Raw genomic sequence first — 45,027 nt, forward strand, 5'->3', positions numbered from 1 at the left:
GCGTGGCGCATCACCTGCAGGCGCGCGGCGGGGCTGCTGGCCTGGCTGGCCGGCGGCGCGGCGCCGTTCGCCCGGCTGCCGCGGGACGGATGGTTGCTGGGGAGGATTCTTCTTGCTTGCTTCAGACATCGTTTTTTACATAGTTTGGGCGCGAAAACCGCGCAGCGCATTATAATGCGCGGATAATGGAAAACCCTATCCAATTCGTCTCCTGGCTGCGCTCCGTAGCGCCTTACGTCCACGCCTTCCGCGGCAAGACCTTCGTAGTCGCCTTCCCCGGTGAACTGGTTGCCTCCGGCGCCTTGTCGGTGCTGGCGCACGACCTGTCGCTGCTGCACGCGCTGGACATCAACGTCACCGTGGTCTACGGCTCGCGCCCGCAGGTCGCCGAGCAGCTCGCGCTGCGCAACGTGGAAGGCCGCTTCCACAACGGCGTGCGCATCACCGACACGGCCGCCATGGAATGCGCCAAGGAAGCCGCCGGCGAACTGCGCCTGGATATCGAGGCTGCCTTCAGCCAGGGCTTGCCGAATACGCCGATGTCGCATGCCGCGATCCGTATCATTTCCGGCAACTTCATCACCGCCCGTCCGCTGGGGGTGATCGACGGCGTGGACTTCGAGCTGACCGGCCTGACACGAAAGGTGGACGCCGAGACCATCCACTCGATCATGGGGTCGGACGGCGTGGTGCTGCTGTCGCCGCTGGGCTTCTCCCCGACCGGCGAGACTTTCAACCTGACGATGGAAGACGTGGCCTGCACCGCCGCCATCGCCCTGCACGCCGACAAGCTGGTCTTCATCACCGAAACCGAGATGATGACCGACGCCGGCGGCACCGAAATCCGCGAACTGTCCTCGCACCAGGCGGAAGCCGTGCTGCAAGCGGGCTTCCTGCCCGACGCCACCGCCTACTACCTGAAGCACTGCGTCAAGGCCTGCAACAACGGCGTCGAGCGTGCGCATATCGTACCGTTTGCGATGGACGGCTCGGCCCTGCTTGAGCTGTTCACCCACGACGGCGTGGGCACCATGATCTCGCACGAGAACCTGGAATCGCTGCGCCCTGCCACCATCGAAGACGTGGGCGGCATCATCAAGCTGATCGAACCGCTGGAAGCCGACGGCACCCTGGTCAAGCGCGGCCGCGAGCTGATCGAACGCGAAATCGAGATGTTCTCGGTCATCGAGCACGACGGCGTGATCTTCGGCTGCGCCGCGCTGTACGTCTTCCCGGAAGAAAAAATGGCCGAAATGGCATGCCTTACTGTCAACCCTGACGTGCAAGCCCAGGGCGACGGCGAGCGCATCCTCAAGCACATGGAAAACCGCGCCCGGGCGCAGGGCATCAGCAAGCTGTTCGTGCTGACGACCCGCACCGCGCACTGGTTCATCAAGCGCGGCTTTGCCCCTGCCACGGTGGACGCGCTGCCGAAGGACCGCCAGCGCCTCTACAACTGGCAGCGCAAGTCGCAAGTCTTGATCAAGACCTTATAATTGTATTTTTTGGTTTAGGAGTACCGAAGATGGCCCGTACCGTCCACTGCATCAAACTGAACAAGGAAGCCGAAGGCCTGGACTTCCCGCCATATCCGGGCGAGCTGGGCAAGCGTATTTACGAATCCGTGTCCAAGGAAGCCTGGGCTGCCTGGATCAAGCACCAGACCATGCTGGTGAACGAAAACCGCCTGAACCTGGCGGATGTGCGCGCGCGCAAGTATTTGGCGGCGCAGATGGAGAAGCATTTCTTTGGTGAGGGGGCGGACCAGGCGGCTGGTTACGTGCCGCCTAGCGCCTGAAACCCGGTAAACCTGGGGCAGACCCTCGGCCAGCGGTCGCCGCGTACCTGGGTCTGACCCTTGCCGGATGGCCGTCCCGTCTGACCCAGAATTGCCGGGTTTAGCGGCTCGCCATATCCTGCTTCATCGGCGCACACTGCCTGAATTCGCAGCGCGCCATAAACACCTTCCCATTGGCACAAGCCATCCGGTAAACCTCCACCGGCCCCGGCTCCGTCACCAGCCCCGCCCCCTGCCCGCCGGTGCATTGCTCAGCCCGCGCCAGCCGCTCCACCGTCGCGGAAGAAACGCCGGCACGGAAACCAACCGTTTGAACCGGCACGCCGTCAATCATCTGCCGCTTCACAGCAGCTTCCGCTTCCAGCACAGATTTACGCTTCACAGGCGCCTGGGCCACTTCCTTATTGTGGGAACAAGCGCTCAACACACCGGCAACAAGCAACAGCAGGGTCAGTCGTTTCATGGGCTCTTTCTAAGCGAGGAAATTAGTACTTCAGGGTACGTACGCCTTCTGCAGTACCCAGCAGGCACACATTGGCGCCGCGAGCGGCGAACAGGCCGACGGCAACCACGCCGACGATCTGGTTGATGGTGGTTTCCAGCGCTACCGGATCGGTAATCGACAGGCCGGACACGTCGATGATATTGCCGCCATTGTCGGTCACGAAAATCTCGTCGGAGCCGGCCTTGGTGCGCACTTTAGGCTGGCCGCCCAGGGCTGCCAGTTGGCGCATCACGGCATTGCGGGCCATCGGCAGCACCTCGACCGGCAGCGGGAACTTGCCCAGGGTCTCTACCAACTTGGAACCGTCTGCGATGCAGACAAACTGCTTCGACACCGAAGCCACGATCTTCTCGCGGGTCAGGGCCGCGCCGCCGCCCTTGATCATGTGGCCGGCAGCGTTGATCTCGTCGGCGCCGTCAATGTACACCGCGATTTCCGAAACCTCGTTAAGATCATAGACAGGAATGCCGTGGCCAGCCAGGCGCGCAGCGGTCGCTTCCGACGAAGCAACAGCACCCTTGATGCGGTGCTTGATCTTGCCCAGTTCATCGATGAAGAAATTCGCGGTGGAACCGGTGCCCACGCCAATGATTTCACCGTCGATCACATATTCAATCGCGGAAATAGCAACAGCATGTTTCAATTTGTCTTGCGTCATAGTTACAATGGATTAATAAAGCGGTTAGCAAAGTTGGCCTATTTTATCCGAACTGTCACACCTGCCCCGGGAAAACTGCCATGAAGCCTAGTACCGTACTGATTGTGGATGACAGCCGCGTTTCGCGCATGCTGACGCGCCAGCACATCCAGGTGCGCCATGCCGACTGGGTGGTGGAGGAAGCCGCCAACGGCGACGAGGCCATCGCCAAGGCCAAGGGCCTGCAGCCCGACCTGGTGCTGCTGGACGTGAATATGCCGGGCATGAACGGGGTCGACGCCGCCGCCGCATTGCGTGTCATGTTGCCCCATGCGCATATATCCCTGTTGACTGCCAATGTGCAAGCCGCAACCCGCCAGCGCGCCCAGGAAATCGGCGTCGGCTTCATGGAGAAACCGATTACCGCTGAACGCATCGCGCAGCTGATCGCGCCGCTGGAAGCCTGACCATGGTCCGGCTCACCGAACTGGAACACGACGCCCTCGTCGAGCTGTTCAATATCGGCGTGGGCCAGGCTGCCTCCGCCATGAGCGAGATCGTCAACGAAACCGTCACCATGTCGGTGCCGGCCATCAGCTTCCTGACCCGCGGCGCGGCGGCCAAGCTGCTGGCCAGCCGCAGCGGCGGCAATGGGCGCCTGTGCGGCATCAGCCAGCACTACAGCGGCGCCTTCGAGACCGAAGCGATCCTCATGTTCCCGGAAGAGAAAAGCCAGGAAATCGTGCGCCTGATGGTGGGCGAGGCCATGCCGCTGGCCGAACTGACCGCCATGGAACAGGAGGCGATGAGCGAGATCGGCAACATCCTGCTGAATAGCTGCGTGGGTTCGCTGGCCAACCTGCTGGGGCATGAATTGAATGGCTCCCTGCCCGACTACCACGTCGGCTACAGCGAAGAGATCCTGGCGCAAGCGGGCAGCGGCGACACCGCGGTACTGATGCTGCATATCGAATTCGTGATCGAGCGCCAGCAGATCGCCGGCGACGTGGCCTTCATCATGGACATGACTGCGCTGCACGACCTGAAAGCACATGTGGCCAGCTTCCTTGACCGTTCAGTCGGCGGAGAGCGCCCATGAAATGCTCGGTCGAGTCCCTGCCGCTGCTGCAGGGCGTCATCGATTGCATCGACGTCGGCACGCTGGTGCTTGATGCCGGCGAACGCGTGGTGCTGTGGAACCGCTGGATGGGCCAGCACTCTGGCGTGCTCGATGCCGAAACGGTGGAACGCAACTTCTTCGACCTGTTCCCGGAACAGCGCGGCAAACGGCTGGAAGCGGCCATCGGTCAGGCATTGCGCAGCAACCTGCCATCGCTGCTGTCGCAAACCCTGAACCGCTGGCCGTTGCCCCTATACAGCAGCAAGGCCGCCGCCGAAAAGGGCGAGCGCATGCAGCAGCAGATCACGGTCACGCCGCTCAACCTGGGCAACAACGAGCGCTATTGCCTGATCCAGGTCGCCGACGTATCAGCCGCCGTACAGCGCGAAAACCTGCTGCGCGAACAGGCCGTTGCACTGCGTTCGCAAACCCTGCTGGACGACCTGACTGGCGTCGCCAACCGCCGCCACTTCGACATGGCGATCGACCGCGAAACGCGGCGCGCGCGGCGCATGGGCACTCCGCTGTCGCTGATGATGCTCGACATCGACTTCTTCAAGGCCTACAACGACCATTACGGCCACCAGCAAGGCGACGCCTGCCTGGAGGCGGTGGCCTCTACGCTGTCCACCATGCAGCAGCGCCCTGCCGACCTGTTCGCGCGCTACGGCGGCGAAGAATTCGCGGTGATCCTGCCCGACACGCCGGGCGACGCGGCGGTCATGATGGCCAACGCCATGTGCCGCAAGGTGCGCGACTTGCGCATTCCGCACCAGGCGGCGCGCATGGACGAGCGTATCGTCACCATCAGCATCGGCGTGGCCAGCAGCGAGAGCGGCCAAGCCGGCGAAGTCTATGAACTGATCAACGCGGCCGACCGCGCCCTGTACCAGGCCAAGGCATGCGGCCGCAACCGAGTCCATTCGGTATGAAAACTTCGGTCTTTATCGCCAGCAGCCTGGATGGCTACATCGCCCGCGAGGATGGCAACCTCGATTGGCTGATGGCTGCCACGCCGGTCAACGACGAACATGGCTACGATGCCTTCATGACAGGAATCGATGCAATCGTCATGGGCCGCTACACCTTCGAAACCGTGCTGGGCTTTGATGAGTGGCCTTATGAGGGCAAGCGCGTGGTGGTGCTGAGCCGCATGCTGGACGACGTTCCGGCTTCGCTGCAAGGTAAAGTGGAGGTGCATCCAGGGCCGGTGCGACTGCTGTACGATGCGCTGGCGGCCAGGGGCTGCAAGGGCCTGTATGTCGACGGCGGCCAGACCGTGCAAAGCTTCCTGCGCGAGGCACTGGTGGATGAACTGACGATCACGACCATCCCCATCCTCCTGGGCCGCGGCATCCCGTTATTCGGCCACACCGGGCACGACATCCCATTGCGCCACCTCGGTACGCGCCGACTGCCGGGCGGCCTGGTGCAAGATGTCTACAGCACGCGCCTGATCGGCTCAGAGCAGGTCGATCCCGAAGCGCCGCACGCATAGCGCGAACAGCGCGAAACAGCCGATCGTCAGCAGCACGCTGACGCCCAGCGTCGGCCAGAAGCCCAGTCTTGGCAGCAGCCACGGGAAGACCAGGAACATCGGCAGCGTCGGCACCACATACCAGAAAGTGTACCAGGCGTGGTTCGCGATCTTTTCTTGCGGCTGATGTTCGACGTACAGCCAGATCAGCGCCAGCACAGTCACCATCGGCAGGGCGGCAAGCAGGGCGCCGAGACGGTCGCTGCGTTTCGCAAATTCCGACACCGCCACGACGACGCCCGCCGTTACCAGGTATTTGAAAATCAGCCAGGCCATCAGCCCTCTCCTACTGTGCAAAAACAAAACGGACCAGCGCCAGCGCCAGGGCGAACACATAGCCATAAGCGAAACGGTCGATGCGCAGCACCGGGTCGCCGCGCTTGGCGCGCCAGGTGCCCACGAGGACCATCATGCCGCCCGCCGCCAGCGGCGTCACCAGCAAATTCACCTTGCGCAGGATTTCGTTGTGGACCATGTGGTTCGGCAGCAGCCAGACGGTAACGCCGCCGGCAATCGCTCCTGACACGGCGTAGCCCACGCCTGCCACCCAGGGGTTGGGCCTGTATTCGCGCCGCTCGAACAGCGATTGCATGCCGGCTTCCGCCAGTACCTCCACGATGAACTGGATCAGGATTTCGCCAAAAAGCTCGAACAGGAATTCAATCATGGGCAGAACAGGGCGTGCTGGCTGGCGGTGTGGAAATCGCGCCAGACGCGGTTGATGTCAGAGTCTTCCTGTGCCGCACGAAGGCCGCAGTAAGGGTAGATATCTCCCACCGCCCGCCGCGCAGCGATGACCAGCGCCATCGATGCTTCGCGCAATTGGGTGTCCAGCGCGGAGCTGATGCCGCTCGCGCCTCCAGCCACGCTGGTAGCATCCTCCGCTTGCGCCCAGGCTTGATCGAGCAGCGCCAGCATGCGCTCCCGCGCCCCTTCCAGCGCCACCGCAGCTTGCGCCAGAACCTCGTGAGCGCTGGCAGGCGGCTGGCGGCGCGCCGCGACGACTTCCTGCGCCAGTTGCAGAAAATGTCGCGCCATGCCGGACAGGTTGGCCGACAGCGTCACCCACGCCAGCAGCATGAAGGGGAAGCGGTATAGCGTGCCAGGCGACGTCGCGCAGGCAGGATCGATGGTAAAACCATGACTGGCGGGCACCCATGCCCCGTCAATGCGATAGCTGTGCGAGGCCGTGCCGCGCATGCCGAAGCTGCGCCAGGTCGGCTCCACCACCACTTGCGCGGCCGGCACGACAAAGGCGCGGATGCGCTCCTCGCCCTCCCCGCGCACGACGGCATTGAGGGTGAAATGCGTCGCTATCGGCGCGCCGCTGGCAATGTCCCAACGGCCGGTGATGCGGTAGCCATCGCCCTCCTTGTCCGCGAAACCGGTCGGCGCACCGCTTCCAGCCAGGCAGACATTCGGGGTCTCGATCATTTCACGCGCAGTTTCTGGCGGCAGGAAGCCCGCGAACCACCCTGCACCCGCGCACAGCGTAACCACCCAGCCCATACTGCCATCCGCCTCCGCGATGGCTTCTTCCAGGCGCACTACCTGCGGCAGCGGCAACTCCGCGCCGCCTGCAGCGCGCGGCGCAAGCATCTTCAGCCAGCCTTGTTCATGGATCAGCGCCTGCTGGCCAGGCAGCAGGAAGCTTGCAGCTTCCGCGCCCGCCGCGCCTGCGCGGATTCGGTCGATATCAACTTTCATAGGCGGCATTTTACCCGGAGGTCCTCGCCTGCGCGGCGCCGCGCCAGGATTACGCGGCAGTCAGCGCCAGTACGACCAGCGCGTACATGGTCAGCACGATGAACGCTACGACCAGCATGACGCAGGTGCGCCAGAAGGCGCCGAAGCGCGAAATGCCGTAAGTGCCGCGCAGCTGCATGAACATGTGCACCGGGGGGACGAAGGCGAACAGGCTGGCCGCCCAGCCGCCGAAGTTGAAGTAGCCCAGAGTGGCGACGACCGTGAACAACAGCGACATGAACGACAGCGAATACAGCGAGAACACTGCGTGGTCGTACATCGTGATGCCGCGGCGCCAGAAGAACATCAGCCACAGGAAGGGCATCGAAATCGGCACCAGCATGAACGAATATTTATATGCCGCGTTTTTCAGCTTGTACTTGGCCAACTCAGGGTTGTCGACTGCGTGCTTGATGCCCTTATTGATCCACTTGATGTCGGAATATGTGTTTTCCTTCTCGCCCGGCTTGTCTGCTTTCGGCGTGATATCGATTTCTTTTGCGATTTCCTGCAGCACGCCAGGGCTCTTCACTGCCTTGTCCGCCCCTTCAGGCGCCGGTGCAGTCTCGGTGAATTTGCTGGTGCTGCTCATGGCGACCTTGCCGGCAGCCAAACCGGCATTCAGGCCATCGAGCTTTTTCTGCGCCGCTTCCAGATGGCGTTTGGCGGACTCCGCATCGGCGCTGCCAGGTTCCGCTTCTTTCAGCTCGCTCTCAGCCTCGGCGATCGCTTCCTTCTGGGCTTCGATCTTCTTCGTCATTTTCTGTTCGAAGCGGGCCTTGCCGTCCTTGCCTTCGGAGACGGTGGCAGGCTCTGAACTGGTGCCCATCGTCAGCGAGAAAATGAAGAACATGAAGAACATCATGAACAGGAACAGCGCCAGCGGCGATACGAAGCGGGTGCGCTGGCCGTCGATGTAGCGGCGCGTCAGCTGGCCTGGGCGCGCGACCAGCAGCGGCAAGGTGCGCCATCCTTTGGTGTCGAAGTGGAACAGGCCGTGGATCAACTCTTCGCCCAAGTGCAGCACCGATTTGTGCAAGTGGCCCTTCTGGCCGCATTGGCCGCAGTAATTGCCATGCACCGGAGTGCCGCAATTGGCGCAAGGCGCGCCGTGGGCATGTTCGCCGGTCTTGCCAGCGTCGCCCTCAACTTCCGACGCCACCAGGCTGGCCGTCAACAAATCGCCTGCTGCTTCAATCTCGAGTCCCATTGAACATCCCCCACTAACTTATTTGAATAGTAATTGCGAAACAGCGTCTTGCGACTTGATGACGGTGGCGTACTCGCCGTGCAAATTCGACAGTGCCATGGCGTGAACCTCTTGCGGGCTACGATGCACTCCGTCGAAATCGGTTTGTGCATAGGCATAACAGCCATCTTCCGCGACGAAGGTCTTGAAGCCCAGGTTACCGGCGGTGCGGGCAGTCGCCTCAACTGAATGATTGGTGCTGACGCCAACGATCAGTACTTCCGCGATCCCGCGCGTGTGCAGCCAGCGCTCCAGGCCCGTGCTGATGAAAGCATCGGGCACATTTTTCTCCACTACATGTTCACTGGCCAAAGGCGAAAGCGCCGGCTGGAATTCAGCGCCGGGCTGGCCCGGCCAGAATGGTGATCCCGGCGTGCGGGACATGTGCCGGACATGGATTACCGGCGCGCCCTGCGCGCGCCACTGCGCCAGCAGGCTGGCAATGGCATGCTCCGCCTGATGGTTGTTGCGCTTTGCGGCGCCGGACCATGTCATGCCCACCTGCATGTCGATGATGATCAGTGCAGTCTTCTGCATTGAAAATGATATGAAATCTTCGGGGCATTAAAGATATCACATCATTAGTAAATTAACAGCCCCCGGGCCGCTCAGGCGGCCGCGAGAAAAGCATGCGCGGCAGGTTGGACGGCGAGGACGGGTCGCGCAGGAAGTCGCACAGCATGTCGGCATAAACGCCGGGATCGCTCTCGCGCTGGTAGACGAGTGCAAAGTAATCGGCCAGGACTTCGGCCTGCGCTTCCATATTGAAGTCGCACAGGCGCAGCTGGGGCGACACTTCGTAGTCATAGCGCAAGCCAAGCCGGATGGCGCCGCGCCACATGACGGGGTAGCCAAGCTGGTACTGCCATACGTGCGCCATCTCGTGCATGAACCATTGCTGCTCGGGCGGCGTGGCGAGCGAGAAGTCCGGGCGGTAGCGGGAAATGTGGAAATACAGTTCGCCGTTGGGCGTGATGCAGACGTCTTTTCGCTGCAGGAAAGGGATGAAGCGGGTGTTGTGGATGCGCACCCGCCGGTAGTCGATCGCGCTGCCGAACACCAGCCGGGCCAGCGCGATCTCACCCGACGTCAAAGGTCGGGCGATGACTTCCATCAGTGGCGCAGGGCGCTGGCCGCCTTGGCGATGGCGGTGATGCGGTCCCAGTCGCCGGCTTGCATGGCGTCTTTCGGGGTCAGCCAGGAGCCGCCGACGCAGGCCACGTTCTTCCGGGACAGGAAGGCAGGCGCGGTGTCTTGCGAAATGCCGCCGGTCGGGCAGAACACGACGTCCGACAGTGGGCCGGCAATCGCGTTCAACATGCCGACGCCGCCGGCTGGAACGGCCGGGAACAGTTTCAATTGCTTGAAGCCTTGTTCACGCGCTTTCATCACCTCGGACGGAGTCATCACGCCCGGCAGCAGCGGCAAGCCACTGGACTTGGCGGCGCCGATCAGCGCATCGGTCAGGCCCGGCGAGACGCCGAACACGGCGCCAGCGTCGCGTGCGGCAGCGAATTCTTCAGGCTGGGTCAGCGTGCCGACGCCGACGATGGCGCCTTCCACCTGGCTCATGGCGCGGATCGCGCCCAGGCCGTGCTGGGTGCGCAGGGTCACTTCCAGCACGCGGATGCCGCCTGCCACCAGCGCTTTTGCCAGCGGCACGGCGTGGTCAGGGTCGTCAATCGCAATCACAGGGATCACGGCGGAAGTACGCATAATGTCGAGCAGGGTCATGTCAGGCTTTCTTTGCGAGGAAATCTTCATCGGAACCGGGCACGGTCATGCCCACGTCTTCTTTACCATGCAGCAGCACGGTGGTCGGGATCGGCGACGGCAGCGGGAAGGTGGTTGCGCCCTGCTCCGCTTCGCTCACGGTGCTGCGGAACATGGAGAACAGTTCGCGGCCCATGCCGATCTGGTTTGGCGACAGGTCCGCTTGCGCCATCGAGCGGCCATGCCACACTTCGGACGACACCAGTGCTTCCAGCGTGCCGGTCGAAGCACAGACGCGGATGATGTCGCCGTCGCGCACCAGGCCCAGTGGCCCGCCAGCCAGGATTTCCGGCGACACGTGAATCGCGGCCGGCACCTTGCCCGAAGCGCCCGACATGCGGCCGTCGGTCACCAGGGCGACCTTGCGGCCGGCGTCCTGCAGGTTGGCCAGTGCCGGGGTCAGGGAGTGCAGTTCAGGCATGCCGTTGGCGCGCGGGCCCTGGAAGCGGATCACGGCCACGAAGTCGCGATCCAGTTCGCCGGCCTTGTAAGCGTCCATGAAGGCTTCCTGCGAATCGAAGACCAGCGCAGGCGCTTCCACCGTACGGTGTTCTTCCTTCACTGCGGAGACTTTCATGATGGCGCGGCCCAGGTTGCCCTGCACCAGCACCATGCCGCCGTCTTTCGAGAACGGGTCGGCAGCGCCGCGCAGCACCTTCTCGTCGGCGCTCTTGAGCGGGGCATCCTTGAAAATGACGCCGGTCGCGTCGTCGTTCAGGAACGGCTCGGCGCAGTGCGCGCGCAGCCCCTTGCCCAGGATGGTATTGACGTCTTCGTGCAGCAGGCCGGCATCCAGCAATTCACGGATGACGAAGCCGGTACCGCCGGCGGCGTGGAAATGGTTCACGTCAGCGTCGCCGTTCGGGTAGATGCGGCACAACAGCGGCACGACGGAGGACAGTTCGTTGAAATCGTCCCAGTCGATCACGACGCCGGCCGCCTTGGCAATCGCCACCAGGTGCAGGGTGTGGTTGGTCGAACCGCCGGTAGCCAGCAGGCCCACCACGGCGTTGATGATGGCTTTTTCGTCGACGATATGACCGACCGGCATGTATTCATTGCCCATCTCGGTGATGCGGGCCGCGTGCTGGGCGGCGGCAGCGGTCAGCGCATCGCGCAGCGGGGTGTTCGGATTGATGAAAGCGGCGCCCGGCAGGTGCAGGCCCATGATTTCCATCAGCAGCTGGTTGGAGTTGGCGGTACCGTAGAAAGTGCAAGTGCCGGCGCCATGATAGGACTGGGCCTCCCCTTCCAGCAGTTCTTCGCGAGTGGCCTTGCCTTGCGCGTAGCGCTGGCGGATGGCGGCTTTCTCTTTGTTCGACAGGCCGGAAGTCATCGGGCCGGCCGGCACGAATACCGCAGGCAGGTGGCCGAAGTGCAGTGCGCCGATCAGCAGGCCGGGCACGATCTTGTCGCACACGCCCAGGTACAGCACGGAGTCGAACATATTGTGGGACAGGCCGATGGCAGTCGACATGGCGATCGCATCGCGCGAGAACAGCGACAACTCCATGCCCGGCTGGCCCTGGGTTACGCCATCGCACATGGCCGGCGTTGCGCCTGCGAACTGCGCTACCGCGCCAACCTTGCGCACCGCGTCCTTGATGATGGCCGGGAAGACTTCGAAGGGCTGGTGGGCCGACAGCATGTCGTTATAAGCCGAGATGATCGCCACGGAAGGCTTCTTCACTTCCTTCAGGATCAGTTTGTCGTTCGCCGGGAAAGCGGCAAAACCGTGCGCCAGGTTAGTGCAGGCCAGCGTGCCGCGCTGAGGGCGGCCTTTGACACGGGCCGCTTCGAGGTGCGCCAGGTAGGCGCCGCGGGAGACGCGGCTGCGCTGGATGACGCGCGCGGTGACTTTTTCCAGGACTGGATGCAACGGCATGATCGTTCCTTTTCAATGAATTTCCGGAAATTTTACTACAAAATTTCCAACCGCGAGCGTCTCAAATGCGTTAGAACACGCTTTCAAGTCCCGGAATCAACCAATATAGCGAAAGATTTGTAGTGAATTTACCGATTTTTCCTGTATAGTTAAGCACAATTCATAAAACCATACGCACCGGACATTATGCGCTTACCCGCCCTGACCTCCACCGCCGCCTACCAGGCCCTCGAAAACCACGCCCACGATGCCCGCGACTGGCATATGCGCCAGTTGTTCCAGAAGGACCCGGGCCGCTTTCCGCGCATGACGGTGGATGCCGCAGGCCTGTTCCTGGACTATTCCAAGAACCGCGCCAACGACGAAACCATGCAATTGCTGGTGCACCTGGCGCGCACACGTGGCGTAGCCGAGCAGCGCGATGCCATGTTCGCTGGCGAGAAAATCAATATTACCGAACGCCGCAGCGTGCTGCACACCGCCCTGCGTATGCCGCGCGGCAAGGCCCTGAAGGTCGATGGCCAGGACGTGAACGCCGACGTGCACGCAGTCCTGGACCGCATCAAGGTCTTCACCGACAAAGTGCGCAATGGCGGCTGGCTGGGTCATACCGGCAAACCGATCACGGACGTGGTCAATATCGGCATCGGCGGCTCCGACCTGGGGCCGAAGATGGCGGTTCTGGCCCTGCGTTCCTACTGCCACCCGCGCCTGAAGATGCACTTCGTCTCCAATGTGGACGGCCACGATATGGATGCCGTGCTGGCGCAAGTGAATCCCGAGACCACGCTGTTCATCGTCGCCTCCAAGACTTTCACCACGGCGGAAACCATGCTGAATGCGCAGACTGCGCGCAGCTGGTTCCTGGCCAAGGCCAAGGAAACCGACCTGCCGCGCCACTTTGTCGCGGTGTCCACCAACACCGACGCCGTGCGCACCTTCGGCATCGATCCCGAAAACATGTTCCCGTTCTGGGACTGGGTTGGCGGCCGCTATTCCGTGTGGTCGGCAATCGGCCTGTCGGTGGCGGTTGCGATCGGCTTCGGCTACTTCCAGGCCTTCCTGGAAGGCGCGCACGCCATGGATGAACATTTCCGCGAAGCGCCGCTGGAAGCGAATATGCCGGTGCTGCTGGCACTGATCGGCTTCTGGAACCGCCAGTTCCTGGGCGCCAGCTCGCTGTCGATCGCGCCCTACCACCAGGACCTGAACCGTTTCCCTGCCTACCTGCAGCAACTCGACATGGAGAGCAACGGCAAGCGCGTGACCAAGAACGGCCAGCCTGTCGATACGCCAACCTGCCCTGTGGTCTGGGGCGAGTGCGGGACCAACGCGCAGCATGCCTATTTCCAGCTGCTGCACCAGGGCAGCGACATCACGCCGATCGATTTCATCGCCGCCCTGCGCGCCACGCACGACCTGCCGGGCCACCACGACGCCCTGCTGGCAAACTGCTTCGCCCAGTCGGAAGCCTTCATGAAAGGCAAGACCGAAGATGAAGTGCGCGCCGAACTGAAAGGCGCCAATGTGCCGCCAGCCGAATTGGAAGAGCTGGTGCCGCACAAGACTTTCCCAGGCAACCGCCCTTCCAACACCATCCTGATGGACCAGCTGACGCCATCGGCACTGGGCGCCCTGATCGCCCTGTACGAACACAAGACTTTTGTGCAGGGGGTGATCTGGAACATCGCCAGTTTCGACCAGTGGGGAGTGGAACTGGGCAAGGTGCTGGCCAAGAAGATCCAGGCCGAATTGACCGGCAAGGCCGATCCGGAAGCCCATGACAGCTCGACCAACGGCCTGATCGTGATGGCCAAAGCGGCGCAAATCCAATGAGCCAATACAAGATCGACGTCGCCTGCAACGCCACCATGACGGTGGGCGAAAGCCCGCTGTGGGTGCCGGACGAGAAGGCCCTGTACTGGGTCGATATCGAAGGCTTCGCCATCCATCGGCTGCGCACCGCCAGCGGCGAACATACGCAATGGAAAGTCGACAGCGAATCTTCTTCGCTGGCACGCGCGGCAAGCGGCGGCCTGATGGTCGCCCAGCGCCGCGGTTTTTCGCACTTCAATCCCGAGACCGGCGAAATGGAGCTGGTGGCGGAAGCGCCTTACGACCAGTCCACCACCCGCTTCAACGACGGCAAGTGCGACGCGGCGGGCCGTTTCTGGTGCGGCACGATTTACGAGCCGCGCGACAAGCCGGCGGCCGAGATGTTCGTGCTGGAACGCGGCCAGGTGCGCAAGGTCTGGTCCGGCGGCATGGTGAATTCGAATGGCCTGGGCTTCAGCCCGGACGGCAAGACCATGTTCCATGCCGAGACGGCCAGCCACCGCGTGACCCGGTTCGCTTTCGACCTGCTGTCGGGCACCGTCAGCGATGAACGCGAGGTACGCCGCTTCAGCACCGACAAGTCGGCGGCCGATTACGGCGGCCGCCCGGACGGCGCCGCGGTGGACAGCGAAGGCAATTACTGGGTCGCGATGTTCGAGGGCGGCCGCATTCTCAAGCTGTCGCCGCAGGGCGACCAGCTGGACGAGATCCGCCTGCCGGTGCGCTGCCCGACCATGGTGGCTTTCGGCGGCGACGATCTGCAAACCCTGTACATCACCACCGCCGGCAAGCGTCCGGCGGAAGAGCTGGCGGCCTTCCCGCTCACCGGCAAGATTTTGTCGGTGCGCGTGCCGGTGGCCGGCCGCATTGAACCCGCTTACATAGACTGAAGTAAACCCTGTATTAACTTACCTGAAGACGATTATGGCTCTCTCTGATTTCGACCTGGTTCTGTTTGGCGGCAGCGGCGACCTCGCAATGCGCAAATTGCTGCCTGCTATGTTCAGCCGCGATGTTTGCGGCGACCTGCCCCCGACCGCGCGCATCGTTTGCGTCGGCCGCCAGGAAAGCACACAGGAAGAGTTCATCAATATGGTGACGACGACTTCGCGTCCCCATATCAAGTCAAGCAGCGCCACCGACGAAAACTGGAACCGCTTCATCGCGCGCATCGTCTACGTCGCGCTGGACGCCACCGACTCGAAGACCTACAAGGGCCTGGTGGAAGCACTGCGCAAGAATCCGGCGATCACCCGCGTCTACTACCTGGCCACCCCGCCTGCCCTGTTCTCGCGCATTTGCGACAACCTGAAGGATAACGGCCTGGCGACCCCGAATTCACGCGTGGTGCTGGAGAAGCCGCTCGGCCGCGACCTGGCTTCGGCCAAGCAGATCAACAAGGAAGTGGGCAAGGTCTTCGAAGAACAGCAGATCTACCGTATCGACCACTACCTCGGTAAAGAAACCGTGCAGAACCTGCTGGCCCTGCGCTTCGGTAACATCCTGTTCGAACCGCTGTGGCGCCGCGAGTGGATCTCCGACGTGCAGATCACCATCGCCGAGAAACTGGGCGTGGGCAACCGCATCGGCTACTACGACACGTCCGGCGCCCTGCGCGACATGCTGCAGAACCACCTGCTGCAGCTGCTTTGTATCGTTGCCATGGAGCCGCCAACCTCGATCGCACCGGACGCAGTGCGCGACTCCAAGCTGCAGGTGCTGCGTTCCCTGAAGCGCTTTACCCCGACTACGCTGGCGCAGAACATCGTGCGCGGCCAGTACCGGGCCGGCCACGTGGAAGGCCAAGCTGTGCCAAGCTACCGCGACGAGCCGGAAGCGCCGCAGAATTCGAAGACCGAAACCTTCGTCGCCATGAAAGTGGAAATCGACACCTGGCGCTGGGCCGGCGTGCCGTTCTACCTGCGCACCGGAAAACGCATGGCCGATTCGCTGGCCGAAATCGTGGTGCGCTTCAAGCAGATCCCGCACTCGATCTTCAACCAGCCGACTTCCAGCTTCCAGCCGAATTCGCTGGTGATCCGGCTGCAGCCGGACGAAGGCCTGCGCATGAACCTGATGGCCAAGACCCCGGGTGAAGGCATGCGCCTGAAGCCCGCGGAACTGGAACTGGACTTCCGCGAAACGTTCAAGATGCCGCGCATGGATGCCTACGAGCGCCTGCTGCTGGACGTGCTGCGCGGCCAACTGACCCTGTTCATGCGCGGCGACGAGCTGGAAGCCGCATGGGAATGGGTCGAACCGATCCTGAACAACTGGGAGCAGGACGATTCCGCCCCCCTGCCATACGCCTCCGGCACCTGGGGCCCGGCCGCCGCCAGCGCACTGATCGGGCGCGACGGGCTACAATGGCGTGAAGAAGCCTTACCAGAAGACTAATGCTGCTCGACTCCATCCGCACCCAGATCGACTCACTCTCCAAATCGGAGCGTAAAGTCGCGCTGGCGGTGCTAGACAATCCGACCCGCACGGTGGGCGCCAACATCACGGCGCTGGCCAAGACTGCGCAAGTGTCCGAACCGACCGTGGTGCGTTTCTGCCGTACGCTCGGCTACGACGGCTGGCATGAGTTCAAGCTGAAGCTGGCGCAGGGCCTGGCCCTCGCCCTGCCCGGCCTGAACGACCAGCCGGCGCAGGATGACCTGGCGTCCGACCTGGTGAACAAGATCTGCAGCCGCTCCATCAACACGCTGCTGGACCTGCGCAACAACCTGCACGCGGAACCGGTGCAGAAAGCGCTCGACATCCTGTCGCGCGCGCGCAAGATCGAGTTCTACGGCCATGGCACTTCCGGCATTGTGGCGGCGGATGCGCAGCACAAGTTCTTCCGCTCCGGTGTACCGACCGTGGCTTACGCCGACCCGGCAATCCACAGCATTTCCGCGGCCCTGCTGCATGAAGGCGACGCGGTGGTGGCAATTTCCCAGCGCGGCAACAGCCCTGCGCTGGTGCGCTCGGCCAAGCTGGCGAAGGAAGGCGGCGCGGACGTCATCGTGCTGGCCCCCTCCGGCACACCGCTGGCTGAAACGGCGACGGTGCTGATTCCGATCGACCTGATTTTCAATACCGACCCGTACACGCCGATCTCAGCCCGCCTGGCCTACCTGGTGGTCATCGACGTCCTCGCCGTCGGCCTGGCCCTGAAACGCGGCCCCGAATTCCGCAAGAAGATGCAGAACGCCCAAAAGGCCCTGCAGGAATTCGACATGCAGTTCGACTCCTTCATCGGCTGACGCGGCGTTCGTTGCGTTCCCGCCTCAGGATGCAATTTTTGCACCAAAAATAATGCTAGTTGGTTAGCAAAGGTTGTAACCTATCCCGTGCATTGGTCCCGCACGGAGTCCGAAATGCCCGCTGATGAACGCCTTATCCACCCGGTCTGGCTACGCATTACGCACTGGCTCAACGCCATCGCCGTGCTGCTTCTCGTGACAAGCGGCTGGCGGATCTATGACTCCACCGAATTCCTGGGTTTCGGCATTCCGCGCGGTTTGACATTGGGAGGCTGGCTTGCCGGCGCCCTGCAGTGGCATTTCGCTGCAATGTGGCTGCTGGTTGCCAACGGTCTCCTGTACTTGCTGATCAATGTATTCAGCGGCCGCCTGTGGCGGCAATTCTTCCCGATTTCGCCGCGCGGGGTGCTGCAGGAACTGCGCGCAGCCCTGAAGGGAAAGCTGTCCCACGAAGACCTGCGCCACTACAATAGTGTGCAGCGCCTGGCCTACGTGTTCGTCATGGTTGATAGCATTCTCCTCGTTCTGTCGGGACTTGTGCTTTGGAAGTCTGTGCAATTCCCGCACCTGCGGGAATTGCTGGGCGGTTATGAAGGGGCGCGGAGGATTCACTTCTTCGCCATGGCGGCCCTCGTTGCCTTCTTTGTCGTGCATGTGGCGATGGTGGCCCTGGTCCCGCGCACATTGATCGCCATGCTGCGCGGCCGCTAAGGACTGACCATGATGAACGGTCCAAAACAGCGCAGCGTGTTAGTGCCTGGCGAGGGCGCCGCCATGCTGGCCGACGCTATTGGCCGCATTGCGCAGCCATCGCGCCGCGCTTTCCTCAAGCGCAGCCTCACACTGGGCGGACTGACCTTGCTCACAGGTTGCGCCACCGACGACCAGGACAGCATCGAAGCAGCCCTGGCCCGCATTTCGCGCTTCAACGACACTATCCAGGGCCTGCTGTTCGATCCTGCGCTGCTGGCGCCGACCTATCCGGAATCGATGATTACCGATCCGTTCCCGTTCAACGCCTACTACAGCGAAGACGAGGTGCGTGAAATCGACGGCGACACCTGGAAGCTCGAACTGAGCGGCATGCTGGCCGACCGCAAGCCGTGGACGCTGGAACAGTTGCGCGCCCTGCCGCAGCAGTCGCAAATCACGCGGCATATCTGCGTGGAAGGATGGAGCGCGATCGGCAAATGGGGCGGCGTGCAGTTCTCGCACTTCCTGCGGCTTGTGGGCGCCGACCTGACTGCGAAATATATCGGCTTCAAATGCGGCGACGATTACTTCACCAGCATTGACATGGCGACTGCCCTGCATCCGCAAACGCTGATGGCGCTCACCTACAACGGCGAGCCCCTGCCGCCGCGCTATGGCTTCCCCATGAAGCTGCGCATGCCGACCAAATTGGGCTACAAGAATCCGAAGCACATCCAGGCCATTTTCGTTACCAACACCTACCCCGGTGGATATTGGGAAGACCAGGGGTATAACTGGTTTGGCGGCAGTTGAAGACCTGTCGTACAGAGTTCCACGCAGCACCCGTGCAGTTCAACTTAACGTTACCGAGGACGAACATGAAAAAGATTTCTGCTGTCGCACTGATCACTGCCTGCATGCTGGTTTCCGGCGCCACTTACGCCCAGGATGCCATGAAAAAGGACGAAATGTCCAAGGACGCCATGGCCAAGGATGGAGCGAAAAAGGATGGCATGGCCAAGCACACCAAGAAAAAAGCCACGCACAAGGACGCGATGGCCAAGGAAGGCATGAAGAAAGACGGAATGGCCAAGGATGAAATGAAAAAGGATGATATGAAAAAGGATGATATGTCCAAGGACGCGATGAAGAAATAAACATCCTGCGCCAGGGGTTTGGACTGAAGATTCATTGATTGCGGGCGCGGCTGCGCTAGAATTGCAAGATTGCAATCAATTGATTAAAAATGAAGCTTTCCAAACCCCTCGTCATCGGCGTGGCCATCGTCGCCGCTGCCGCGGCAGGCGCCGCCTATTTGAAAACCGGCGCCAAGCCGCATGGCACGCCGGCTCCCGTTGCCGCCGTCGCTGCGAACCCTGCCGATGCCGGCAATGCGCATGCACCGCTGCAGGCCGAGATGCGAAGCATGCTGGCCAACTACCGCAAGATCATTGTGCTGCTGGCCGACGAACAGTCGCTGTCGGAGCTTGACCGCAAGGCCGCAGGGCAGGTCGGCCAGGTGCTGTTCCATGAAAATGTGGAGCGCATTGGAAAAGCGCGCCAGCTGCTGGCGAAGCTTCAGGAAGCGCCTGCGGCCCAGCGCGATGCTGCCTACGACATCCTGCTTACGTACATCGAATCAGCTCCCGACCTGTTTGACGCTGACCGCCTGGCTTTCCGCGAAGTGCTGGTCGAGATGAAGCAGCAGGCCGCCGCCAACCAGACCCTGCCCGGCATCAAGCTGCACAAGCGCGTGAGCGAGGACCTGGCTGCACTGGAAGATATCGAGCGCCAGTACGACAAGGAATTGAGCGGCATCTTTGCCCGTTTCGACCAGCGCGCCATCGTGCCGAAGCGCGAACGCTGGGAAGACTACGTCGATCACCTGAAAAAGCTGTTCACCCGCGACCAGATCATGAAGGATTATGGCGTCATCGTGCCGTATCCGAACAAGCCAGGTCCGGATGACGCGGCAAAGGAAATCTTCGGCAAATCGCTGCCGCCGAAAACCGTCGTACTGACCTTCGACGATGGTCCGCATGCCACTTATACCGATGAAGTGGCGGCCATCCTCAAGCAGTACGGCGTAACGGGCGTGTTCTTCCAGGTCGGCAAAAACCTGGGCGAAGTCGATGCCCAAGGCAAGGAGGCGCTAAGCAAGAAGCAGGCTGCCGCCAGCCGCCGCTTGCTCGAAGGCGGCAATGTGCTGGCCAACCATAGCTACAGCCACGCCCTGCTCTCGAAAGAAAAGGGCGACCAGCTGTATGGCGAGATTGCGCAGGCCGACCAGTTGCTGAAGGCTGTCGATACGCGCCGCTCGGCGTTATTCCGCTTCCCGTATGGCGCGCATAATGCGGAAGGCCTGGAAATCCTGAACAAACTGGGCCTGCGCTCGGTGATGTGGAATATCGATTCGCTGGATTGGGCTGATCCGGTGCCGACCTCGATCGCCAACCGCGTGCTTGGTTCGCTGGAAAAGGAGAAGCGCGGCATCATCCTGTTCCACGACATTCACGAGCGCACTATAAAGACGCTGCCGCTGGTGCTGGACAAGCTGGTTGCTGACGGCTACAGCTTCGCCACCTGGGATGGCAATGACTTCACCATCACCAAGCCGGGCAAGCCGGAACCGGACAAGGTAGCCATCAGCACCGGCTATGCCAACAGTTACGCGGTGGTCATCGGCATCAATGATTATCAGAAGTGGCCCAAGCTGCAATACGCCGTGCAAGATGCCAAGGCGATCCGCGATACGCTGGTCAACCGCTTCGGCTTCGACAACTCGCGCGTGTTCACCCTGACCAACGGCGATGCGACCCGCAACAATATCCTCGCCCTCTTCCACGACAAGCTGGCGGAGGCCAAGCTGAAAAAGGATGACCGCATCTTCGTCTTCTTTGCCGGCCATGGCGCGACGCGCCAATTGAGTTCCGGCCGCAGCCTGGGTTACATCATCCCGGTCGACTCCGATCCGCAGCAAGTGAGCGTTGATGCAATCCCGATGACGGACTTGCAGAACATCGCCGAGAGTCTGGACGCCAAGCACCTGCTGTTCGTGATGGACGCTTGCTATAGTGGCCTGGGCCTGACGCGCGGCGGCGGCACGACGGCCTTCCTGCGCGATAACGCCCGCCGCATCGGCCGCCAGATGCTGACCGCCGGCGGCGCCGACCAGATGGTGGCGGACGGCGGCCCCAATGGCCACTCTGTCTTCACCTGGACCCTGCTGCAGGCGTTGGGCGGCAAGGCCGACCTGAATGGCGACGGCATGATCACCGCGACCGAGCTGGCTGCATACGTGGCGCCTGCCGTGTCCAGCGTATCGCAGCAGACGCCGGCCTTCGGCAGCCTGCCAGGTTCCGAAGGCGGCGAGTTCGTGTTCCAACTGCCTGCCGAAGCGGAATTCCTGAGCGAGAACAGCGCGCAGCTGTCGCAGGAAGCGATCGCCCTGAACAAGAAGCTCGATACCGGCCGCAGTAGCCAGGCCGAAGGCAACGCCGTGGTCGTGAAGAACCTGCAGGGCGAAGAACAGAAGATCGCCGCGCCCAAGCCGGTTGATGCTTCCAGCCGACAGCTGGCACAACGCGCCAATGACCGCGGCCTGCAACTGTACAAAGAGAAGCAGTACGCGCAGGCGGAGGCAGCCTTCACCGAAGCGCTGAAATACCGTCCGGACTTCGGCCTTGCTGCCAATAACCTGGGCTTCGTCTACTTCAAGCAGGACAAGTACGCGGAGGCCGCGCGCTGGTTCGAAAACACAATCCAGATGGACGCATCTCGCGCCATTGCCTACCTGAACCTGGGCGACGCGCGCCAGCGGCAAGGCGACCAGGAGAAGGCGAAGAAGGCCTACGCCAGCTTCCTGGAACTGGCGCCGAACCACCCGAGCGCAGGCTATGCGCGAGAACAGTTGAAGAAGCTCGGATAATTTCGTTAAATGAAACCGCCGTAGCTGGCTTCCTATTTCCGATATCTCGCTAACAGTGAAACTGATTACAGCCTCAATATTGTTGCTGCTGCTCCCAGGCGCCCGAGCCGACGAGATATTGGTGCCGGTCTCAATCATCCCAAACACCCAATGGGTCTATTGGCAGGCAAGGTCGGTCAAGTGCGCAAAGCGTGTCGATGTGCCATTTCGCATGGATGCTATCGGGTCCAAAGCAAGGTTTAAGGCACACGCAGATGTCTGCGGCGATTTCGCTGAGGCGCAAGTGACTGAACTACTGCGACTCGTGAAGCTTGCCGACGCCGCAGCCAAATACAATCAGCCGTGGCGAGTTTCAATTACTGGAAATGAGCATGCGGTATCCATTTCATTGATCGTTCCCTATGCCTGCAATGGCGGTACCGACTGGCTCGTCGGGCGAAAATTCGGCCGTTGGGCTATTTGGGAGCCCTTGCTCGATACACGTTTCCTTTGCCCTCGGGATTTTCAGCCAGTCATACTTCCGTAGTCGCCGTCGATAGGATCTGCAAATTGGCGCATCGAACTGGAACGTAAAGCGCTTTAGACTCTAGCGCCCGTGGCCTTCACTGTCCCTGCAGCGAACGTAAAGTCGCTTGCGCTTCATCACGCCATGGGCCGCCCAGCTTGATGGCGGTTTGCGCGGCGGCACGCGCTTCGTCCAGTTGGCCAAGTTCGCCGAGTACGACGGCGAGGTTGTTGAAGGCCGCGCCATTGTCGGGGTGCCCGATGGTGGCGCTGCGGAAGGCGTCGGCTGCTGCTGCGCGATCGCCTCCGGCATAGGCTGTGTTGCCGAGGCCAAGCTGCAAGGGCAGCGTGTTCGGCCAGCGCTGCAAGGCGGCGTGGTAGGCGAGCTGCGCTGACTTCGGTGGCGCCGATTTTTCGTAGGCGATCAGGGCGGGCTGGAGCTCTTCCAGTCTGGTGGTGGCTGGAAGTTGGCCTGGCGCGAGCGCAACCATGCCCCAGAAGCCGCTGCGCGACCAGGTGTGTTCGAAGGTGGAAAGCGGCATCGTCATGCGGCGCGTGGTGCCGGAACGCAGGATGATGTCGCCGCTGTCGACGTCATAGCCGATGGCGACGGCATAGTGCCATTTCGGGACGATCGGCAGGCTTAAGTTCTGCAGTACCAGCACAGGGTGGCCGGCGTCGAGTTCGGCCAAAAGTGCGTCGAGACGCGGTTCGATGCGGGCAGTCAGGGCGCCGTGGCGGCGGCCAGCGGCCAGCAGTTCGATTTGCAGGCTGCCTTCACGGCCGGGGAGATAGACCTCGGGCACCAGGGCATCGGGAGAGGCATCGATTCCTGCCGCGCCGAGTGCCATCGCCAGTGCTGCGGGGCCGCACTGGTAGCGCTCCTGCGCGTGGAAGGGAGTCGCACTCAATTCCAGCTGGTGTGGGCCGGCGCGCGGCCCGGCGAGCAGCGCGCGGGTCTGGGTCGCACAGCCCGCCAGCAGCAGGACTACAGCCGCAGTGGCGAGCAGGCGCCGCACGTTTAGCGTACGGAACGGGTGAACGGGAATACCTTGGTCAGGCCGAGGATGTCGGTCACCAGCAGCACGACGAAGATGAAGACCAGGGCGCCGACCAGGCCGTCACCGCCGGCTGGCAGGGAATCGACCTGCTGCGCCAGGGCGGCGGCTTCCTCGTCGCTCAGGGCGGCGACGCGGGCCTTCGCGTCCGTTGCGGCGATACCATTGCGTTCCAGTGCGGCTTGAACGTCTGCGCGTTCCAGCGCGGCGGCCAGGCGTACGCGGACTTGCGCGGCTGCGTCGGCGGCTGCCACCTGGGCGGTGCTGACCATCGCGGCCTGGGCGCTTTGCTGGAAGCCCATCACGGTGAAGGCGGACAGCAGGAAGTGGACGAAGAATTTTTTCATATTATGTCTCCCGAGATAAATAGGCGAAGACTATCCCAGGAGAAACTTCCACGTCGCACGATTGGCGTATCAGAGCCCTTCGCGCAGCATCTTTTCCATTGCTAAGCGGGACACGTGCGGGGTGTCCTTGCCGGTTTCCACCTGCCATTGGCCGCCCTTCTGCTGGACGATGTATTCGACCTGGGCGCTGCCGCCCTTTGGATGGGGCACGGCCTGCTCCATATCCAGCCCCGCAGTCGGGGCGTAGGTGTAGGTGACGATCGCCTTGCAGCGTGCACCGTCGCAGGTCAGTGCTTCGGTTTTCGAAGCGTCGACCAGGTGAACCTGTTCGTAATAGCCTTCGGTGTCGTTGTGCAGGCGGCCGCCATCCAGCTCGAATTTCAGGAATTGGTCGAGTGCGGCTTGCGGGGTCGATTCCGCAACGTGTGCGGTAAAGGCGGCGCAGAGCGCGGCCAAGGCGAGAATATTTTTCATACCGGTATTATATTTTTCTGTAGAGCAATCACTCAACGCAAAAATCCGACGCAAGGCTCTAAATTCCATATAATGCCTTTCATGCAAGAATCGACACTGTATGGCCGCGTGCTCGGCCTCGCCAACCTTGGCTTGATGGTGCTGGACACCGGCCAGCGCATCGTTTTCTGGAATCAATGGCTGGCCAGCCGCTCCGGCATGGCGGCGTCCCGCGTGCAAGGGCTCACCTTGCTGGAGGCCTTTCCCGAACTGGAGGGGCAGCGTATCGAGCAGTCGGTCCACACGGCGTTGTCCAGCAACCTGCCTGCCGTGCTGCCGCAAAACCAGAACCGCGCGCCCTTCCCTCTTTTTGCCGCCGGCACCTGGGGCGGCGAGCGCATCGAGCAGGCCGTCTCCATGACGCCTTTCACCGAGGGCAAGGAGCGCTTTTGCCTGGTCGAGGTGGTGGACGTGAGCAATACGGTAGGCCGCGAGCGCCAGTTGCGCGGCCAGGCGGAAGCCCTGCGCGCCCAATCCTATGTGGATGGCCTGACCGGCATCGCCAACCGCCGCCATTTCGATGTGGCGCTCGACCGCGAACTGCGCCGCGCGCAGCGCCAGGACGCACCGCTATCGCTTCTATTGATGGATATCGATTCCTTCAAGGCTTACAACGACCATTTCGGCCACCAGCAAGGCGATGCCTGCCTGACCTTGGTGGCAGAGGCCTTCGCGTCGCGCCTGCAACGCCCGGCCGACCTGGCGGCGCGGTACGGCGGCGAAGAGTTTGCCGCCGTGCTGCCCGATACCACGCCCGAACAGGCATCACAGCATGCGGAAGTAATCCGTGCATATGTGGAATCCCTGAAAATGGCGCACGCACCCAAGGCCGTGCATCCCCACGTCACCCTGAGCATCGGCGTCGCCAGTTTCGACAAGGAGCGGCTGCACGACGCCAAGTCGCTGCTGGAAGCGGCCGACCGCGCGCTCTATATCGCCAAGCGCGAGGGCCGCAACCGGGTGGTCGTCGGGGAGCCGGACTAACCCTTGTAGAAATACGGGTCGAGCGCAGTTACCTGCGTGATTTTGTCGACCGGCAGATTGTTCATTTCGGCTGTCTTGCGGATCGCTTCGGGCGATGGCGCTTCATACAGGCAGTAAGTCTTGTGCAGGTCGTCACTCACATAGGAATGGATCCAGGTGACACCGCTGCCGGCATTGGTGCCGATGACAAGGTCGCAGGCCTTGGCGCCTTCGGCATTGACGGGGATGTGCAAGCCTTCCGGGAAAGTACGCTCAACAATATAGCGGGGCATGATGGTCTCCTTGGGATCGGCGGCCGCGCCGCCAATCTTCACCATAGACCATCTTACCGCGCTGTCCAGACCTGATGAGCCACTAGCTCTGCAGTGGCGGCCGACATGGTCCAGCCCAGGTGGCCGTGGCCGGTGTTGTAGAACACGCCCGGACGCTTGCCGCGACCGACACGCGGCATCAGGTCGGGCATCATCGGGCGCAGGCCGGCCCAAGGCACCACCTGGCGCGTGCTCACGCCGGGGAAGCATTGCTGCACCCATTTCACCAGGGGCGCAATGCGGTCGGCGCGGATGTCGCGGTCAAAGCCATTGAATTCCGCCGTTCCCGCCACGCGGAAGCGGTTGTCGCCCAGGCGGCTGCTGACCAGTTTCGTGGCGTCGTCGACCAGGCTGGCCGTTGGTGCGGCGGCGCGGCTGTCGGCGTCGTCCAGCATGACCGTGATCGAATAGCCCTTTACCGGATAGACGTTGACGCGATCGCCCAGCATGGCCGCCATGACGCGGCTGGCAGTGCCGGCGCAGACCACCATTGCATCGAAACCTTGCTGATGTTCGGCGCCTTCGCGCATATAGGCCACATGGGCGCCCTTATCGCCAGCCTGCAGGCGGCGCACCTCGGCGCCATACACCGTCTTGACGCCGCGCGCTTGCGCCGCCTGCGCCAGGCCGACGGTGAACTTATGGATATCGCCCGTGCTGTCGCTCTCGGTGAAGAAGCCGCCGTAGAACCGGCCTTCCAGCGTTGGCTCAATGGCGCGCATTTCCTCCGGCGTGACGGCGCGCCGCTCCAGGCCGCCTTGTGCCAGCAGGGCGCTTACCTGGGCCGCGTGGTCAAAGCCGGCCTTGTCGCGGCAGACGTGCAGGATGCCTTCCTGCCGCGCGTCGAAGTCGATGCCCTCTTCTCGCGCCCAGCCAAACAAGTGTTCGCGGGCGGCGATGGCCAGCCGCGCGCAGGCGACGGTGTTGGCTTCGTAATGGGGTATGGCGGACAGGAATTCGGCAAACCAGGACAGCTTGTGCCAGCTCGGCCTGGGGTTGACCAGCAGGGGAGCATCGCCGCGCAGCATCCATTGCAGGCCTTTGCGCACGGTGCCCCAGCTGTTCCACACTTCGGCGTGGCAGGCCGATAGCTGGCCGCCATTGGCAAACGACGTTTCCATGGCAGGATAGCGGTGGCGCTCAAACAGGGTAACTGCCAGGCCGCGGCGGGCCAGGGCGTAGGCGGTGGTGACGCCGGTCACGCCTCCGCCTATGACTGCGATTGATCTCATCCTACTGCGCCGCCATCCTTCCATGCGAGGCGGCGCCGGTCGTACCCAGTGCGCCGGCGATCAGCAGTACGTACCACAGGGCGCCAGTGCCGCCGTGCAGCGCCAGCATGGCGGTGGCGTCGGCCACCAGCGCTATCGCGCAGGCAAGGGCCAGCACCAGCAAGGCGATCGATACGCCAAACGACAGTGCGCGGAAATTGGCCACGCGTGCGCCGGTGGCGAACAGCAGGTATCCGGCCACGCTAAACAGCGGGAACATCAGCCACAGCGAGGCGCCGGCGGCCAAACCGCCCACGCCCAATTGGGCCATGACCAATGCGGCTCCTGAAAAAAGGCCTAGCGCCAAAAGCAGTGCTCCAACAATGGCTAGGATCATGGTTTTGCTCCTTGAGTACCAAAATACCAAAATAAGAATCTACTAATAATCCCCATTGTAAACGCAACATGGCGGCGGCCACTGATTTAGTACAATAGGTTTTTTCGTCCCCAACGTTTCCAGGACCGCAATGAACCAGCTCGAACAGCTCAAGCAATACACCACCGTGGTTGCCGATACCGGCGATTTCCAGTCGATCAAGGCTTATGCTCCGCAAGACGCGACAACCAATCCGTCGCTGATCCTGAAGGCCGTGCAGAAGGACGAGTACAAGCCGCTGCTGGAAAAGGCCGTGCGCGACAACCCGACCGCCTCGACCGGCGACATCATCGACAAGCTGCTGATCGCCTTCGGTACCGAGATCCTGAAGTTTGTTCCTGGCCGTGTTTCGACCGAGATCGACGCGGCACTGTCTTTCGACGTGGCGGGCAATGTGGCCAAGGGCCGCGAGCTGATTTCCCTGTATGAGAAGGCCGGCATTCCACGCGAGCGTGTGCTGATCAAGATTGCCTCGACCTGGGAAGGCATCCGCGCCTCCGAGCAGCTGGAGAAAGAAGGCATCCGCACCAATATGACCCTGCTGTTCTCGCTGTGCCAGGCTATCGCCTGCGCGGAAGCGGGGTCGCAGCTGATTTCGCCTTTCGTGGGCCGCATCTACGATTGGTACAAGAAGTCGACCGGCATCGACTACCAGGGCGCAGAAGATCCGGGCGTGCAGTCGGTCAAGCGCATCTACAATTACTACCGCAAGTTCGGCTACAAGACCGAGGTGATGGGCGCGTCCTTCCGCAATACCAGCCAGATCCTGGAACTGGCGGGCTGCGACCTGCTGACCATCTCGCCGGAACTGCTGCAGAAGCTGTCCGCTACCCAGGGTGCGGTCGCGCGCAAGATGTCCGCTGCCGATACCGGCACCGCGGTCAAGATCGCGATGGACGAGAAGACTTTCCGCTTCATGCTCAATGAAGACGCCATGGCGACCGAGAAGCTGGCCGAAGGCATCCGCGCCTTCGTGGCGGACTCGAATAAGCTGAAGCAGATGATCTCGGCCATGCGCTAAGCAACTCCCGTATCCGCATGCAAAAAGGGCGCCTCGGCGCCCTTTTGCTATACAAAACGTTACAATTGACAGTGTTATACAATTTCCGGCGCAGTCCCACTCACAAAAAGAGACGCCATGAAACCTGTATTGCGCACCTTGCCGCTGGCAATCGCCCTGTCGCTTACCCTCGCGGCCTGCGGCGATAAGAAAGACGCCAACAAAGCCGCCCCGCCCCCTCCCGCCATTTCCGTCATCACCGTCACATCCGGCGCTGTCACCATTACCAATGAGCTACCTGGCCGCGTTGAAGCTTCGCGCATCGCGCAGGTGCGGGCGCGGACGCCGGGGATCGTGCTGCAGCGGGTGTTCAAGGAAGGCGGCGACGTCAAGGCAGGTGAAGTCCTGTTCCGCATCGATCCCGCGCAATTCCAGGCCAACGTGGAAAGCGCCGACGCTGCCATCGCCCGCGCCGAAGCCAACCTGGCCCAGGCCGACCTGAAGGCCAAGCGCTACAAGCCGCTGCTGGCGGCGCAGGCGGTGAGCCAGCAGGAATACGATGACGCCGTGACCGCGCAAAAGCAGGCGGCAGCCGAGCTGCAGTCGGCGCGCGCCGCGCGCAAGAATGCCGGGCTGACGCTGGGTTACGCCACGGTGACCGCACCGATCGCGGGACGCGTGGGCCGCGCCCTGGTGACCGAGGGTGCACTGGTCGGGCAGAACGAAGCAACGCCGATGGCGACCGTGCAGCAGCTCGATCCGATCTACGTCACCATCACCCAATCGTCCGCCGAGCTGCTGCGCCTGAAGCAGGCCCTGGCCAGCGGCACGCTGAAAAGCGCCGGCAAGGACCAGGCGCGCGTCACGCTGCTGACTGAAGACGGACAGGAATACTCGCGCCCCGGCAAGCTGCTGTTCTCCGATGTGGCAGTGGATGAATCGTCCGGCTCCGTTTCGATGCGCGCTGAATTCCCGAATCCAGACCGCACCCTGCTGCCGGGCATGTACGTGCGCGCCCGCCTGGAGCAAGGCGTGAACGAAGCCGCCATCACCGTGCCGCAGCAGGCCGTGGTACGCGGCGCCGAAGGCGCCTCGGTTTGGGTGGTCGGCGCCGACAACAAGGTCAGCTCGGTACCCGTCAAGGCCGACGCCTCGGTGGGCGGAAAATGGGTGGTCAGCTCGGGGCTGAAAGGCGGCGAGCGCATCGTCGTCGAGGGCTTCCAGAAAACCAAGCCAGGCGGCACCGTGAATCCGGTTCCATGGAAAGGTCCAGCAAATGGGCCGGCACCGGCGGGCGCTGCGCCTGCCGCATCCGCCCCGGCGGCCAAGTAAAGGGGCCGCCACATGGCAAAGTTCTTTATCGACCGCCCCGTATTCGCGTGGGTGATCGCACTCTTCATCCTGCTGGGTGGAGCGCTGTCGATCACCATGCTGCCGGTGGCGCAGTACCCGACCATCGCACCGCCATCCATCGTGGTCAGCGCCGCTTATCCCGGCGCCACCGCGCAGGTGCTGGACGATGCCGTCACCTCTGTCATCGAGCAGGAGATGAATGGCGCGGACGGCCTGCAATATGTGGAGTCGCAAAGCGATTCCAACGGTTCCGTCAGCATCACCGTCACCTTCCAGCCGGGCACCAATCCGGACCTGGCGGCGGTGGACGTGCAGAACCGCATCAAGCGCGTTGAATCGCGCCTGCCGCAGGCGGTGATCCAGCAGGGCGTGCAGGTGAACAAGGCGCGCTCCAATATCCTGATGTTTGTCGGCGCGTATTCGAGCGACGGCAGCATGGACCCGACCGCCATTGGCGACTACCTGGCGCGCAATGTGCTCAATGAAGTGAAGCGCCTGCCGGGCGTGGGCCAGGCCCAGCTGTTCGGTACCGAGCGCTCCATGCGCATCTGGGTCGATCCCGACAAGCTGACCGGCTACAAGCTCAATATGAGCGATGTGACCACCGCCATCCGCCAGCAGAATGCCCAGGTGGCGGGCGGCACGGTGGGCGACCTGCCCAATCCGCGCTCGCAGGCCTGGTTTGCACCGGTAGTGGTGACGGGCCAGCTCTCGTCCGTCGAGGAATTCGGCAAGGTGGTGCTGCGCGCCAACCGCGACGGCTCCCTGGTGCGCCTGCGCGACGTGGCGCGCATGGAATTGGGCGGCGCCAGCTACGGCATCAGCGCGCGCCTGAACGGTCAGCCATTCGTGGCCATCGCGGTACAGCAATCGTTGACCGGCAATGCGCTGGCTACCGCCACCATCGTGCGCGAGAAGATGGACGAGCTGTCGAAATACTTCCCGCCAGGCCTGAAGTACACGGTGCCGTATGACACTTCGCTGTTCGTCAAAATCTCCATCGAGGAAGTGGTCAAGACCCTGCTGGAAGCAGTGGCGCTGGTGTTCCTGGTGATGTATATCTTCCTGCAGAACTTCCGCTACACATTGATCCCGACCATCGTCGTGCCGGTCGCGCTGATGGGTACTTTCGCGGCGATGCAGGTATTCGGCTTCTCGATCAACGTGCTGACCATGTTCGGCATGGTGCTGGCGATCGGCATCCTGGTCGACGATGCGATCGTGGTGGTGGAAAACGTTGAGCGCATCATGAGCGAGGAAGGCCTGTCGCCGCGCGATGCGACGCGCAAGGCCATGTCGCAGATCACGGGCGCGATCATCGGCATTACGCTGGTGCTGATTGCGGTGTTCATCCCGATGGCCTTCTTCGGCGGCGCGGTGGGTGCGATTTACCGCCAGTTCTCGCTGTCGATGGTGTCGGCCATGGTGTTCTCGGCACTGATGGCGCTGTCGCTGACGCCTGCGCTGTGCGCGACCATGCTCAAGCCGGTCGAAGCGGGCCACCACCATGCCAAGACCGGCATTTTCGGCTGGTTCAACCGCGGCTTCGCTTCCACCGCCTCGCATTACCAAGGCTGGATTGGCAAGATCCTGACGCGCACCGGGCGCTTCCTGATCATCTACGCGGCCTTGCTGGGCGCGGTGGCGCTGCTGTACGTACGCCTGCCCTCCTCCTTCCTGCCGAACGAGGACCAGGGCTATATCATCGCCAACGTGCAGCTGCCGCCGGGCGCATCGCGCAGCCGTGCCGAGGCGGTGCTGGCGGAAGTGGATTCCTATTTCCGCGCCCAGCCGGGCGTGGCGCGCACGATTGCGGTGGCCGGCTTCAGCTTCTCGGGCAGCGGCCAGAATGCCGGCCTGGTGTTCGTTCCGCTGAAGGACTGGAAGGAGCGCGGCCCCGACCAGTCAGCCGATGCCATTGCCATGCGTTCCTTCGGCGGCCTGGCCCACATCCAGGATGCGCAAGTGTTTGCGCTGAGCCCGCCGCCGATCCGTGAGCTGGGCAACGCCACCGGCATTACGGCACGCCTGCAGGACCGCGGCGGCCTTGGCCACGAAGCTTTGCTGGCGGCGCGTAACCAGTTGCTGGAGTTGGCGGGCAAGAGCAAGATCCTGACCGGCATGCGCCCGGAAGGCCTGGAAGATGCGCCGCAGCTGCAAGTCGATATCGACCGCGAAAAAGCCAATGCGCTGGGCGTGGCCTTTACCGATATTGCGGGCACGCTGGGTACGGCTTTCGGTTCCTCCTATGTGAACGACTTTGCAGCCAGCGGCCGGCAACAGCGCGTGATCGTGCAGGCCGACCAGACGCGGCGCATGCAGCCGGAAGACATCCTGCGGCTGAACGTGAAGAGCAGCACCGGCGCCATGGTGCCGTTTGCGTCCTTCGCGACGACGCGCTGGGTGACGGGGCCGATCCAGCTGGTGCGCTATAACGGCTATCCGGCTTACCGCCTCACCGCCAATGCGGCGCCGGGGCATTCCACTGGCGAGGCAATGGAAGAGCTGCTCAGCCTGGCCAACCAGCTTCCACCGGGCTTCAGCATCGAATGGACTGGCCAGTCTTCCGAGGAACGCTTGTCGGGCTCGCAGGCGCCAGCGCTGTTTGCCTTGTCCATGCTGGCGGCTTTCCTCGTGCTGGCTGCGCTGTATGAGTCGGAATCGATTCCGGTTGCCGTGCTGCTGGTGGTGCCGCTGGGCGTGCTGGGGGCATTGCTTGGCGCGCATATCCGCAGTTTGCCGAATGACGTTTACTTCAAGGTGGGCCTGATTGCGATTATCGGCTTGTCAGCCAAGAACGCGATCCTGATTATCGAGTTTGCAAAAGACTTGCAGGCGCAAGGCAAGGGACTGATTGAGGCGACACTGGAGGCAGTGCACCTGCGTTTCCGCCCGATCATCATGACCTCGTTGGCCTTCATCCTCGGCGTGCTGCCGCTGGTGATCGCGTCGGGTGCAGGTTCGGCCTCGCAGCGCGCGATCGGTACCGGCGTGATGGGCGGGATGATTACCGCCACCGTGCTCGCGGTGTTCCTGGTACCGGTGTTCTTTGTGGTGGTGCGCCGCATTTTCAAAGGCAGCGAGCGCCAACGCCGACTGGCCGCACATGAACTGGATATGCCGGAGAAAAAGCAATGACGAAACATGATTCCCTCGCATCGCCAGCCATGAGCGTCGCCGCTTCAGCTCGTGCCGCTGCGTGCGCCGCAGCGCCGCGCGTCCGCGCACTGGCAATTGCGATGCTGCTGGCTGGCGCCATGTCCGGCTGCTCGATGGCTCCGGCTTACCAGCGCCCCGCGGCGCCGGTGGCGGACAATTTCCCAGCCCTGCCGCCAGCTGTGGGCGCCACGGCGGACAGCGCCGCTGCCGGCGGTACGCAGCGGTCCGCAACGGACACCGGCTGGCGCGCCTTCTTCCCCGACGGCCGTCTGCAGCAGCTGATTGAAGCCGCGCTTGAAAACAACCGCGACCTGCGTATCGCCGCCCTGCGCATTGAAGAAGCGCGCGGCGCCTACCGCATCCAGCGCGCCGACCGCTTGCCAACGCTGAACGCCAGCCTGAGCGAATCGCGTGGCCGTACGCCGGGCTTCGCGACTCCTACTGGCCAGCCACAGACCGGGGAGCGCTTTGATGCAAGCCTTGGCATCTCCGCCTTCGAGCTGGATTTCTTCGGCCGCGTGAAAAGCCTGAGCGACTCGGCCCTGGCCAGCTACCTCGCCACGGAAGAAGCGAAACAGGCCGCGCAAATCAGCCTGGTCGCCGAAGTGGCCAAGGCCTACTACACGGAACGCGCCTTCGCCGAACAGCAAGCCCTGGCTGAAAGCACCTACGATGCCCGCAAGCGCACCTTCGACCTGACCAGGCAGCGCGTTGAAGCGGGCGCCTCGTCGCGCCTCGACCTGCGTTCCAACGAGCAGCAGATGGAGACTGCCCGTGCCGCCGCCCTGGCGCTGGCACGCCAGCGCGCGCAAGCCGCGAACGCCCTCACTTTGCTGGTCGGCCAGGCACGGCCCGCTGCGCCTGGAGCGCCGCCGGCGTTGGACGACGCGCAAGCCGATGCCATGTCCGCGCTGACAGCAGGGCTGCCGTCGGACCTGCTGGCCAACCGCCCCGACATCCGCGCCGCCGAGCAGCGCCTGAAGGCCGCCAACGCCAACATCGGCGCCGCCCGCGCCGCCTTCTTCCCGCGCATTACGCTGACTACCTCGGTCGGCAGCGCCAGCCGCGATTTCAGCGGCCTGTTCGAAAGCGGCAGCGGCACCTGGAGCTTCGCACCGCAACTGGTGCTGCCCATCTTCGACACCGGCCGCAATATGGCCAACCTGGACGTAAGCCACGCGCGCAAGAGCATCGCTGTCGCGGACTACGAAAAGACCATCCAGTCCGCCTTCCGCGAAGTGGCAGACGCGCTGGCGGCGCGCAGCTACCTCGGCGAGCAGGTCGCCGCCCAGCGCGCGGTGCAGGAGGCCCAGGCCGAACGCCTGCGTCTATTACAATTACGCTTTGAAAATGGGGTCGCCAGCTCGCTCGACGTGCTCGACGCCCAACGCGAATTGTTCACCGCGGAGCAGGCCCTCGTGCAGGCGCGCCTGCTGCGCACAACCAGCGCCATCGATTTGTACCGGGCGCTTGGAGGAGGCTTGAAGTAGTGGATTCACCGATCAGTATCCGGCTCGGCGCGCGCGCCCGCCAGCGCATCGAGCGCGAAGGCTTGCAGGCCGCCGACATCGCCATCATCCCCGCTGCGGCGGGCGGCCCCAAAGGCCTGATCCTGAACGGCATCGACCAGTGGATGTTCGGCGAATGGCTGAAACAGGCGCCGCGCCAGCGCCGCCTGATCGGTGCGTCGATCGGCGCCTGGCGCATGGCGGCTGGGGCTTTCCACGACCCGGTGGCGGCGCACAAGCGCCTGGCGCACCACTACGCCCACCAGACCTACCCCGACAAGGTGGATGCGGCCTATGTCAGCCGCGTGATTCGCGGCCTGCTGGACAGCGTGCTCGATGGCCGCGGCGAAGAAATGCTGGCCAACCCCGATTACCTGCTGTCGGTCATCACGGTGCGCGGCATCGGCCCGCTGGCCAACACGGGCGGCAGCCGCTGGCGCGAAATGGCGGGCTTCCTGCGCGCCGCCGCCGGCAATGCCGTCTCGCGCAGCCGCCTGGCCGGCGCCATGGAACGGGTGGTCTTCCACGACAGCCGCGATGACGCGGCCTGGCTGCGCACCAGCTTTGATGCCTTCGCCTCGCATTACGTCGACCTGTCGGAAGAGAACCTGCATTCGGCACTGCTGGCATCCGGCTCCATCCCGCTGGTACTGCAGGCGGTGAGCGATATCCACGGCGCACCACCCGGCGACTACTGGGACGGCGGCTTGATCGACTACCACCTGCACCTGCCCTACCAGCGCGACGAAGGCCTGGTGCTGTACCCGCACTTCACCGACCATATCGTGCCGGGCTGGCTCGATAAGTCAATGCCATGGCGGCGCGCCCGCGACAGCGCCCTGGAAAACGTGATCCTGGTTTCGCCCTCGCCGTCCTTCGTGGCGCGCCTGCCGAACCGTAAGCTGCCCGACCGCACGGACTTCAAACACTACGGCCAGGACCACGCCGCTCGCATCCGCGACTGGACCTACGCCATCGTCGAAAGCGAGCGGATGGCCGACGCCCTGGCGCAATGGGCGGAAAAGCCTGACTTGCACGCGACGCAATCTTTCTAAGCTACGTGATATCCCTGTTGCAGCCTTGCAACGGGATATCTTCCGTCCAATTATTCGGGTGCATACTAGAACTCCAACCTCTGGAGGCCCGTATGCAATTCCTGTCCCAGCTCCGCATCGGTTCCCGCCTGGCCGCGGGCTTCGGCATCGTCCTGCTGCTGTCGGCAATCGGCACCAGCTACGCCCTTTACCATTCTAATGACACCGCCAACGCCACGCGCGCCATGATGGACCGCCCGCTGGCCAAAGAACGCATCGTGTCGGACTGGTATGTGCTGATTTACTCCGCCGTTGCCCGCACCCAGATGATCGCCCGCAGCAGCGATAACGAACTGTCGAATACCTTTGCCACCGCCATTGCGGACAGCGCCAAGCGTGGCGCGGAGCTGCTGAAGTCCATCGAAGGCCTGCTGGAATCGGACGAAGAACGCAAGATTTACCAGGATGCGGTAGCGATCCGCGCCAAATACCAGGACGCGAAGAACCAGGTGATGAACGCCAAAAAAGCCGGCGACGCGGCCGAAGGCGAGCGTCTTTACCGCGAGGCGTTCGAGCCGGCGGCCAAAGCCTACCAGGAGAAGGTCAAGGACTTGCTGGCGCAGCAGCGCAAGGCGATCGACGCCACGGCGGCGGGCATCAATGAAGCCAACGCGCGCAGCAACCGGCTGATGCTGGCCCTGGGCGTGATCCTGCTGGCGTTCGGCGCCTGGGCCGCGTGGGTGATTTCGCGCAGCATCACCGTGCCGCTGAATTCCGCGCTGAGCATCGCCAACACCGTGGCCGAGGGGGACTTGACTACCCGCTTCGACGAAGAAACCGCGCGCGACGAAATCGGCGACCTGATGAAGGCCTTGCGCGGCATGAACGACGCGCTGCGGCGCGTGGTGAGCCAGGTGCAGACCGGCACCACGGCCATCGCCACGGCTTCCAGCGAAATTGCGGAGGGCAACCTGGACCTGTCCTCGCGCACCGAGCAGCAAGCCAGCTCACTTGAAGAAACCGCTTCCTCGATGGAGGAACTGACCTCCACCGTGCGCCAGAATGCCGACAACGCCAACCAGGCCAACCAGCTCGCGCAGGCAGCGTCCGACGTGGCGGCACGCGGCGGCGAGATCGTCGGCCAGGTGGTCGAGACCATGGGCTCCATCGACGCCTCCTCGCGCAAGATTGTGGACATTATCGGCACCATCGACGGCATCGCATTCCAGACCAATATCCTCGCGCTGAATGCAGCGGTGGAAGCGGCGCGTGCCGGCGAACAGGGACGCGGCTTCGCCGTGGTCGCCTCCGAGGTGCGCAACCTGGCGCAGCGTTCGGCCGCAGCGGCGAAAGAGATCAAGGAGCTGATCGACAATTCCGTCTCGCAGGTGAACGCCGGCACTTCGCTGGTGCAGCAGGCCGGCACCACGATGGGCGAGGTGGTGACCAGCGTGCGCCGCGTGACCGACATCATGGGCGAGATCACCTCGGCCAGCCGCGAACAAAGCGTTGGCATCGATGAAGTGAACCAGGCCATCGGCCAGATGGACCAGGTGACGCAGCAGAATGCGGCGCTGGTGGAAGAAGCTGCGGCCGCTGCGGCGAGCATGCAGGAGCAGGCGGCACAACTGGCGCAAGTCGCCGCTTCGTTCCGCCTTGGCACGGAAGCCGTGGCCCGCTGGAGCGCCCAGCCCCGCCCAGCAGCGCGCGCAGTTGCCGACGATGCTTCCACAGCCGTCGAGGCCAAGCCAGCAAAGCGCTTGACCGCGCCCGATCCGCGTGCCAAGCCGCGCCCAGCACCTCGCTCGTCGGCAAACGATTCCGAGCGCCCGACGGAACGTCGCACAAAGAGCGAACGTCGCGCCCCGGCGCCGGCCAATGATGAATGGGAAGAGTTCTGAGACTACGCCCGGTCAACGGTTCCTGGAAGGCCGGTTTGAGCCATACCGGGCCAGCCCTACTCGCCGAGGAACATCTGCTGCAGGTCGTTGAGGAAGCGCTGGCCTAGTTCTGTGGGTTTGATCAGCATGTGGTCGCGGTACAGCAGGCCCTTGGCTTCGGCCGCGTTCAGTTGCTTCTCGATGGTGTTGAGCGCGACACCGGTGCGCTCGGCGAACAGGTTCGGCTCGAAGCCGCCTTGCAAGCGCAAAGCGTTCAGCATGAACTCGAAGCCCATTTCGTCGCGCGACAATTCGCGCTCTTCCTGCACCGGATTGCCGGCGGCCACTGCATCCATATACGACTTGGGCTGCTTGTAGCGCGCCTGGCGCAGCACGCGGTGCGGGAAGGACAGCTTGGAGTGCGCGCCGGCGCCGATGCCGAGGTAGTCGCCGAACTGCCAGTAATTCAGGTTATGGCGCGCCTGGTGGCCGGGCTGGGCGTAGGCAGAGACTTCGTAGTGGCCGTAGCCGTTGGCGGCAGTCATCTCGGCGATCATGTCCTGCATATCCGCGCTCAGGTCGTCGTCCGGCAGCTGCGGCGGATATTTGGCGAACAGGGTGTTCGGTTCCATCGTCAGGTGGTACAGCGACAGGTGCGGCGGCTTGAAATCAATCGCGGTCTGGATATCCTGGCGCGCCTGCTCGAGCGTCTGGTTCGGCAGTGCGTACATCAGGTCCAGGTTGAAGTTGTCGAAGTTCGCCAGCGCGATCTCCACCGCGCGTTTCGCTTCACCGTCATCGTGGATGCGCCCCAGTGCTTTCAGGTGCTCGCTGTTGAAGCTCTGGATGCCAATCGACAGGCGGTTAACGCCGCTGTCGCGGTAGGAGCGGAATTTCTCGGCTTCGAAGGTGCCTGGGTTGGCCTCCATCGTGATCTCGCAGGCGCCGTCCAGCGGCAGCAGGCTGCGCAGGTCCGACATCAGGCGATCCATGCCCGCTGCCGACATGAGGCTAGGCGTGCCGCCGCCGATGAAGACGGTGTAAATCTTGCGGCCCCAGATCAGGGGCAGCGACATTTCCAGGTCGCGGCGCAGCGCGTCGAGGTATTCCTTCTCGGGCACTTCGCCCTTGGCTTCATGCGAATTGAAGTCGCAATACGGGCACTTGCGCACGCACCACGGCCAATGGATGTACAGCGACAGCGGCGGCAAGGCTTGCAGGTTCAGCGCGCCAGGACGCAAGTAGGTAGCAGCGACGCCGGCGGCGCTGTCGATGGTGCGGCTTGGTACGGCATTGCCGACCGGCTTAATCGGGATCATTTCTTCAGCTTCTCTACCAGCGCACGCAGGGCCTGGCCGCGATGGGACAGGCGGTTCTTCTCTTCAGGCGCCAGCTCGGCCACGTGCTTGCCCAGTGATGGAATCAGGAAGTGCGGGTCATAGCCGAAGCCCCCCTCGCCGCGCGCCTCCGGCGAGATCACGCCTTCCCAGCGCCCGTCGGCGATCACCGGCTGCGGATCGTCCGCGTGGCGCACGAACACCAGCACGCAGTAATAGTAGGCCGATTTGTCTGCATGCGCAGCCAGGTCGGCAATGACCTTTTCATTGTTGCGCGCGTCCGACTTCGGCTCGCCGGCGTAGCGAGCCGAGTACACGCCCGGCGCGCCGCCCAGCGCGTTCACGCATACACCCGAGTCGTCGGCCAGCGCCGGCAGGCCGGTCAGGCGCGACGCATGGCGTGCCTTCGTTAGTGCATTTTCGACAAAAGTGTGAAAAGGCTCTTCCGCCTCCGGTACGTCGAATTCGCCCTGCGGATGGACGGAGAAGCCAATGGTCGCGAGCAGCTCGTTGAATTCCTTGAGCTTGCCCTTGTTGTTCGATGCGAGAACGATACGCTGTGTCATGAATGTCGGCTCATATGAGAGAGCCGACATTTTAAACCACTTGCAGCACCAGCTTGCCCTGGTTGGCGCCTGTGAACAGCTTGCCAAAAGTCTCGGGGAAGGTGTCCAGGCCTTGCACCACGTGCTCGCGGGTTTTCAGCTTGCCGGACTGGATCCAGCCGCCCATGGTGCCGATGGCTTCCATGGCGCGGTGATAGTAGTCGCTTACCATCACGCCGCGCATGGTGGCGCGCTTGACCAGCAGTTGCAGGTAGTTCGCCGGGCCGGCCACTGCTTGCGTGTTGTTGTACTGCGAGATCGCGCCGCAAATGACGACCCGGGCGCCGTGCGCCAGGTTGGCCAGTGCTGCATCGAGGGTCGTTCCGCCGACGTTATCAAAGAAGACATCGATGCCTTTTGGCGCATGCTGGCGCAATGCGGCCGCCACGTCTTCGGATTTGTAGTCGATGGCGGCATCAAAGCCCAGTTCCTCGACCAGGTAGCGCACCTTGTCCGCACCGCCGGCGATACCGACCACGCGTGCGCCTTTGAGTTTGGCGATCTGGCCCACGAGGGCGCCCACCGCACCGGCCGCGCCGGAGACCACCACCGTGTCGCCCTCTTTCGGCTGGCCCACGTCCAGCAGCCCGAAATAGGCTGTCAGGCCGGGCATCCCGAGTGCGCCGAGGAACAGCGGCAGCGGTGCCAGTTTCGGGTCGACCTTGTTTAATCCCGCGCCGTTATGGATAGCGAATTCCTGTACGCCCAGCAGGCCGGTGACGTGATCGCCAACAGCAAAGCCGGGGTTGCGCGATTCGCTCACGCGGCCCACGGCGATGGCGCGCATCACTTCGCCCAGCGCTACCGGAGGCATGTACGACTCAGTGGAGGCATTCATCCAGCCGCGCATGGCCGGGTCGAGGGAGATGTGGGAAATCTGGATCAGGATTTCGCCGTCTTGCAGCGCGCGCAGCGGCACGGTAGCGAATTCGAAATCGGTGCGCTGGACGGCGCCTTCTGGACGGTGGGCAAGCAGGAACTGGCGGTTGCTGGTCATGATGCGTTACTCCTTGGATGATTGAATGACGCCAGTGTACGGGGGCTTTCGATGCTTGATAAGTCAACAAATAGGCATTACATTGTTGACTATGGAGGAACAATGAACCCGCAACGCCTTGCTATTTTCGCTACCATCATCCAGGCCGGCAGTATCAGTGCCGCTGCGCTCAAGCTGGGCTGCGGGAAGTCGGTCGTTTCGCGCCAGCTGGCGCAACTCGAAAAGGGCCTGGGTGCGCGCTTGATCCAGCGTTCCACGCGCCAGCTTGCGCTGACGGAGGTTGGGCAGATGGTGCTGGAGGAGGCGCGCCAGATCGAGCGTTCGCTGGACAAGATCGCGCATCTCACCGACAGCTACCAGCAGCAGGTGCGCGGGCTGCTGCGCGTTTCGTGCTCGATGGCGGGACGGCGGGTGCTGGTGCCGCTGCTGGCCGAATTCACGGCGCTGTATACACAGGTGAAGGTGTCGCTGCAGCTGGATGATGCGATGGTGGATTTGATTGCGCAGCAGATTGATGTGGCGATACGTACTTCGGCGCTGGTCGATTCGACACTGGTGGCGCGGAAGCTGGCTGAGAATCCGAGCGTGGTGTGCGCGGCGCCGTCTTACCTGGCGCGTTGCGGGACGCCGCGTACGCCGCAGGAACTGCAGCAGCATGCTTGTTTGCTGTATGCGGTGGGGGCGCGTGTCTACGATGAGTGGAATTTTGGCGAGGCGGGCATTGTGCGGGTTGATGGGCCGTTGCAGATGAATGATGGGGGGGCGCTCGTTACGGCGGCTGTGGGTGGGGCGGGAGTGATCAAAGTGCCGTTGCCGATTGTGGCGGACGAACTGGCCAATGGGCAGTTGGTGCGGATTTTGGGGGATGTGGTACTGCCGGCGGGGGCGGCGACTTATGCGGTGTATCCGGCGCGGGAGTTTTTGCCGTTGAAGACGGGGGCGTTTGTTGAGTTTCTTGTTGCGCGGATGTCTAAACCCGGCAAACCAGGGTCAGACCCAAGGGTCTGACCCTGGTTTGCCGGGTTTGAATTAAAGGCCGAGAGCCTGCTTCTGCAGCTTGACCAGGTCGCGGATGCCGCCTTCGGCCAGGTCCAGCAGGCGGTTCATGGCGGCGCGGTCGAAGGCGGCGCCTTCTGCGGTGCCCTGCACTTCAACGAATGCGCCGGCGTCGGTCATGATCACGTTCATGTCGGTGTCGCAGTCCGAATCCTCCAGGTAATCCAGGTCGAGGACCGGTACGCCCTTGTACACGCCAACCGAGATCGCGGCCACGAAATGCTTGACCGGAATCGCTTCGATCATGCCGCGCGCCTTCAGCTTGGAGAACGCATCGTAGGCCGCCACCATGGCGCCGGTGATCGACGCGGTGCGGGTGCCGCCATCCGCCTGGATCACGTCGCAGTCCAGCTGCAAGGTGCGTTCGCCGAACGCTTCCAGGTCGAACGCTGCGCGCAGCGAGCGGCCAATCAGGCGCTGGATCTCTTGTGTGCGGCCGCTTTGCTTGCCCTTGGCCGCTTCGCGGTCCATGCGCGAATGCGTGGAGCGCGGCAGCATGCCGTATTCCGCCGTCATCCAGCCCTGGCCTTTGCCCTTCAGGAAACCTGGCACGCGCTCTTCGATGCTGGCGGTGCAAATCACCTTGGTGTCGCCGCACTCGATCAGCACAGAGCCTTCCGCGTGCTTGGTGTAGTCGCGGGTGATGCGGATATTGCGCAGCGCATCGACGGCGCGGCCACTCGGGCGGGTAACAGTGCTCATTTCAATCCTTGAGTAATTGGGAAGATTTTTCGATGGCGCCGCGGATTTCCTCGATCGCCTTTTCAATTTCGTCGTCGTCGAACACGTCGACTTCGGTCTTGGCGCCGTGGATGGTGGTGCTCACCACGTCGTCCGGCAGCTGCTCGGTCGAGATCACGGTGGAGCCGCCGTGCGTGGTCGGCACGGCATCGGACACCAGCGCGCCCTGCCACATGATGGCCAGCGCGGTGATGTTGTCGCTCGTGTCGCCGGCGCGGCGCAGCGCGGTCGCCAGCATATCCGGCACCGCACGCACGACAGTTTGCGTGGTCAGCATCTGCACCAGTTCTTCGTCGGTGCACATCGACCACAGGCCGTCCGAGCACAGCATCAGCGTATCGCCCGGCAGCAGGTTGGCGCGGCCGGAAATCTCGACGCGCGGCGTGCTGCCCGCGCCAACGCAGGCATACAGCTTGTTGCGGTCCGGGTGCGTATTGCGCGCCGATGCAGGGATCAGGCCCTTCTCGATCATGTTTTCCACGTGCGAGTGGTCGCGTGTACGGCCGTGAATCTGGCCATTGCGCACCCAGTACAGGCGCGAGTCGCCGCAGTGCGCCCAAACGGCCGTGTTGTGCTGCACCAGGCAGGCGACCAGGGTAGTCCGCGGCGATTCCGGCATATTGTGGGCCGCCGTGTATTTGTGGATTTCATGGTGCGCGGCCAGGATCGCCTCTTCCAGGAAGCGCTCCGCCCCCTTCACGTAAGGCGTGGCCTGCTGCTGGAACATCTGCGAAATGGTACGGGTGGCGATGGACGCGGCGATCTCGCCGCGGGCGTGGCCACCCATGCCGTCGGCCAGCACCAGCAGCAGCGCGTCGCGCGTGAAGCTGTAGCCCATGCGGTCCTGGTTGACCTTGCGGCCGCCAATGTGCGTCTCTTGGTAAACAGCGAATTGCATGGCAGGCCCTCCTTATTTTTGTGTGCGCGGTGCCGCATCTTTTTTGCGGCCGAATCCGAGCTTGCCTGCCAGCTTGCCCAGCTTTTCAATGGCTCCGGTGGGAGCGGGTGGCTCCGCCTTCGCAGGCGGCGTCTGAAGCATTTTCTGCAGTTCGAACAGGCTTTGCGGGCGCGCCAGCGGATCGATTTCCAGCGTCCAGCGCACCAGCTTGACCAGTTCCGGCGAATACAGGCCGTCCAGCCGCTGGAAGTGGGCCTCCATCTTGTCTTCCTTGCGGCGCTGGTCGGCCGGCTGCGGCGGCTGGCCCAGCATGCAGGCGAACATCGAGGCGCCGATCGAATACACGTCGGTCCAAGGGCCCAGCGCCTCGGTCTTGGAGTACAGCTCCGGCGGCGCGAAGCCTGGCGTATACATCGGCATCAGCTTCGGGCTGTCCGAATTGACGGTCTGGCGCGCCGCACCGAAGTCCAGCAGCATGGGCGTGCCGTCCGTGCGCAAGTAGATGTTGGCCGGTTTCAGGTCCAGGTGCAGCAGCTTATTGGTATGCACTTCGCGCAAGCCTTTCAGTACTTGCGTGAAAATCTGTCGCACAAAAGCCTCACTGCAATTGCGCCCCTTGCTGCGTTGGCGCTGGATGTGGTCCTGCAGCGAATGGCCCGATTCATAGGCCATGACCATGTAGACCGTTTCGTTCGCCCGGAAGAAATTCAGCACCCTTACAACATTCGGGTGTGAAATTTTCGCAAGTGCACGGCCTTCTTCGAAAAAGCACTTCAGCCCGATACGAAAGACCGGAAGGTTCGATTTCGTAACGACAGGCACCATCTCGCCCTCTTGACGCAATGCAAGGCTGCTTGGTAAATATTCTTTTATTGCTACCGCATTACCTTCTGCGTCGTAGGCCAGGTACACAATACTGAACCCACCTGACGCAATTTTCTTTACAATGCGGTATCCAGCAATTTCCAGACCATCCGGTAATGGAGCGTTGTTCTGAGCTGCCATAAGTTTCCTCGCTTCAACTAAACCGGATTGTGTGGGACAAAGCAATATATTGTAAAGACAAAGACAAAATCGGGGATATCCTTTGAGCATTTCCAGCATGACTGGCTACGCTGTAGCCACCAGCGAAAGCGCGGCGGGCACGCTGACAATTGAGATCAAGAGCGTCAATTCGCGCTTCCTTGACCTGCAATTCCGCATCAACGACGACCTGCGCGCCCTCGAACCCGATTTACGTACCGCCATCATGGCCGCCATCACCCGCGGCAAGGTCGAACTGCGACTGAGCTTCGGCCGCAAGGCCGCCGCCGCCGGCACCCAGGCCCTGAATGTAACCCTGCTCAATGAGCTGGCGCGCCTGCAAGGCGAGGTCAGCCAGCATTTCCCGGCTGCGGCACCGATGAGTGTTGCTGAACTACTTCGCTGGCCGGGTGTTGTTGAGGAGGCACAAATTGGCCAGGAATCACTGCAGGCCGACGTTGCCGCCCTGATGGGAACCACCCTGGCCGCCTTCGTCCAGAGCCGCCAGCGCGAAGGCGCGGCGCTGGAAGCGATGCTGGTTTCCCGCATCGAAGCGATGGAAGGCATTGTCAAAAGAATTACCCCACTGATTCCTCAGGTAGTTGCACAATTCCAACAAAAAGCCGTGGAACGTATGCAAGAGGCGCTCGGTTTGGCCTGCCAGGGGTCGAATACTTCGATGTCGCGCCAGGACGCGATGGAGCGTATTCGCCAGGAAGTGATCCTGTACGGCATCCGCATCGATGTGGCCGAAGAGCTGGGCCGCCTGTCGGCGCACCTGACGGAAACCCGCCACATCCTGAAAAAAGGCGGCCAGGTCGGCAAGCGCCTGGACTTCATGATGCAGGAACTGAACCGCGAAGCGAACACCCTGGGCGCCAAAGCCTCGGTCAAAGAACTGGCCGACGCCTCGATGGAGCTCAAGCTCCTGATCGAGCAAATGCGCGAACAAGTCCAGAACCTGGAATAACGAAAGTCGGGGCCGCTAAAAAAAGGTTCATCACGGATTGCTGTGATGTAGTCCTAAAAACAGGAAAGCGGTGAAGAAAAGTTAGACTTGTTGTGCGACCAACAAAACTCAACTTTACCCACCGCTTTCATGCAAGATAATAAT

Annotated in this window: 46 protein-coding genes; 24 read left to right on the forward strand and 22 right to left on the reverse strand. The window is 62.7% G+C overall.

Going from position 1 to position 45,027, the window contains the following annotated elements; all coding sequences use genetic code 11:
• The first annotated feature begins 185 nt into the window (after positions 1–185).
• Together argA and GM658_RS26360 are read left to right on the forward strand one after the other, a co-directional pair.
• Positions 186–1,496 (forward strand): amino-acid N-acetyltransferase, encoded by a 1,311-nt coding sequence (argA, locus tag GM658_RS26355; RefSeq protein ID WP_155457091.1) that lies wholly within the window; start codon positions 186–188, stop codon positions 1,494–1,496.
• Between the two features lie 29 nt (positions 1,497–1,525).
• Positions 1,526–1,798 (forward strand): oxidative damage protection protein, encoded by a 273-nt coding sequence (locus GM658_RS26360; protein WP_057261247.1) that lies wholly within the window; start codon positions 1,526–1,528, stop codon positions 1,796–1,798.
• A gap of 100 nt (positions 1,799–1,898) precedes the next feature.
• Here the strand turns inward: GM658_RS26360 and GM658_RS26365 are convergent, their stop codons facing one another.
• Positions 1,899–2,261, reverse strand: a complete 363-nt coding sequence (locus tag GM658_RS26365; RefSeq protein ID WP_155457092.1) for a hypothetical protein — start codon at positions 2,259–2,261, stop codon at positions 1,899–1,901.
• Positions 2,262–2,283: 22 nt separating this feature from the next.
• A complete protein-coding gene (gene rpiA / locus GM658_RS26370; protein WP_155457093.1) occupies positions 2,284–2,961 on the reverse strand; it encodes a ribose-5-phosphate isomerase RpiA in 678 nt (225 codons plus the stop codon).
• An 80-nt stretch (positions 2,962–3,041) separates the two neighbouring features.
• Between rpiA and GM658_RS26375 the strand changes: the two genes are divergently transcribed.
• The 4 genes from GM658_RS26375 to GM658_RS26390 are packed head-to-tail and all read left to right on the forward strand — an operon-like array spanning position 3,042 to position 5,558.
• Positions 3,042–3,407 (forward strand): response regulator, encoded by a 366-nt coding sequence (locus GM658_RS26375; protein WP_155457094.1) that lies wholly within the window; start codon positions 3,042–3,044, stop codon positions 3,405–3,407.
• A 2-nt stretch (positions 3,408–3,409) separates the two neighbouring features.
• Positions 3,410–4,039, forward strand: coding sequence for a chemotaxis protein CheC (locus GM658_RS26380; RefSeq protein ID WP_155457095.1), 630 nt, complete (start codon positions 3,410–3,412; stop codon positions 4,037–4,039).
• Positions 4,036–4,992, forward strand: a complete 957-nt coding sequence (locus GM658_RS26385) for a GGDEF domain-containing protein (protein ID WP_155457096.1) — start codon at positions 4,036–4,038, stop codon at positions 4,990–4,992. The genes GM658_RS26380 and GM658_RS26385 overlap by 4 nt, the downstream gene beginning before the upstream one ends.
• Positions 4,989–5,558 carry a dihydrofolate reductase family protein gene (locus GM658_RS26390; protein WP_155457097.1) on the forward strand — a complete coding sequence of 190 codons (570 nt, stop codon included), beginning with the start codon at positions 4,989–4,991 and terminating at the stop codon, positions 5,556–5,558. Before GM658_RS26385 ends, GM658_RS26390 begins: the two co-directional genes overlap by 4 nt.
• On the opposite strand, the gene GM658_RS26395 is transcribed toward GM658_RS26390, so the two are convergent.
• Genes GM658_RS26395 through edd form a run of 8 tightly spaced genes read right to left on the reverse strand, consistent with a single transcriptional unit; the run spans position 5,523 to position 12,250 of the window.
• On the reverse strand, positions 5,523–5,873 hold the full coding sequence (locus tag GM658_RS26395) for a DUF3147 family protein (protein WP_155457098.1): 351 nt from the start codon (positions 5,871–5,873) through the stop codon (positions 5,523–5,525). The genes GM658_RS26390 and GM658_RS26395 overlap by 36 nt on opposite strands.
• A 10-nt stretch (positions 5,874–5,883) precedes the next feature.
• Positions 5,884–6,264, reverse strand: a complete 381-nt coding sequence (locus GM658_RS26400; protein ID WP_155457099.1) for a hypothetical protein — start codon at positions 6,262–6,264, stop codon at positions 5,884–5,886.
• Complete coding sequence (locus GM658_RS26405) at positions 6,261–7,304, reverse strand: acyl-CoA dehydrogenase family protein (RefSeq protein ID WP_229417081.1); 1,044 nt, start codon at positions 7,302–7,304, stop codon at positions 6,261–6,263. Before GM658_RS26405 ends, GM658_RS26400 begins: the two co-directional genes overlap by 4 nt.
• Before the next feature lie 49 nt (positions 7,305–7,353).
• Complete coding sequence (locus GM658_RS26410) at positions 7,354–8,553, reverse strand: DUF3667 domain-containing protein (protein ID WP_155457101.1); 1,200 nt, start codon at positions 8,551–8,553, stop codon at positions 7,354–7,356.
• A gap of 18 nt (positions 8,554–8,571) precedes the next feature.
• Complete coding sequence (locus GM658_RS26415; protein ID WP_155457102.1) at positions 8,572–9,129, reverse strand: cysteine hydrolase family protein; 558 nt, start codon at positions 9,127–9,129, stop codon at positions 8,572–8,574.
• Positions 9,130–9,181: 52 nt separating this feature from the next.
• The gene (locus GM658_RS26420; RefSeq protein ID WP_155457103.1) at positions 9,182–9,706 is read right to left on the reverse strand and encodes a Rhs element Vgr protein; all 525 of its coding nucleotides are present in this window, start codon (positions 9,704–9,706) and stop codon (positions 9,182–9,184) included.
• Positions 9,706–10,326, reverse strand: coding sequence for a bifunctional 4-hydroxy-2-oxoglutarate aldolase/2-dehydro-3-deoxy-phosphogluconate aldolase (eda, locus tag GM658_RS26425; protein ID WP_155457104.1), 621 nt, complete (start codon positions 10,324–10,326; stop codon positions 9,706–9,708). The genes GM658_RS26420 and eda overlap by 1 nt, the downstream gene beginning before the upstream one ends.
• 1 nt (position 10,327) lies before the next feature.
• Entirely contained in the window at positions 10,328–12,250 is a 1,923-nt protein-coding gene (edd, locus tag GM658_RS26430) for a phosphogluconate dehydratase (protein ID WP_155457105.1), read from the reverse strand.
• Positions 12,251–12,436: 186 nt separating this feature from the next.
• Between edd and pgi the strand changes: the two genes are divergently transcribed.
• From pgi to GM658_RS28955, 9 genes are all read left to right on the forward strand, one after another.
• Complete coding sequence (gene pgi, locus GM658_RS26435) at positions 12,437–14,086, forward strand: glucose-6-phosphate isomerase (protein WP_155457106.1); 1,650 nt, start codon at positions 12,437–12,439, stop codon at positions 14,084–14,086.
• Entirely contained in the window at positions 14,083–14,976 is an 894-nt protein-coding gene (locus GM658_RS26440) for an SMP-30/gluconolactonase/LRE family protein (RefSeq protein WP_155457107.1), read from the forward strand. The genes pgi and GM658_RS26440 overlap by 4 nt, the downstream gene beginning before the upstream one ends.
• A gap of 34 nt (positions 14,977–15,010) precedes the next feature.
• Entirely contained in the window at positions 15,011–16,483 is a 1,473-nt protein-coding gene (gene zwf, locus GM658_RS26445; protein WP_155457108.1) for a glucose-6-phosphate dehydrogenase, read from the forward strand.
• Complete coding sequence (locus GM658_RS26450) at positions 16,483–17,337, forward strand: SIS domain-containing protein (protein WP_155457109.1); 855 nt, start codon at positions 16,483–16,485, stop codon at positions 17,335–17,337. The genes zwf and GM658_RS26450 overlap by 1 nt, the downstream gene beginning before the upstream one ends.
• 114 nt (positions 17,338–17,451) lie before the next feature.
• Entirely contained in the window at positions 17,452–18,048 is a 597-nt protein-coding gene (locus GM658_RS26455; protein ID WP_155457110.1) for a cytochrome b/b6 domain-containing protein, read from the forward strand.
• A 63-nt stretch (positions 18,049–18,111) separates the two neighbouring features.
• Complete coding sequence (locus GM658_RS26460; RefSeq protein ID WP_371865292.1) at positions 18,112–18,843, forward strand: molybdopterin-dependent oxidoreductase; 732 nt, start codon at positions 18,112–18,114, stop codon at positions 18,841–18,843.
• A 65-nt stretch (positions 18,844–18,908) separates the two neighbouring features.
• Entirely contained in the window at positions 18,909–19,187 is a 279-nt protein-coding gene (locus GM658_RS26465) for a pentapeptide MXKDX repeat protein (RefSeq protein WP_155457112.1), read from the forward strand.
• Between the two features lie 89 nt (positions 19,188–19,276).
• A complete protein-coding gene (locus GM658_RS26470; protein ID WP_155457113.1) occupies positions 19,277–21,958 on the forward strand; it encodes a polysaccharide deacetylase family protein in 2,682 nt (893 codons plus the stop codon).
• 55 nt (positions 21,959–22,013) lie between these two features.
• Positions 22,014–22,484, forward strand: coding sequence for a hypothetical protein (locus tag GM658_RS28955; protein ID WP_170298997.1), 471 nt, complete (start codon positions 22,014–22,016; stop codon positions 22,482–22,484).
• Positions 22,485–22,560: 76 nt separating this feature from the next.
• On the opposite strand, the gene GM658_RS26475 is transcribed toward GM658_RS28955, so the two are convergent.
• The 3 genes from GM658_RS26475 to GM658_RS26485 all read right to left on the reverse strand — a co-directional run bounded on the left by GM658_RS26475 (position 22,561) and on the right by GM658_RS26485 (position 24,341).
• Positions 22,561–23,481, reverse strand: a complete 921-nt coding sequence (locus tag GM658_RS26475; RefSeq protein WP_170298998.1) for a PA2778 family cysteine peptidase — start codon at positions 23,479–23,481, stop codon at positions 22,561–22,563.
• Positions 23,482–23,483: 2 nt separating this feature from the next.
• Entirely contained in the window at positions 23,484–23,867 is a 384-nt protein-coding gene (locus GM658_RS26480; RefSeq protein WP_155457114.1) for a PA2779 family protein, read from the reverse strand.
• 69 nt (positions 23,868–23,936) lie between these two features.
• Positions 23,937–24,341 (reverse strand): hypothetical protein, encoded by a 405-nt coding sequence (locus GM658_RS26485; RefSeq protein WP_155457115.1) that lies wholly within the window; start codon positions 24,339–24,341, stop codon positions 23,937–23,939.
• A gap of 81 nt (positions 24,342–24,422) precedes the next feature.
• On the opposite strand from GM658_RS26485, the gene GM658_RS26490 reads away from it, so the two are divergent.
• Complete coding sequence (locus GM658_RS26490) at positions 24,423–25,364, forward strand: GGDEF domain-containing protein (RefSeq protein ID WP_229417082.1); 942 nt, start codon at positions 24,423–24,425, stop codon at positions 25,362–25,364.
• On the opposite strand, the gene GM658_RS26495 is transcribed toward GM658_RS26490, so the two are convergent.
• From GM658_RS26495 to GM658_RS26505, 3 genes are read right to left on the reverse strand one after another with little or no spacing between them, the layout of a single operon-like run.
• Positions 25,361–25,636, reverse strand: a complete 276-nt coding sequence (locus GM658_RS26495; protein ID WP_155457131.1) for a DUF4242 domain-containing protein — start codon at positions 25,634–25,636, stop codon at positions 25,361–25,363. The genes GM658_RS26490 and GM658_RS26495 overlap by 4 nt on opposite strands.
• 53 nt (positions 25,637–25,689) lie before the next feature.
• Positions 25,690–26,907: a D-amino acid dehydrogenase gene (locus GM658_RS26500; protein ID WP_155457117.1), complete on the reverse strand. Its 1,218-nt coding sequence runs from the start codon at positions 26,905–26,907 to the stop codon at positions 25,690–25,692.
• Position 26,908: 1 nt separating this feature from the next.
• Entirely contained in the window at positions 26,909–27,217 is a 309-nt protein-coding gene (locus tag GM658_RS26505) for a hypothetical protein (RefSeq protein ID WP_155457118.1), read from the reverse strand.
• Between the two features lie 196 nt (positions 27,218–27,413).
• Between GM658_RS26505 and tal the strand changes: the two genes are divergently transcribed.
• From tal to GM658_RS26535, 6 genes are all read left to right on the forward strand, one after another.
• The gene (tal, locus tag GM658_RS26510) at positions 27,414–28,343 is read left to right on the forward strand and encodes a transaldolase (protein WP_155457119.1); all 930 of its coding nucleotides are present in this window, start codon (positions 27,414–27,416) and stop codon (positions 28,341–28,343) included.
• A gap of 117 nt (positions 28,344–28,460) precedes the next feature.
• Complete coding sequence (locus tag GM658_RS26515) at positions 28,461–29,654, forward strand: efflux RND transporter periplasmic adaptor subunit (protein ID WP_155457120.1); 1,194 nt, start codon at positions 28,461–28,463, stop codon at positions 29,652–29,654.
• 12 nt (positions 29,655–29,666) lie between these two features.
• The gene (locus tag GM658_RS26520) at positions 29,667–32,813 is read left to right on the forward strand and encodes an efflux RND transporter permease subunit (protein ID WP_155457121.1); all 3,147 of its coding nucleotides are present in this window, start codon (positions 29,667–29,669) and stop codon (positions 32,811–32,813) included.
• Positions 32,814–32,914: 101 nt separating this feature from the next.
• Positions 32,915–34,324, forward strand: a complete 1,410-nt coding sequence (locus tag GM658_RS26525; RefSeq protein WP_155457132.1) for an efflux transporter outer membrane subunit — start codon at positions 32,915–32,917, stop codon at positions 34,322–34,324.
• Entirely contained in the window at positions 34,324–35,397 is a 1,074-nt protein-coding gene (locus GM658_RS26530; RefSeq protein WP_170298999.1) for a patatin-like phospholipase domain-containing protein, read from the forward strand. Before GM658_RS26525 ends, GM658_RS26530 begins: the two co-directional genes overlap by 1 nt.
• Before the next feature lie 92 nt (positions 35,398–35,489).
• Entirely contained in the window at positions 35,490–37,277 is a 1,788-nt protein-coding gene (locus GM658_RS26535; protein WP_155457122.1) for a methyl-accepting chemotaxis protein, read from the forward strand.
• Between the two features lie 56 nt (positions 37,278–37,333).
• Here GM658_RS26535 and hemW read toward each other — a convergent pair whose 3' ends face one another.
• The 3 genes from hemW to GM658_RS26550 are packed head-to-tail and all read right to left on the reverse strand — an operon-like array spanning position 37,334 to position 40,195.
• Entirely contained in the window at positions 37,334–38,575 is a 1,242-nt protein-coding gene (hemW, locus tag GM658_RS26540) for a radical SAM family heme chaperone HemW (protein ID WP_155457123.1), read from the reverse strand.
• Entirely contained in the window at positions 38,572–39,159 is a 588-nt protein-coding gene (gene rdgB, locus GM658_RS26545) for an RdgB/HAM1 family non-canonical purine NTP pyrophosphatase (RefSeq protein ID WP_155457124.1), read from the reverse strand. The genes hemW and rdgB overlap by 4 nt, the downstream gene beginning before the upstream one ends.
• A 31-nt stretch (positions 39,160–39,190) precedes the next feature.
• Positions 39,191–40,195, reverse strand: coding sequence for an NADP-dependent oxidoreductase (locus tag GM658_RS26550; RefSeq protein WP_155457125.1), 1,005 nt, complete (start codon positions 40,193–40,195; stop codon positions 39,191–39,193).
• 102 nt (positions 40,196–40,297) lie between these two features.
• Here GM658_RS26550 and GM658_RS26555 point away from each other — a divergent pair, with 102 nt between their 5' ends.
• The gene (locus tag GM658_RS26555; protein ID WP_155457126.1) at positions 40,298–41,203 is read left to right on the forward strand and encodes a LysR family transcriptional regulator; all 906 of its coding nucleotides are present in this window, start codon (positions 40,298–40,300) and stop codon (positions 41,201–41,203) included.
• A 21-nt stretch (positions 41,204–41,224) separates the two neighbouring features.
• On the opposite strand, the gene rph is transcribed toward GM658_RS26555, so the two are convergent.
• From rph to GM658_RS26570, 3 genes are read right to left on the reverse strand one after another with little or no spacing between them, the layout of a single operon-like run.
• A complete protein-coding gene (gene rph, locus GM658_RS26560; RefSeq protein ID WP_155457127.1) occupies positions 41,225–41,953 on the reverse strand; it encodes a ribonuclease PH in 729 nt (242 codons plus the stop codon).
• A 1-nt stretch (position 41,954) separates the two neighbouring features.
• Complete coding sequence (locus tag GM658_RS26565) at positions 41,955–42,890, reverse strand: PP2C family protein-serine/threonine phosphatase (protein WP_155457128.1); 936 nt, start codon at positions 42,888–42,890, stop codon at positions 41,955–41,957.
• A 12-nt stretch (positions 42,891–42,902) separates the two neighbouring features.
• The gene (locus tag GM658_RS26570) at positions 42,903–43,895 is read right to left on the reverse strand and encodes a serine/threonine protein kinase (protein ID WP_155457134.1); all 993 of its coding nucleotides are present in this window, start codon (positions 43,893–43,895) and stop codon (positions 42,903–42,905) included.
• Positions 43,896–43,992: 97 nt separating this feature from the next.
• Here GM658_RS26570 and GM658_RS26575 point away from each other — a divergent pair, with 97 nt between their 5' ends.
• Entirely contained in the window at positions 43,993–44,883 is an 891-nt protein-coding gene (locus GM658_RS26575; protein WP_155457129.1) for a YicC/YloC family endoribonuclease, read from the forward strand.
• Positions 44,884–45,027 lie beyond the last annotated feature (144 nt).

Origin of the sequence: Massilia eburnea, from assembly GCF_009720745.1 — a bacterium.
Lineage (GTDB): Bacteria > Pseudomonadota > Gammaproteobacteria > Burkholderiales > Burkholderiaceae_D > Rugamonas > Rugamonas eburnea.

Bases quoted from the DNA above. Each gene is read 5' to 3' on its own strand.
- argA (WP_155457091.1), top strand. From the start codon at position 186: ATGGAAAACCCTATCCAATTCGTCTCCTGGCTGCGCTCCGTAGCGCCT.
- GM658_RS26360 (WP_057261247.1), top strand. From the start codon at position 1,526: ATGGCCCGTACCGTCCACTGCATCAAACTGAACAAGGAAGCCGAAGGC.
- GM658_RS26365 (WP_155457092.1), bottom strand. From the start codon at position 2,261: ATGAAACGACTGACCCTGCTGTTGCTTGTTGCCGGTGTGTTGAGCGCT.
- rpiA (WP_155457093.1), bottom strand. From the start codon at position 2,961: ATGACGCAAGACAAATTGAAACATGCTGTTGCTATTTCCGCGATTGAA.
- GM658_RS26375 (WP_155457094.1), top strand. From the start codon at position 3,042: ATGAAGCCTAGTACCGTACTGATTGTGGATGACAGCCGCGTTTCGCGC.
- GM658_RS26380 (WP_155457095.1), top strand. From the start codon at position 3,410: ATGGTCCGGCTCACCGAACTGGAACACGACGCCCTCGTCGAGCTGTTC.
- GM658_RS26385 (WP_155457096.1), top strand. From the start codon at position 4,036: ATGAAATGCTCGGTCGAGTCCCTGCCGCTGCTGCAGGGCGTCATCGAT.
- GM658_RS26390 (WP_155457097.1), top strand. From the start codon at position 4,989: ATGAAAACTTCGGTCTTTATCGCCAGCAGCCTGGATGGCTACATCGCC.
- GM658_RS26395 (WP_155457098.1), bottom strand. From the start codon at position 5,873: ATGGCCTGGCTGATTTTCAAATACCTGGTAACGGCGGGCGTCGTCGTG.
- GM658_RS26400 (WP_155457099.1), bottom strand. From the start codon at position 6,264: ATGATTGAATTCCTGTTCGAGCTTTTTGGCGAAATCCTGATCCAGTTC.
- GM658_RS26405 (WP_229417081.1), bottom strand. From the start codon at position 7,304: ATGAAAGTTGATATCGACCGAATCCGCGCAGGCGCGGCGGGCGCGGAA.
- GM658_RS26410 (WP_155457101.1), bottom strand. From the start codon at position 8,553: ATGGGACTCGAGATTGAAGCAGCAGGCGATTTGTTGACGGCCAGCCTG.
- GM658_RS26415 (WP_155457102.1), bottom strand. From the start codon at position 9,129: ATGCAGAAGACTGCACTGATCATCATCGACATGCAGGTGGGCATGACA.
- GM658_RS26420 (WP_155457103.1), bottom strand. From the start codon at position 9,706: ATGGAAGTCATCGCCCGACCTTTGACGTCGGGTGAGATCGCGCTGGCC.
- eda (WP_155457104.1), bottom strand. From the start codon at position 10,326: ATGACCCTGCTCGACATTATGCGTACTTCCGCCGTGATCCCTGTGATT.
- edd (WP_155457105.1), bottom strand. From the start codon at position 12,250: ATGCCGTTGCATCCAGTCCTGGAAAAAGTCACCGCGCGCGTCATCCAG.
- pgi (WP_155457106.1), top strand. From the start codon at position 12,437: ATGCGCTTACCCGCCCTGACCTCCACCGCCGCCTACCAGGCCCTCGAA.
- GM658_RS26440 (WP_155457107.1), top strand. From the start codon at position 14,083: ATGAGCCAATACAAGATCGACGTCGCCTGCAACGCCACCATGACGGTG.
- zwf (WP_155457108.1), top strand. From the start codon at position 15,011: ATGGCTCTCTCTGATTTCGACCTGGTTCTGTTTGGCGGCAGCGGCGAC.
- GM658_RS26450 (WP_155457109.1), top strand. From the start codon at position 16,483: ATGCTGCTCGACTCCATCCGCACCCAGATCGACTCACTCTCCAAATCG.
- GM658_RS26455 (WP_155457110.1), top strand. From the start codon at position 17,452: ATGCCCGCTGATGAACGCCTTATCCACCCGGTCTGGCTACGCATTACG.
- GM658_RS26460 (WP_371865292.1), top strand. From the start codon at position 18,112: ATGCTGGCCGACGCTATTGGCCGCATTGCGCAGCCATCGCGCCGCGCT.
- GM658_RS26465 (WP_155457112.1), top strand. From the start codon at position 18,909: ATGAAAAAGATTTCTGCTGTCGCACTGATCACTGCCTGCATGCTGGTT.
- GM658_RS26470 (WP_155457113.1), top strand. From the start codon at position 19,277: ATGAAGCTTTCCAAACCCCTCGTCATCGGCGTGGCCATCGTCGCCGCT.
- GM658_RS26480 (WP_155457114.1), bottom strand. From the start codon at position 23,867: ATGAAAAAATTCTTCGTCCACTTCCTGCTGTCCGCCTTCACCGTGATG.
- GM658_RS26485 (WP_155457115.1), bottom strand. From the start codon at position 24,341: ATGAAAAATATTCTCGCCTTGGCCGCGCTCTGCGCCGCCTTTACCGCA.
- GM658_RS26490 (WP_229417082.1), top strand. From the start codon at position 24,423: ATGCAAGAATCGACACTGTATGGCCGCGTGCTCGGCCTCGCCAACCTT.
- GM658_RS26495 (WP_155457131.1), bottom strand. From the start codon at position 25,636: ATGCCCCGCTATATTGTTGAGCGTACTTTCCCGGAAGGCTTGCACATC.
- GM658_RS26500 (WP_155457117.1), bottom strand. From the start codon at position 26,907: ATGAGATCAATCGCAGTCATAGGCGGAGGCGTGACCGGCGTCACCACC.
- GM658_RS26505 (WP_155457118.1), bottom strand. From the start codon at position 27,217: ATGGCCCAATTGGGCGTGGGCGGTTTGGCCGCCGGCGCCTCGCTGTGG.
- tal (WP_155457119.1), top strand. From the start codon at position 27,414: ATGAACCAGCTCGAACAGCTCAAGCAATACACCACCGTGGTTGCCGAT.
- GM658_RS26515 (WP_155457120.1), top strand. From the start codon at position 28,461: ATGAAACCTGTATTGCGCACCTTGCCGCTGGCAATCGCCCTGTCGCTT.
- GM658_RS26520 (WP_155457121.1), top strand. From the start codon at position 29,667: ATGGCAAAGTTCTTTATCGACCGCCCCGTATTCGCGTGGGTGATCGCA.
- GM658_RS26525 (WP_155457132.1), top strand. From the start codon at position 32,915: ATGCTGCTGGCTGGCGCCATGTCCGGCTGCTCGATGGCTCCGGCTTAC.
- GM658_RS26535 (WP_155457122.1), top strand. From the start codon at position 35,490: ATGCAATTCCTGTCCCAGCTCCGCATCGGTTCCCGCCTGGCCGCGGGC.
- hemW (WP_155457123.1), bottom strand. From the start codon at position 38,575: ATGATCCCGATTAAGCCGGTCGGCAATGCCGTACCAAGCCGCACCATC.
- rdgB (WP_155457124.1), bottom strand. From the start codon at position 39,159: ATGACACAGCGTATCGTTCTCGCATCGAACAACAAGGGCAAGCTCAAG.
- GM658_RS26550 (WP_155457125.1), bottom strand. From the start codon at position 40,195: ATGACCAGCAACCGCCAGTTCCTGCTTGCCCACCGTCCAGAAGGCGCC.
- GM658_RS26555 (WP_155457126.1), top strand. From the start codon at position 40,298: ATGAACCCGCAACGCCTTGCTATTTTCGCTACCATCATCCAGGCCGGC.
- rph (WP_155457127.1), bottom strand. From the start codon at position 41,953: ATGAGCACTGTTACCCGCCCGAGTGGCCGCGCCGTCGATGCGCTGCGC.
- GM658_RS26565 (WP_155457128.1), bottom strand. From the start codon at position 42,890: ATGCAATTCGCTGTTTACCAAGAGACGCACATTGGCGGCCGCAAGGTC.
- GM658_RS26570 (WP_155457134.1), bottom strand. From the start codon at position 43,895: ATGGCAGCTCAGAACAACGCTCCATTACCGGATGGTCTGGAAATTGCT.
- GM658_RS26575 (WP_155457129.1), top strand. From the start codon at position 43,993: ATGACTGGCTACGCTGTAGCCACCAGCGAAAGCGCGGCGGGCACGCTG.